This window comes from Kribbella pratensis (genome assembly GCF_004365355.1).
In the GTDB taxonomy this organism is placed as follows: Bacteria; Actinomycetota; Actinomycetes; order Propionibacteriales; family Kribbellaceae; genus Kribbella.
The window spans coordinates 171,559-226,651 of sequence record NZ_SODP01000005.1; the positions used below are offsets into that span (position 1 = coordinate 171,559).

The following is a 55,093-nucleotide window of genomic DNA, read 5'->3' on the forward strand; positions in this document are numbered from 1 at the left end:
CCGTCCTTGAGGCAGACAAGGTTCGGATTCCGCTCCGTGAGCGCGGCGACCGACGCGTCGTTCAGGATCGCGTTCGCTCGGCTGTACACGGTCACGCCGAGGCTCGTGCTTCGGCAGACCGCCGACACGTGCTCGACCAAACCGGCCTGCCCCGCCTCGGTCAGGTACGGCGGAAGCAGCAGGATCCCGTCCGCCCCAGCGGACTCGGCCGCCTGCGCTCCCGCGATCGCAGTCGCTGTACCGCCGGTGGCCGGCGCGATCACCGGAACTCGGCCGTTCACCTCGGACACAGCAGCTCGTACGACGGTGTCGATCTCGGCTGTGGTCAACGAGAAACCCTCTCCCGTACCGCCTGCGGCGAACAGACCTGCGACGTCGTACTGGCTCAGCCAGGACAGGTGCTCGCGGTACCCGGCCTCGTTGAAGCTCAGATCCGGGTGGAAATGCGTCACGGGGAACGAGAGCAGCCCGGTCTTCAGTTGCGCGGCGAGTTCACCGGGGGAGTAGCGGGAGGAGTGATGGGTCACGCTCGTCAGCGTAAGAAGACTCGTGGATACCTGTCCAAGATCGATTTTGGATCTAGTGATGCTCTGGGAGCATCGTGAGCACCCGTCGCAGGACCGGACTGGTCGCGTCCCGCCGCCAGATCGCGTGCAACTCGACCGGGTCGCCGGCGCCCTCGAGGTCGCAGTACGTCACGCCCTCGACGCCGAGGCTGCGGGCCGACGCCGGGACGAGCGCGACACCACGGCCGGCCGCGACCAGCAGGATCACCGTCAGGATCTGCTGCACCCGCTGTTCGATCCGCGGATGCGACTCGGCGAGGAACCGGACCGTCAGTTCGTGGAAGTAGCGTGCCTGCGTCGGCGAATAGCTGATCACCCGCTCACCGGCGAAGTCGCCTGCGGACAGCGGCCGCCCGAGCGCCGCCAGTCGATGGTTGCCGGGGACAACAGCACACAGCGGCTCGCGGTCCACCACCCGCGAGTCCAGTACGTCGCTGTCGAACGGCGGCCGGCCCAGACCGAGATCGAGCTCGCCACGTAGGAGGCCGTCGAGCTGAGCAGGCGTCACCCGCTCGTGCAGGATGACGTCGACGTCGGGCAGTTCCTCCGACATCCGACGTAGCAGCGGACCGAGTGTGCGAATCGCCGAAGTCGCGGTGAAGCCGAGTCGCAGCGTCCCCGCCGCGCCCTGGTCGACGCGCCGCGCGAGATCACCCGCGGTCTCGACCAGCGCGAGTAGCCGGCGAGCCTCGACCAGGAAAGCCTGGCCGGCCTCAGTGAGCTCGACCTTGCGGTTGTCGCGTTCCAGCAATCGCGCCCCGACGGCGCGTTCGAGCTTCTGTACCTGCCGGCTCAGCGGCGGCTGCGTCATGTTCAGCCGTTCCGCGGCCCGGCCGAAGTGCAGTTCCTCGGCGACGGCGACGAAGGCGCTCAGTTGATCGAGCGAGAACATGATTCCCGAAAGGTATCACTCGCTGCCCAATCGGCCTTGAACACGCATGATCAGGCTTCCCGCATCGCTCGCTGGCAGTCCCGGGCGCTATCCGGGCTGGTGGGTCAGCAGCCGATGGCGTGTGCTCGAGAGATGGACCCGCATCGCCGCACGCGCCGCCTCGGGGTCGGCGTGTTCGATCGCCGCGTGGATGTTCTCGTGCTCGTGGATCACCCGGGCCAGGTGGTCCGGGTCGGACATCTCGTACGCCGGATCGAGTCGCGTCCGCGGCAGCATGATCATCATCGGTCCGAGCTCGCCGATCAGGTCGGAGTAGAAACGGTTGCCTGAAGCAACCGCTACCTTCAGGTGGAACGCGAAGTCCGCATCCACCGACCGCGCCGGATCGTCCCCGATCCGCCGGTACTCGTCCAGCGCCCGCTCGATCCCCTTCAGTTGGTATACCGAACGTCGGCCCGCTGCCAGCCCGGCTGCCTCACTCTCCACGCCGATCCGGAAGTCCATCAGCTCCAGCACGTCGCGGTGCGATCGCACCTCGCGCAGTCCCGACGTACGCTCCGGAACCTCCAGCACGAAAGAGCCACGGCCCTGGAACGTCTCCACGAGACCGGCCGCCTGCAGCCGGGAGACGGCTTCACGCACGACAGTCCGGCTGACGCCGAACTCTTCCACCAGGCTGTTCTCGCCTGGCAGCTTCTCACCAGGAGTGATCTCTCCGCTGAGAATCCGTTGCTTCAGTTCCTCGACGATTTGGTATGCCAAACCGCTCATCGCCGGAACTCGCAACTGTCGACCGTCCACCGCGCGCACTGTTCGCTGGTCGTGAAGCCGAGGCCGGGCCGGTCCGGCACGAGCATGCGGCCGTCGACCGTCTCCAGACGCTCGTTGAACAAGGGATTCAGCCACTCGAAATGCTCGACCCAAGGTTCGCGCGGATACGCGGCCGCGAGGTGCAGGTGGATCTCCATCGCGAAGTGCGGAGCCAGCTGAAGACCGTTGTGGTCGGCAAGCGTTGCCAGCTTGAGGAACGGCGTGATGCCGCCGATCCGTGGTGCGTCCGGCTGGATGATGTCGGCCGCCCGGGCCTCGATCAGCCGGACGTGTTCACCGACGCTCGACAACATTTCACCCGTCGCGATCGGAGTGTCCAGCGCTGCGGCCAGCTCCGCATGTCCGACGGCGTCGTACGCGTCGAGCGGCTCCTCGATCCACACCAGGTTGAACTCCTCCAGCACACGACCGAAGCGCAGCGCGGTCGGGCGGTCCCACTGCTGGTTCGCGTCGACCATCAGCGGTACGTCGTCGCCGAGGTGCTCGCGGACGGCTCGGACCCGTTCGAGGTCGATGCGGGTGTCGGGCTGACCGACCTTGATCTTGATCCCGCCGATGCCGTCGGCCAGCGATTTCGAGGCGCGTTCCTGGACCTCCTCGATCGGCGCGTGCAGGAAGCCGCCGGACGTGTTGTACGCGCGGACCGAGTCCCGGTGCGCGCCGAGCAGCTTGGCCAGCGGGAGATCGGCCCGCTTCGCCTTCAGATCCCAGAGCGCGATGTCGATGGCCGCGATCGCCTGCGTCGCGACGCCGGATCGGCCGACCGATGCGCCGGCCCAGAGCAACTTGTCGTACACCTTGCCGATGTCCGACGGGTCCTCGCCGATCAGCCCCGCCGCGATCTCCTTCGCATGCGCGTACTGCGCCGGACCGCCGGCCCGCTTGGAGTAGCTGAAGCCGATCCCGTGCTGCTCCTGCTCACTCGCTATCTCCGCGAACAGGAAGACGATCTCGGTCATCGGCCGCTGCCGCCCGGTCAGCACCTTTGCGTCGCTGATCGGCTGGTCGAGCGGAAGAACCACGGACGACAGCTTCACCTCGCGGATGCGATCCATGGCCAGTGATCGTACAAGTTGTCAACTTGTCCAACAAGAGCCTCGATTGACACCTTCGTAACACCAGGTGACTCAGGCGGAAACACCAGTCGGCGAGGCTGCTCTCTCGCGGACAACGTCGTCGCGTGACCAGATCTGCCTGGGGAAGGAAGTCGCGATGGATGTGTCGGAGCCGGAGCTCCTGCGGACGTTCACGGCGGTGGACAAGGACGACAACGGCCGGATCTGGGCCTGGGAACTGCTCGCGAAGCTGGGACAGGCGGGGATCCAGCCCGACGATCCGCGGGTCCGGACCGCGCTCGCGGACGTCGGCCGTCCGGTGGGGATCGACATCCAGCCGGTGGAGATCGACTTCCGGCAGTACGCCGAGATCGCTCAGCACGGCGACGGCGTGGTGTTTCGGGCGCTGGCGGGCGAGCTGGCTGTGCCTCCGGACGAGTTCCAGGAGTACGTGCGCAGCATCAAGGCGATGCACGACGACCTGCTGTCGAACCTGGACGGGAACGTCGCCGACTACATCCCGACGTTGCGGGACGCCGATCCGGAGCGGTTCGGGATCGCGATCTGTACTGCGGACGGGCAGGTGTTCTCGATCGGCGACACGGCGGACGAGTTCAGCGTCCAGTCGACGTCGAAGCCGTTCAACTATGCGATCGCGCTGGAACAGCTCGGGCCGGACGAAGTACATCGCTGGGTCGGCCAGGAGCAGAGCGGCGGCCCGTTCAACGATCCGCATCTGTCGCTGGGCACGGATGGCAGGCCGCGCAACCCGATGATCAACGCCGGAGCGATCGGTACCCTCGCGCTGGTCGATACCGGCAAGGACCAGTCGGACCGGTTCACCACCGTCCGGGACACCTGGGCGGCGATGACGGGTAAACGACCGCAGTTGCACGGTGCGACATTCCTGGCCGAGCGCGACACGGGATTCGGGAACGTCAGGTTCGCGAACGGGCTCATGCAGGCCGGCAAGCTGAGAGGTGCCCGGCCGAACGATCGGCGTGCTCCGGAGGACGCCGTCGAGTTCTACACCATGGTCTGCTCGCTCACCATGGACGCCGAGCAGTTGGCCAAGGCTGGTGCGACGCTCGCGAACGGCGGAATCGCCCCGAGCGGCCGGCGCGTGTTCTCTCCGGAGACCGCTGGACGTGTGCTGGCCGTGATGGGACACAGCGGCATGTACGACGGCTCCGGGCAATTCTCCGACCAGGTCGGGTTGCCGGCCAAGAGCGGTGTCTCCGGCAACGTCATGATGGTGGTGCCGTCGAAAGGGCTGGCGGTGGTGACGTACTCGCCCCGCCTCGACGCGACTGGCAACTCGGTCCGCGGGGTCGAGGTCTGCAAACGCTTTGTCAACGAGTTCGGCCTCCATCCGTACCGCGTGGGTGCCGAGCGCGTCCGCGATGCAGTCATCGCGCGGCCCGGGCAACTGAACGAGGCCGACAAGCGGGCCGAACTGGCAAGCGCCGCCGAACGTGCACTGGGCGGTGTGGCCAGACCTGGAAGTGGTGGTGCGGGCGCGGCCCGCACCACCGACACCGACCGGGCGGCCGCTGCGGCGACCCGCCACACCGCGCCGACCCGGCAGCTCTGACCGCAGACCGCGCCGGCCATCAGAGCGGATCTGCAGGCCATCAGAATGCAGCTGCCCCCGCCGCGTTGAGCCTGGCGGGGGCAGTGGGTTGCAGTTGTGATGAGCTGGGGATCCGCAGGTTTACTCGACGGTGACTGACTTGGCCAGGTTGCGGGGCTTGTCGACGTCGTGGCCGAGGGCTACGGCTGCGTAGTACGCGATGATCTGGAGCGGGATCGTCAGCAGGATCGGGTCGAGTTCGGGCTCGTTCTTCGGTACGACGATCTTCGCCGCGACCCCGTCCGGTACGTCGACGCCCGGGTGGGTGACGACGTACAGCGGACCTGACCGTGCGCCGATCTCGTGCAGCGCGCCGATGTTGCGGTCGAGCAGCTCGTCGTCGGGGACGATCGCGACGGTCGGCACGTCCGGGGAGATCAGCGCGAGCGGACCGTGCTTCAGCTCGGAGGTCTGGTACGCCTCGGCGTGCCGGTACGAGATCTCCTTGAGCTTCTGCGCGCCCTCCCGCGCGACGGGGTAACCACGGGTCCGGCCGACGAAGAACAGCGATTCGTGCTTGGCGAGCCGGCCGGCGATCTTGGCCAGTTCCTCTTCCTGCGCGACGATCGCGCCAATGTGCTCCGGCAGCTTCTTCAGGCCGTCGATCAGCCGGCGGCCGTCGGCGGGGGAGACGTCGCGGATCCGGCCGAGGTGGATGCCGAGCATCGCGAACCCGACCGCCATGTTCGTCAGCGCCTTCGTCGACGCGACCGAGACCTCCGGACCGGCGTGCAGGTACACACCGCCGTCGACCTCGCGGGCGATGCTCGAGCCGACCGCGTTCACCAGGCCGATCACGCGACCGCCCTTACGCTTCAGCTCCTGCACCGCGACCAGCGTGTCGAGGGTTTCACCGGACTGCGAGACGGCGACGTACAGCGTGTCGCGCTCGACGACCGGGTTGCGGTACCGGAACTCCGACGCGGGCTCGGCGTCGGCGGGGATCCGCGCGACCTCCTCGATGAACTGCGCGCCCATCTGACCCGCGTAGTACGCCGAACCGCAGCCGAGGATCTTGACCCGCTTGATCTCGCGCGCCTCGCGGGCGTCCATGTTCAGACCGCCGAGGTGCACGGTGTGGAAGCGCTCGTCCAGGCGACCACGAATGACCCGGCCGACCGCGTCCGGCTGCTCGTGGATCTCCTTCATCATGAAGTGCTCGTGCAGACCGCGCTCGTACTCGTCGGCCTCCCACTCGACCGTCTTCGCGGTCTTCGTGGTCGGGGACGCGTCCTGGGTGAAGGTGCGGTAGCCGTCGGCGCGGACGGTCGCCATCTCGCCGTCGTCCAGGTACACGACCTGGCGGGTGTAGCGGATCAGCGCGGCCGCGTCGGAGGCCACGTGCATCTCGCCGTCGCCGATGCCGAGGATCAGCGGGCTGCCGTTGCGGGCGACCACGATCCGGTCCGGGAAGTCGAGGTCGATGACGGCGATGCCGTACGTGCCCTCGATCCGGCGCAGCGCGGCCATCACCTTGTCCTCGAGGGTGGCGCCGTCCGACTGCTCGATCAGGTGCGCGAGGACCTCGGTGTCGGTCTCGGACCGCAGCTTGACGCCCGCGTCCTCGAGCTGGGTGCGCAGCGCGCCGGCGTTGTCGAAGATGCCGTTGTGGACGACGGCGATCCGCTCGTTGCCGCTGGCGTGCGGGTGTGCGTTGTCCTTGCTCGGACCGCCGTGGGTCGCCCAGCGCGTGTGGCCGATGCCGAGCTTGCCGCCGAACCGCTTCGGCAGCGACGCCTCCAGCTCACGGACGCGACCCGCGTCCTTGTGCACCTTCAGCTCGCTGGACCCCAGTACGGCGACACCCGCCGAGTCGTAGCCCCGGTACTCGAGCCGGGCCAGTCCGTCCACCAGGATGGGCGCGGCCGGCTTGGTGCCGACGTACCCGACGATTCCGCACATGTAGTGGTGCCCCTTCGTAGGTTCGGTTGAGCGGCCCGGTCAGCCGTAGACGATCCGTCGGAGCTGCCGGGCGGAGAGTTCGGGTGAGCGGACCGGCCAGTGCCGGAGCTCGGTGCCGAGGCGGGCGAAGATCTCGTCGTTGCGGGCGCCGTAGGTCTGCAACTCACGGTGCCGGCGCCGGACGTACTCCTCGGTCGTCTCGGTGAAATAGGCCAGTACGTCGGCGACCACGCGCCGCGCGACATCCGCCGACAGTCCGGTCGTCCGGCTGACCTGATCGGCCAGCTCGTCCACCGGCTCCACAGCCGCCGCCTCACTGATCACCCGACCACCATGCAGTGTTTTCGAGGTCACTGCAAAGCTTCTGCCCGAAATCGGGCAAATTTCCTGTTTTGTCAGGAGTTAGAAGAGCCGGAGTACGTCGGATTCCATCCCGCGGAGGGCGTCGTAGTCGACGGTGACGCATTCGAGGCCCCGGTCGGTGGCCAGGAACTGGGCCTGGGGCTTGATGAGCTGGGCGGCGAAGATACCGCGGACCGGAGCCAACAACGGGTCGCGGTTGAGGAGCTCCACGTAGCGAGTGAGTTGCTCGACGCCGTCGATCTCGCCGCGGCGTTTGATCTCGACGGCGACGTGCTTGCCCTCGGCGTCGCGGCACAGCAGGTCGACCGGCCCGATCGCGGTCGGGTACTCGCGGCGTACCAGCGTCCAGCCCTCGCCGAAGGTCTGGACGTGCTCGGCCAGCAGTTCCTGCAGGTGCGCCTCGACGCCGTCCTTGATCAGCCCGGGGTCGATCCCGAGCTCGTACGACGTGTCGCTGTGCACCTCCTCGAGCGTGATCCGGAGCTCCTCACCAGCCTTGTTGGTGACGCTCCAGACCCCCTCTTCCTCGGTCAGCTTGCACGGCGGCGACATCCAGTTCAGCGGTTTGTACGACCCGCCGTCGGCGTGGATCAGCACGGATCCGTCCGCCTTCACCATCAGCAGCCGCGGCGCCATCGGCAGATGAGCCGTCAGCCGCCCCGAGTAGTCGACAGAACAAGTAGCAATCACCAAGCGCACGAGAAAGCACCGTAGTGCACGGACCGCCGGTAGTGGGAGGGTGGTGAGCATGATGCCGAAGGTCAGCGATCAGGCAGTCGCCGCGTACGACGTCGTGGCCGCCGGACTGGAGTCGGCCGGAGTGGTCCGGGGCAGCATGTTCGGTATGCCCTGTCTCAAGGTCGGCAAGAAGGTGCTCGCGGGGATGTTCGGCGACGCCATGACGTTCAAGCTGCCGCCGGAACCGCGGGAGAAGGCGCTCGCGCTGCCCGGCGCCGAGCCGTTCGACCCCGGGATGGGCCGGCCGATGAAGGAGTGGGTCGTGATCCCGCTGGCGCAGTCGGAGGCCTGGCCGGAGTACGCCGCCGAGGCATTGGAGTACGTCAGCCGATGAATCTCATGTGTCCGGCGCGGATTCTGCTGCTGCCTGGTGACGTGCAGGAGGCGGCGGTCGGGGAGCGGGTTGCTCACGTGTACGCCGGGCCTTTCGAGGCGAGCGCGGGATCGCGGCTGGCGGAGCGGCTCGGCGTCCGGCTGACCGTCGTACCGGAGCTGACGCAGCGGCCGGACCAGGAACTGCAGTCGATTGCGGACCTCCACCGCGGGGAGACCGTCGTCGTGCTCGGCGTGGACCTCGGCCTCAAGCTTCCGGCGACCGTCGAGCACACCGGCGACGGCTGGACGCGGGTGGCGACCGACAACGAGGTGACACTGTCGGCGTACGAGATGGCGGCGGAGAAGTTCCGTGACTCGATCCCGCCCGGGCCCAACGACCAGTTGATCGATCTGCTCGCCGAGCGCGTCGGCCCCGGCGCGCGGGTGCTCGAGATCGGCAGCGGGACCGGGCGCGATGCGCTCGAGCTGGAACGCCGCGGCTTCGTCGTACGCCGCACCGACGCGACGCAGGCGTTCATCGACATGATGCGGGCCGACGGATACGCCGTCGACCGGTTGAACGCGCTCACCGACGACTTCGGCGGACCGTACGACGCGATCTTCGCGGACGCGGTGTTCTTGCATTTCGACCGCCCCGGCCTGGCCCAGGTACTGCGGAAGGCGGCGCGATCCGCCCCGGTGCTGGTGTTCGCGACGCGCGAAGGCAAGGGCGAGGAATGGTCGGATCGCAACCTGGATCTGCCGCGGCACTTCGTCCTCTGGCAGGAGGATGCGTTGCGGCAGGTGCTGACGAACGCCGGCTGGGACGTGCAGCGGCTTGATCGCGGCGAAGGCAAGTTCGGGATGTGGTTCTACGTGCTGGCGACGCGCGCATGATCCGGGCGGGCGTCGTACTGCTCACCGACCAGGGGATCGCCGCGATCGAACGCGTCCGGGACGGCAGGACGTACTACGTTCTGCCCGGCGGTCAGGTCGAAGAAGGCGAGAGCCCGGCCGAGACCGCGCGGCGCGAGATCTACGAGGAGCTCGGGCTGCTGGTGAAGATCCGCAGCGTTGTCGCGGTCGTGCACTTCGGCGACAGTACGCAGCACTACTTCTGCGCGGACGTCATCGGCGGCGAGTTCGGCACCGGCGACGGTCCTGAGATGACGAGCCCGGCCGAGTCGGAGCGGGGCAGTTACCGCGCGGTCTGGCTGCCCTTGCCCGAGCTCGCCGGGCTGGACCTCCGGCCACGGCCGATCACGGCGGCGCTCGTGGCAGCCCCGGATCCGCTCTGGTTGCTGGACGGCTGGATGGAGACCCCGGTCGTGTACGACGAGAACGTGTGAGGTTGGCCTCGCCGGTGATGCAACTCATGGGCGGACCACTATCCGGACTGGCATAGTGCAAGACATGGCTCGGGAATTGACGACTGTGGGTGTGGTGGGTCTCGGCACGATGGGCGCCGGGATCGCCGAGGTGTTCGCGCGCAACGGGCTGACGGTGGTCGGCGTCGAGCGTGACGAGGAGGCCGCCGAGCGCGGCCGCGGCCACATCCAGCACTCGACCGACCGGGCCGTGAAGCGCGGCAAGCTGTCGGTCGAGGACCAGCAGGCGCTGTTCGACCGGGTCACGTTCGCCACCTCGATGGAGGCGCTGGCCGACTGCGACCTGGTGATCGAGGCCGTCGTCGAGCGGCTCGAACTGAAGCGCGAGATCTTCGCCGCGCTGGACAAGATCGTCGGCGAGGACGCGATCCTCGCGACCAACACCTCGTCGTTGTCGGTCACCGAGATCTCCGTCGCCACCCAGCGCCCGCGCCGCGTCGTCGGCATGCACTTCTTCAACCCGGCGCCGGTGCAGGAGTTCGTCGAGGTGATCAAGACCGTCGTCACCGAGCCGGACGTGGTCGACGACGTACAGGCCCTGGCCCGCCGTCTCGACAAGGTCCCGGTGGTCGCGGCCGACCGGGCCGGCTTCATCGCCAACGCGCTGCTGTTCGGGTACCTGAACCACGCCGTGTCGATGGTCGAATCCCGCTACGCCACGCGTGAGGACGTCGACGCGGCGATGCGGCTCGGCTGCGGGTACCCGATGGGTCCGCTGGCGCTGCTCGACCTGATCGGGCTCGACACGGCGTACGAGATCCTCGACACGATGTACAAGCAGGGCCGCAACCGGCTGCACGCGCCGGCGCCGATCCTCAAGCAGATGGTCACTGCCGGACTGCTCGGCCGGAAGACCGGGCGCGGTTTCTACACCTACGAGGGGCCGGACTCGCCGGTCGTGGTCGACGACGAGAGCACCCCGCATCGCAGCGGCGACGAGATCGCGGTCCGCCCGATCAAGCAGATCGGCGTGGTCGGCTCCGGCACGATGGCGGTCGGCATCGTCGAGGTCTGCGCCAAGGCGGGGTACGATGTCCTGTATGTTGCCCGCGGCACCGAAAAGGTCGACCGCGTTCGCGCGACGCTGGAACGCTCGCTGGAGAAGGGTGTCCAGCGCGGCAAGCTGTCCTCGGAGGAGCGCGACGCCGCGCTGCGCCGGGTGACCGGTACGGCGAAGCTCGACGATCTGGCCACGGTCGACCTGGTGATCGAGGCCGTGGTCGAGGAGCTCAGCGTCAAGCAGGCGCTGTTCGAGACGTTCGACGAGATCTGCAAGCCGGGCGCGATCCTGGCCACCACGACCTCGTCGCTGCCGGTGATCGACCTCGCGATGGCGACCAAGCGGCCGTCCGACGTGGTCGGTCTGCACTTCTTCAACCCGGCGCCGGTGATGCAGCTGGTCGAGGTCGTCAGCACGGTCAGCACCGCGCACGAGGTCGCCGACACGGTGGCCGCCGTAGCCGTTGCCGCTGGCAAGCACCCGGTCCGCTGCGGCGACCGCGCCGGCTTCATCGTCAACGCGCTGCTGTTCCCGTACCTGAACGACGCGGTCCGGATGCTCGAGGCGCACTACGCCGGTGTCGACGATATCGACGCCGCGATGAAGCTCGGCTGCCGACTCCCGATGGGCCCGTTCGCCCTCCTCGACGTGGTCGGCCTCGACGTCGCGCTCGCGATCCAGCGCACCCTGTACCTGGAGTTCCGCGAGCCCGGCTTCGCGCCCGCCCCGCTGCTCGAACACCTCGTCACCGCGGGGTACCTCGGCCGCAAGACCGGCCGAGGCTTCCGCGACTACGCGAACTGACGATTTACGGCTCGGCCTGTGCGTAGTCGCCGCAGGGACCGCCGCCGATCGCCTCGGGGAGGACTGTTTCGCGGCGGTCGAGCTTGACGAGCGGGTTGTAGAAGGCGGCGATCTCGACGCTGTCCTCGGGGATGTAGTGGAAGATCAGCGAACGGCGGAAGCGGTCGTCGGTGTTGTTCGGGCGGGAGCCGTGCACGACGCTGCCGTGGAAGAACAGGACGTCACCGGCCTTCATCTTCGTCTGCACCTTGCTGAGGCCGTCCGGGATCGGGACCTCGACGCTGGTGAACGACTCGGTGAGGTCGGCAGGCTCCGGACAGACCAGTTCGGTCTTGTGTGATCCCGGTACGACGGCGAGCCCGCCGTTGTCCGCGTCCACGTCGTCGACCGCGATCCATGCCGCCAGACAGGTCTCCGGATCGGCGCGCAGGAACGTGTTGTCCTGGTGCAGCGCCTGCCCGCGCGCGCCCGGCGGCTTGAAGTAGAACATCGACTGCGCACCCAGCGCCGGACCGATGAGCGCCTGCACGACATCGAGGATCCGGCTGTCCAGCATCAGCTCGAGCGAGAGCCGCCCGGCCTCGATGTCGGTCCGCCGGTGCGGATGCACGAACCGCGGGTACTTCGCCAGCGGGTCGTCCGCGGGTACGCCGTCGTCGATCGCGAGCGAATGGTCGACGGCGACCTGCTCCATGAACACGGTCTTGATCCGCTCGACCTCAGCGGAATCGAACAACTGAGGGACCTGGACGATGCCGTCCCGCTGGTAGATGTCCACGACTGTCATATCTCAAGGATCTGTCGGAGCCGTTTGCCGGACGATAGCCTATCTAGCTGTGAACCTTCGAGATCCTGCTGACTCGCCGATCCCGGTCGTCCGCCGGGTGGCGACCGGTGAGTTCGACGAAGGCCCTGACTACGCGACGTACCGGCGCCGCGGTACGACGGACTGGCTGCTGGTGCAGACGCTCGACGGCCAGGGACGATTCGGTCAGGTTCGCGCCGCGCCGGGCAGTGTCACGCTCGTCCGCCCCGGCACGCTGCACGACTACGCCACGGTCGGCGATCGCTGGCATTTCCTCTACGCCCACGTGAACCCGAAACCCGACTGGCTCCCGCTGCTCGACTGGCCGGAAGTTGCTCCGGGCATCGTTCAGCTGCAGCCGGCCAGGCCTACCTTCGACCGGATCGCCGACCACCTGCGCGACGCTGTACGTCACCAACGCAGCGTGCTCCCGCAGGCCGAGCAGCTGAGCGCCAACTCGCTGGAGGCCGCGCTCTTGTGGTGCGACACCCAGAACCCGAAGGCCGTCCAGATCGACGACCGGCTGCTGCGCGCGATCGAGCTCATCGACCAGGACCTGACCGCGAATCTGGACATCCCGCGGCTCGCGCGAGCGGTCAACCTCTCGGTCTCACGGTTCGCGCACCTGTTCCGCGACCAGCTCGGCGTCAGTCCGCAACAGTTCGTCGAACGCCGCCGCCTCGACGCCGCGGCCCGCCTCCTGGAGCTGACCAGCCGCCCGGTCGCCTCCGTTGCGGCCGAGGTCGGCTACGCGGACCCGCTCTACTTCTCAACCCGCTTCCGTCTACACACTGGATCAAGCCCCACGACCTACCGCAAGAGGTCTTAGGATCCTCGGCATGAGAACGCGTGCAGTGGTGGGGCTGGCGGTGCTTGCGGTGGTGGGGCTCGGGGCGTGTGCGCCGGAGGACAACTCGTCGTCGGGGTCATCGACGCCGTCGGGGGCGGATGCCTGTGCGAAGGACAAGCTGGCGGTGAAGGCTGCCGGCAAGCTGACGGTCGGCACCGACAAGCCGGCGTACGAGCCGTGGTTCAGCAACAACGACCCGAGCAACGGCAAGGGGTACGAGTCGGCCGTCACCTATGCGGTGGCGAAGAAGCTGGGGTTCGAGCAAGCCGACGTCAAGTGGCTGACGGTCCAGTTCAACACAGCGTTCGCGCCCGGGACGAAGCCGTTCGACCTGGACGTGAACCAGGTGTCGATCTCGGAGGACCGGCGCAAGGCGGTCGACTTCTCGTCCGGGTACTACGACGTCCGGCAGACCGTGATCACGACCGCGGGCAGCAAGATCGCGAACGCCAAGTCGGTCGCCGAACTGGTTGATGCGAAGCTCGGTGCCCAGGTCGGTACGACGAGTTACACCGCCCTGCGCGACCAGGTGAAACCGAAGCAGACCCCGGCCGTGTTCGACACCAACGACCTGGCCGTGCAGGCGCTGAAGAACAAACAGATCGACGGCATCGTGGTGGACCTGCCGACCGCGTTCTACATGACCGGCGCGCAGCTCGACAACGGCAAGATCGTCGGGCAGTTGCCGTCCACCGGCACCACCGAGCAGTTCGGGTTCGTGCTCGAGAAAGGCTCGAAGCTGACCGGCTGCGTCGCCCAGGCGGTCGACGCGCTCAAGACCGACGGCACCCTGGCGAACCTGCAGAAGCAGTACCTGACCGAGTCCGGCGCTCCAGAACTGTCGTGACCGACTGGCAGCCCTCGGCGCTTCAGCTCGAAAGGATCGCGTACCGGCGTAGGCGGGCCCGGCGATCGACCCTGATCGCCGTGGTCAGCTCGGTGGTGCTGCTCGTGCTGGTTGCTGTGGGCATCGGTTCCACGCCGGGCTGGCCGCGGGTCCGGGCCACGTTCTTCGACGTCCACCGCGGCTGGGAGGCGCTGCCGATCGTTGCCCAGGGCCTCTGGCTGAACATCCGGGTGATGCTGACCTGCGCGGTGCTCATCGTGATCTTCGGGATGACGCTGGCGATCATGCGCACGTTGCGCGGCCCGATCTTCTTCCCGCTGCGCGTGTTCGCGACCGCCTACACGGACGTGTTCCGCGGCCTCCCGTTGCTGCTGGTGATCTTCCTGCTCGGCTTCGGCGTACCGGCGCTGCAGTTGCGTGGGCTGCCGAACCAGGCGGTGATCTGGGGTGGGGCGGCGCTCGTGCTGACCTACTCGTCGTACGTCGCCGAGGTGTTCCGTGCCGGCATCGAATCGGTGCATCCGTCGCAGCGGGCGGCGGCGCGCTCGCTCGGGCTGACCTACCGCCAGACGCTGCGCTTCGTCGTACTCCCGCAGGCCGTCCGCCGGGTGATGCCGCCGTTGCTGAACGACTTCGTCAGCCTGCAGAAGGACTCCGGACTGATCGCCGTGCTCGGCGTCATCGACGCGATCCGCGCCGCCCAGCTCGAGACGGCCGAGGACTTCAACTTCACGCCGTACGTCGTGGCCGGCCTGCTGTTCGTCGCGCTGACGATCCCGCTGACCAGGCTGACCGATTACGTCGCCCGGCGCCAGGGCTGGTACGGCGGGGGAGGCGGTCCGGTATGAGCCTGCTCTCCTTGCGTGGAGTACGGAAGGTGTACGGCGAGAACGTCGTACTGGACGGGTTCGATCTGGACGTCGACGCGGGGGAGTGCGTCGTACTGATCGGCGCCTCCGGATCGGGGAAGTCGACGTTGTTGCGGTGCGTGAACCTGCTCGAGACGGTCGACGATGGCGTGGTCGAGCTCGCCGGCGTGGACATCACGGATCCGCGCGTCGACGCCGACAAGGTGCGCTCGGGGATCGGGATCGTTTTCCAGTCGTACAACCTGTTCCCGCATCTGAGCGTGCTCGACAACATCACGCTGGCGCCGATCCGCGTGCACGGCGTACGGCGGGAGGTCGCGCGGGCCCGCGCGCTGGAGATGCTGGAGCGGGTCGGGCTGGCCGACAAGGCCACGGCCAAGCCCGACGAGCTGTCCGGCGGTCAGCAGCAGCGGGCCGCGATCGCCCGCGCGATGGTGAACTCGCCCCAGCTGATGCTGCTCGACGAGGTCACCTCGGCGCTCGACCCCGAGCTTGTCGGCGAGGTGCTGGACCTGCTCCGCGAGCTGAAGTCCGAGGGCATGACGATGCTCGTCTGCACGCACGAGATGGCCTTCGCCCGCGACGTCGCGGACCGCGTCTGCTTCCTCCACCACGGCCGCCCGCTCGAGGTCGGCCCGCCCGCCCAGGTCCTGGACGCACCCCGCGAGGCGCGAACCAGGGAGTTCCTGAGCCGGGTCAGCGGGACGACAGGTAGGTGAGGACGGCGATCACGCGGCGGTTGTCGTCCTCGGACGGGGGCAGGTCGAGCTTGGCGAAGATGTTGTTGGTGTGCTTGCTGACCGCCTTCTCGGTGACGAACAGTGCACTCGCGATCGCGGCGTTCGAGCGTCCCTCGGCCATCAGACCGAGGACCTCGGACTCGCGCGGGGTGAGCCGGCCGATCGGCTCGTCGCGGGTGTTGCGGGCCAGTAGCTGACCGATCACGTCCGGGTCCATCGCGGTGCCGCCGCCCGCAACCCGGCGTACCGCGTCGAGGAACTCGGCGACGTTCGACACCCGGTCCTTGAGCAGGTACCCGACGCCGCCACCACCGCCGGTGAGGAGCTCGCGCGCGTACAGCTGCTCGACGTACTGCGACAGCACGAGGATCGGCAGACCGGGCACCTGGCTGCGGGCCTCGATCGCCGCCTTCAGGCCCTCGTCGGTGAACGTCGGTGGCAGCCGGACATCGACCACGGCGACGTCCGGCCGGTGCTCCACCAGGGCGGGCACCAGCCGGGGTCCGTTGTCGACCGCCTCCACGACCTCGAAGTCGTGCGCCTCCAGCAGGCGGATCAGGCCGTCCCGGAGGAGGGCGTGGTCTTCAGCGATGAGGACTCGCAAGGCAGCTCCATGATCACGGTGGTCGGCCCGGCGCTCGGGCTCACCACGGTCAACGTACCGTCGAAGGCGGCCAGCCGCCTTTCGATACCGTACAGACCACCACCGGGCCTGATCACTGCACCGCCGACCCCGTCGTCGCCGACGATCATGTGCAGCTTCTCGTCCTCGTGGGTGATCTGGATCCACGCGGTGGTCGCGGCGGAGTACTTGACGGTGTTCGCGAGGCACTCGGCCACAGCGAAGTACGCCGCGGACTCGACCGGCGCGGGCGGCCGGCCCGGTACGTCGTAGGTGACGTCGACCTTGAACGGGCAGGACATCGCCAGCGCCTTGACCGCGCCGTCGAGACCGCGGTCGGCCAGCACCGGCGGGTGGATCCCGCGGACCAGGTCACGCAGCTCGGACAGCGCAGTACTCGCCGACTCGCGGGCCTCGGTGAGAAGGGCGGCCGCCTGGGCCGGGTCGCGGGCGACCATCTCCTCGGCCATGCCGAGGTTCATGCTCAGCGCGGCCAGCCGAGCCTGCGCGCCGTCGTGCAGGTCACGCTCGATCCGGCGCAGCTCGGCCGCCTGGGTGTCGACGGTCTCGGCGCGGGACTCGGCCAGCTCGCGGACCCGCATCGCCAGCTTCGCGCTCTCGGTCGGGCCGAGCAGCGAGCGGGCCAGGAAGGCGTTCGCCTTGAGCAGCCGCTCGCCGGCGGCCTGCCAGATCAGGAACGCGATCAGCGCGACCGGCATCAGCAGGAAGCTGGTCCAGAAGTTCACCGTGAGCAACCCGCCGAACGGCTCGGTGAACACGCCCTCCGGCGTCACGCCGACGAGCAGCGGGTAGACGAGATAGAAGAGCATGGCCAGGAACAGCACAGCGCTCAGCAGGCACAGCGTGAACCCGATGACGGCGTTCACGAGCAGCCAGATGATGTCCCGCCAGGTCTGCGGGTCGGTGAGGATCGTCCGCAGCCGCATCAGCATGCCGGGCATCGGGGGCTGCTTGTACGGCCGGGGGATCCGCTCGCCGAGGAAGCCCGCGAGGATCGTCCGGTGGCAGTTGGCGAACCAGCGCGCGGCCGGCACCACCACGAGCAGCAGCGGGATGCCTACCCACACCGCGATCAGCGGCACGGAGACCACGCTGAGCACGAACAGAGCGATGCCCAGCTCGGCCAGGATCGCCAGGAACAGCGCGATCCAGGGCTGCGCAAGCTTGGGATACCGCATCGGCGGTGCTTCGGTGGTCACGACGGTGCTCATGCCTCCATCATGACTCAGCGTGTGCTCAGGCGCGGTGGTGTTAAGTCCCCTCTGGCCGGAGGGCTGCCACCCCCCGGCATCTGGGTAGTAGCGCTCATGTTTTCAGCGGTGCCGAGGATGAGGCTGGATACATGACAGCGACAGTGACCCCACCAGGGACCAAGGGCAGCGACTTCTCGCCACTGCTCAGGGAGATCAAGGCCGCGGGCCTGCTCGAACGCCGTACGGCGGCGTACGCGATGGCGATCGGGATCAACGTCGGCCTGATGGCCCTCACCTGGGCAGCGATCGCGGCGGTCGGCGCCTCGTGGTGGGTGGTGCTGCTCGCCCTGCCGCTGGGGATCCTGACCACCCGGGCGGCGTTCTTCGGGCACGACGCCGGTCACCAGCAGATCGCCAGCTCGCGCAAGCTGCACGACTGGATCGGCATGCTGCACGGCAACGTCGTACTCGGGATGAGCTACGCCTGGTGGAACGACAAGCACAACCGCCACCACGCCAACCCGAACCACACCGACAAGGACCCGGATGTCGGCGAGGGTGTGTTCGTCTGGACGCTCCAGCAGGCCGAGGGCCGCAAGGGGCTGGAGGGCTGGCTCACGCGTAACCAGGCGCGGGTCTTCTTCCCGCTGCTCACGCTCGAGGGCTTCAACCTCAAGGTGTCGAGCATCCGCTTCCTGCTGGCTCGTCGCCGTACGCATCAGCTCGAGCTCGGCCTGATGGCCGCGCACGTGGTGCTGTACCTGACCGCGCTGTTCCTGATCATGTCGCCGGCGCAGGCGCTGGTGTTCGCGCTGGTGCATCACATGGTGTTCGGGCTGCACCTCGGCAGCGTGTTCGCGCCGAACCACAAGGGCATGGAGATGCCCGACGACGACAGCAACTGGGGTCATCTCGAGAAGCAGGTCCTGACGTCCCGCAACGTCAACGGCGGGCTGGTTACCGACTGGATGATGGGCGGGCTCAACTACCAGATCGAGCACCACCTCTTCCCGAGCATGCCGCGGGCCAACCTCAGATTCGCCCAGCCGATCGTCCGCGCGTACTGCGAGCGCATCGGAATGCCCTATGTCTCGACGGGTTTGATCGATTCGTATCGCATGGGGTTGCGCCATATGCACGACGTCGGCGAGGAGCTGCGCGCGGCCTGAGCTGACTGCTGCCGGGGTGACCTGGCTCATACGGCTAGCCTTGAAGAGCTATGTCGCGCAGAAGGCCTTCCAAGTGGCAGCGGCCGGTCAGTGACCGGCCGCTGCTCGGTGGTACCCAGTCGCGTGAGGTGAAGGCCGACGGCGAGTGGAACGTCCGGCGGGTCTCCGGGTCCGCGTCCGCGAAGTCGTACCGTTGCCCGGGCTGCGACCAGCTGATCCCGCCCGTCACCCCGCACGTCGTGGTGTGGCCGGACAACCCGAGCCTGCTCGGCGCCATCGGCGGCGCCCAGTCGCTCGACGAGCGGCGTCACTGGCACACTGCGTGCTGGCAACGCAGCCGCTGATCTCGGCACGGGTCTCGGCACTGATCTCCGCACGGAAAGGTGTCTGCATGAAGCTTCCGGTCACGTCGTACGGCGACACCGGTACGCCGGTCGTGGTGATGCACGGGCTGTTCGGCTCCGGGCGGAACTGGATGACCGCCGCGCGCCGGCTGGCCGACAAGCACCGGGTGTTCGCGTTCGACCTGCGCAACCACGGGACCTCGCCACACGTCGATACGATGAGCTACCCGGAGATGGCCGCCGATGTCCGCGAGACCATCGAGTCGCTCGGGGTCGGGCCGGTCGCGCTGGTCGGGCACTCGATGGGTGGCAAGACCGCGATGCTGACTGCGCTGCAGTACCCGGAGGTGGTCGAGCGGCTCGTCGTCGTCGATGCGGCTCCGGTCGAGTATCCGCCTGCCTTCGTCGAGTACGCGCAGGCGATGCGGAACGCCGACCTGTCGTCGGTCGCCCGTCGTGCCGAGGTGGACGCGCAGCTGGTCGACGCCGTACCCACGCCCGGGACCCGTGCGTTTCTGTTGCAGAACCTGATCCTCGACGCCGACGGTGCTCGGTGGCGGCCGAACCTTCCGGTGATCGAGGCCGCACTGCCGGCCATCTCCGGCTGGCCCGCGGAGGCGGCCGGTCTGCGGTACGACGGACCGACGCTGTTCATCTTCGGCGGGAAGTCCGACTACGTGCAGCAGGACCATCGCGCGACGATCGCCGCATACTTCCCGCACGTCCAGTACGCCGAGGTTCCCGAGGCCGGGCACTGGGTTCACGCCGAGCGGCTCGACGACTTCCTGGCCGCGCTCACGCCGTTCCTCGGGTGACCCCTGGTAAACGTTTGTCCGTAATCCATTGACCTTCGCCCGAAATCGTCGGTAAGTTTTCAACCCAGTTCCTGCAGGATCCATGATCTGGGTTGGTGGTGGCGGCGATGATGGTCCGGACCGGCGCACAGCGTCTGGCCGAGGACCGGGGGCTGGTGCCCGACGGGCGCCTCGGACTGATCACGAACTTCACCGGCGTGCTGCCGGACCTCACGCCGACCTCGGTCGCGTTGCGTGCGGCCGGTCTGCCGCTGGCGGCGTTGTTCGGTCCCGAGCACGGCCTCCGCGGTACGGCGCAAGCGGGTGCGAGTGAAGGTGAAGGAGTCGACCCCGACACCGGGCTCCCGGTCTTCGACACCTATCTGCGGCAGGGGCGGGAGCTCGACGACCTGTTCTCCGGTGTCGACGTGCTGCTGTTCGACATCCAGGACATCGGGACGCGGTTCTACACCTACGTCTGGACGATGTACGACTGCCAGCAGGCGGCGGCGCGGCTTGGTATGCCATTCGTCGTCCTCGACCGGCCGAACCCGCTCGGCGGTGTCCGGGTCGAAGGACCGCTGCTGCAGCCGGGGTTCGAGAGCTTCGTCGGGCGGGCGCCGATTCCCTTGCGGCACGGGCTGACCGTCGGGGAGCTCGCCCGGCAGTTGGGTGAGGCAACGGTCATCCCGGTGGACGGCTGGACCCGCGAGTCGTCGGGGACCGGTCTGCCATGGGTGCCGCCGTCGCCGAACATGCCGACGCCGGACACAGCATTGGTATACCCCGGGACGGGCTTGTTCGAGGGGACGAACCTCAGCGAGGGTCGCGGTACGACGCGACCCTTCGAGACGATCGGGGCGCCGTACGTCGACGATCGGCTCGTGCCGGCGTTGTCGGCGTGTGAGCTGCCGGGCGTGATCTTCCGGCGGACCTGGTTCGAGCCGGTGTTCAGCAAGTACGCCGGCCAGGCGGTGTCCGGCGTACAGCTGCATGTTGTCGATCGGGATGCGTTCGAGCCGGTGCGGACCGCGCTGGTGATGCTCCGGGTGCTGAACGAGCTGTATCCGGGCGACTTCGGGATGCTGCCGTCACTCGACAGGCTGTGGGGCTCGGACTCGCTGCGCAAGGCCCTCGAGGCCGGCGACGACCCGGTCGATCTCTTGCCTGCGGCAACCACACCCGCGGGTTGGGTGGGACCTGACGTGCTTCTCTACGAAGGGACTGCTGGATGACGATCCGCTCGTTCCAGGTCGGCGACGGACCGGCCATCGCCGACGGATGGACCGCCGCCGCGCCGGCGGACCCGATCTCCTACCAGCGGTTTCGCGACCTGTTCCTGCTCGATCGGAACTTCGACGCGGCCGGGCTGCAGGTGGCCGTGATCGATGATCAGATCGTCGGCGCGGCGTACGCGGTTCGGCGGTTGATCGCGGTCGACGCCGATGATCTCGAGCCGGCGGCCGGGTGGATCCCGTTCTTCTTCGTACATCCGGAGTACCGGCGACGCGGTATCGGTCGCTCGTTGTTGTCGGCGGCAATGGATTGGCTGCGGTCGCACGGGCGGTCCGAGGTCTTCTTCTCGTCGTACACGCCGAACTACTTCCTCCCAGGCCTGGACAGCGCTCGCTATCCGGACGCCGCTCGGTTGCTGGCCGACCTGGGTTTCGAGCGGCAGTACGACGCCGTCGCGATGGACCGCGGTCTGGTCGGGTATGCCATTCCGGACGAGGTCCGGAAGCGGATCGATGCGCTGACGGCCGAGGGCTACAGCTTTGGTATACCAACCGACGACGAGCTGACGGCGCTGATCACGATCGCCGGCGCGGAGTTCAACCCGGACTGGGCGCGCGCGATCCGCGAGGGCGTCGTGTCCGGTCTGCCGTTGGAGCGCATCGTGGTGGCGCGCGACCCCGGCCGGGCGATCCTCGGCTGGGCGATGCACGGCACGTACGAAGAGGTGATCGACCGCTTCGGGCCGTTCGGCGTACTGCCGGCCTCGCGGGGCACCGGGCTCGGGAAGGTCCTGCTGCACCTGACGCTCGAGCGGATGGTTGCCGCCGGCGCCCACTCGGCGTGGTTCCTGTGGACCGGCGAGAAGTCCGCGGCCGGGCAGCTGTACCTGAAGACGGGGTTCGACATCACCCGCACGTTCACCATCCTCCGGGCGCCTCTGCGCCCGGCTGACTTTGAGGAGTGACATGCGCATTGCCAGATGTTTGCGGCTTGCCGTTGTCCTGGGGCTCCTGGCTACGAGCGCCGCCTGCGGAGGTGGAAGTGACGCCGGCAGCGGCGGCAAGGTCGAGCTGACGTTGCTGAGCCACTACAGCGACGGCCCGTCGAAGGACGGGCTGGACAAGATGATCGCCGAGTGGAACAAGGACAACCCGAAGATCCAGGTGAAGGCACAGGTGGTCAAGTTCGACGACCTGCTCACCACGATGACGGTCCGGCAGACCGGCGGTCGCGGCGCGGACATCGTCAGCGCGTACGGCCTGTGGGGCGGACAGCTGATGAAGGCGAACGTCGTGGCGAAGGTGCCGGACGATATCGCCACGAAGATCAAGGCGGAGTACAGCCCGGCCGCGCTCGGCGCGGTGACCACCGGCGACACGCTCCTCGGCTACCCGACCGAGCTCAACACCTACGTGCTCTTCTACAACAAGAAGATCCTCGCCGCGGCCGGTATCACCAAGCCGCCGACGACCTGGGCCGAACTCGCCGACGACGCGAAGAAGACCGTGAAGCGGGATGCCAAGGGCAACATCCAGGTCGAGGGCCTGAGCCTGATCCAGGACGGCGACAACAAGTCGGTCCACCCGTTCCTGTCGCTGCTCGACTCGGCCGGCGGCACGTTCCTCGGCACGGACGGCACACCGCAGTTCGACAACGACCAGGGCAAGGCCGCGCTGAAGTTCGAGGGCGACCTGGCGGCCGCGAAGGCGTCGAACACGTCGATCTCACCGACCAAGCAGTTCCGCAGCGGCGGCGTCGCGATGGCGATCCAGGCCGGCTGGTGGATCGGCAGCCTCAAGACCCAGATGAAGGACAAGTACGCCTCGGACGTCGGCGTGACCGCGATCCCCGGACCGACTCCGGGGAGCAAGGGCTCACTGGCGTACGGGTTCTTCATGGGCGTTAATCAGCGCAGCAAGCACGCGGACGAGGCGTGGAAGTTCCTGACCTGGCTGAACGAGCACAAGGCCTCGGGCGGCGATGTCACCGAGACCGGGAAGTGGCTCGCGGACCAGGGCCTGATCCCGCCGCGGACGGCCGACCAGGCGGAGTACAAGAAGTCGTTGTCCGACCCGAACCTGGCGCCGATCTACGACGCGGCGACGTACGCGATGGCCGAGCCGAACCAGCCGGGGGCCTACGAGGCGAAGACCGCGCTGCACAACGCGATCATGACGGTGCTTGCCGATGGCAAGAATCCGGACGATGCGCTGGCGCAGGCGGCGAAGGCCGTCAAGCCACAATGACGACCGCGGTCAGTAGGGTCGGCGACGACGGCATGGTGGCGTCGCCGGCCCGGCGGGTCGGCAAGCTGCACCGCGAGGGACTGGCGGCGTACCTGTTCCTGTCCCCGGCGCTGCTGTTCTTCTGCGTGTTCCTGATCCTGCCGTTCATCTTCGCGATCGTGCTGGCGTTCTCGGACTGGGGCGGGTTCGACCTCAGCACGCTGAAGTGGGCGGGGTTCTCGAACTTCGGCGACGTGCTGAGCTTCGACGGGACCTTCGTCAAGCCGATCCTCGTCAACACGCTGCTGTTCGCCTTCGGATCGGTGTTCCTGGCAACGTTCGGTTCGGTGCTGGTTGCCTACTGCATCGACCGGTTGTCGTTCCAGGGGTTCTGGCGGGTGCTGTACTTCCTGCCGGTGGTCGCCACGGTGGTTGCGATCGGCAACGTGTGGAAGATGATGTATCAGCCGGCCGGCCTGATCAACGCAGTACTCAACAAGCTCGGTGTGAACAGCGTCGGGTTCCTGTCCGATTCGTCCTACGCGCTGCCGGCGGTGACCGTCGTCCACGCCTGGGCCTCGATCGGCGGCGCCGTACTGATCCTCACGGCCGGCCTGAAGGCGATCCCGGAGATGTACTACGAGGCCGCCGAGGTGGACGGGGCGAACTCGTGGCACACGTTCTGGTCGATCACGTTGCCGTTGCTGCGGCCGGCGGTGCTGTTCGTGCTGATCACGCAGTTCATCGGCGGGTTGCAGTCGTTCGCGCTGATCATCGTGATGACCGGTGACGGCGGGCCGGTGAACGCGACCAACGTGGCGGCGTTCGAGATGTACCAGCGGGCGTTCAAGTTCGGCGCGTGGGGGACGGCGAGCGCGATGGCGATGGTGCTGTTCGTGATCATCCTCGCGATCACGTTGCTGCAGCTGTGGATCGCGCGGCGGCGCGGAGAGGAGACCTCGTGAAGCGGCGCGGCAGGTTCCCGTGGTTCGCGTACCTGGTGGTGATCCTCGGTGGAGTGGCGATGGTGATGCCGTTCCTCGACATGGTGATGAGCTCGTTCAAGGGTCCGGGGGAGTACGGCGTGATTCCATACAAGCTCCTGCCGTCGTCGTTCAACCTGGACAACTATCGGGAGGCGTTCTCGCAGCTGGAGCTGCTCCGGCTGTTCCGCAACAGCGTGATCGTCACGGTGTCGGTGACGATCTCGGTGCTCGTGACCTCGTCGATGGCCGGGTACGCGCTGGCGAAGCTGCGGTTCCGGGGGCGTGCGGTGATCTTCCGGTTCATCCTCGCGACGATGATGCTGCCGCCGTTCCTGCTGCTGATCCCGACCTTCCTGATCATGCTGAACTGGCCGCTTGCCGGTGGCAACGACATCCTCGGCCGCGGCGGTGACGGCGGACTGACGACGAGTCTGGTCGCGCTGATCCTGCCGTTCGCGGTCAGCGGGTTCGGCATCTTCCTGATGCGGCAGTTCATGGTGTCCTTGCCGGACGAGATGCTCGAGGCGGCCAAGATCGACGGCGCGAACCAGTGGCAGACCTGGCGGCTGATCGTGCTGCCGCAGACCAAGCCGGTGGCGATCACGCTCGGGCTGATCACGTTCATCGGGACCTGGAACGAGTACATCTGGACGCTGCTGATCTCGTCCTCGGATCCCTCGTTGCAGACCCTGCCCGTCGGTATCCAGTTGCTGCAGAGCTTCCTCGATCCGGACCGCACGATGCCGATCGTGATGGCCGGCCTGGTGATCAGCACGCTGCCGGTGCTGGTCGTGTTCCTGCTGTTCCAGAAGTACTACGTCCGCGGCGTCGTACTCAGCGGCCTGAAGTGAGGAGACCCTTGTGAACAGAAACGTGCTCGCCATCGGGGCGCACATCGGCGACATGGACCTGACCGCCGGGCCGACGCTGGCCAAGCTGGTCCTGGAAGGCGCGTCGGCCACGATCGTCGCGCTGACGCCGGGCGAACGCGGTCACCCGCGAATGACGCCCACGGCGTACAAGAAGCAGAAGATCGCCGAGGGGACGGCGTTCGCGGAGGCGATCGGCGCGGATTTCGTCGTGTTCGACCAGAGCGACGGTTTCCTGACCGCCGGCGACGACGTGGCGCTGGAGCTGGCCCGGATCATCCGCGAGAAGCAGCCCGACACGATCATCACCCACTGGAAACACTCCATCCACAGCGACCACGAGAACGCCGCCGTGCTGGCCGAGCGCGCCCGCTTCCTGGCCGGCCTGCCGATCGACCCGACCGACGATTTCGCCACGCCGTACCCGGACTTGGTCCGCAAGCTGGCCGAGCTCCCGCGGCACGGCGTACGCAGCTTCCTCCACGCCGAGAACTGGGAGGACATGGAGGGCTTCACCCCGTCCCTCTACGTCCCCATCCCCGACGAGGCCTTCTACCGCTGGGTCTCCGCCATCCGCCACCAGGCCTTCGCCCGCGGCGAAACCTACGGCTTCCGCTACATCGACTACTACACCGCCCTCATGACCACCCGAGGCTGCCTAGCCTCCTACCCCCGAGCCTGCGCCTTCCACACCAACCACTCCCCAGAGATCACCAAGCTCGCCGGACCGTAGATCTTCACTGCGTGGACACCGGTGCGGTTGACGGGGTGCTGGAAGTACGGTCGTAGGCGGTTCTGTCGGCTAGGGATGGAGTGGGCGTGGCTGAGGTTCGGTTGGTTGTGCAGTCGGATGACTTCGGGATGCTTCATGCGGTCAACGTCGGGACGGTGAAGGCGTTCCGGGACGGGATCGTGACGCAGGTGTCGACGATGGCGGCCTGTCCTTGGTTTACCGAGGCGGCGGCGTTGGCGCGGGAGTTCGGGATTCCGTTGGGGGTGCATCAGACGCTGACGTGTGAGTGGGATTTTCTGCGGTGGCGGCCGTTGACGGACGGGGCGTCGTTGGTGGGGGAGGACGGGACGTTCCTGCGGTCGGTTGAGGAGGCGCGGGCGTCGGTGACTCATGAGGACTCGGTGCGTGAGCTGAACGCGCAGGTCGCGAAGTTTGCGGCGGAAGGGCTGGAGATCGAGTACCTCGACGTACACATGGGTCAGTCGGCGACGCCCGCGGCGTACGACGAGGTGTCGAGTGCTGCGGGGAAGCCGTTCATCTATGGGGAGGTGGAGTCGCAGCGGTTCGCGTCGATCGAGACGTTGAGCGATCGGGACGCGGATGTGAAGAGGGCGTGGCTGCTCGAGTACCTCGACAAGCTCACGCCGGGAGTGCACCTGCTGGTCACGCACTGCGCGGCTGCGGAGCCTGAGCTCGGCGCCCTGCACAAGCCGGGTTCGTACACGTACCGCTGGGCCGAGGAGTACCGGTTGTCCGACCAGGAACTCGTCATGGATCCCGAAATCCGCAAGGCAATCGAGGAACGCGGCATCGAACTCACAACGGTCGCCGCTGCCTTCTCGTGATCACCGCGGGCCGCTTGCTGCTGCGGCCATTCACGACGGCGGACGTCTCGTGGGTGTGCGAGGTGTCGCAGGATCCCGTGCTGCAGCAGTACGTCGGCGTGCCCTCGCCGTACCTGATCGAGCATGCGCAGTACTTCGTGGAGCACCTCGCCATCGGGAATCCCCAGCGGGTCGAGTTCGTGGTCGAGGAGGACGGCGAGCGGCTCGCCCGCGTCGGGCTCGGCCTGCGCGGCGACGGTACTGCGGAGGTTGGCTACTGGACTGCCCCGGCGGCGCGCGGTCGTGGCGTGGCGCCGGAGGCAGTGCGGGCGGTATGCCGGTGGGCCTTTGAGACGCAGGGATTGGAGCTCATCGAGTGGCGTGCCGAGATCGGCAATGACGCCTCGCGTCGGGTTGCCGAGAAGGCCGGCTTCGTGATGGAGGGGCAGTTGCGCAAGCGGCTCGTGCATCGCGGGCAGCGGGTTGATGCGTGGATCGGTTCACTGCTCAAGGACGAACTCGGTACTACGGAGGGCGCCAGGCGGTGAGCCGGTTGCAGACTTGATATGGCGGGTCAGGTGGCTGACGGAGTGGTAGCCGGTGAGGTCGGCGATCGCTTGGAGCGGGAGCGTCGAGTTGCGGATGTGCGCGAGGGCGTGGCGGAGGCGTACCGCTTGGAGTGCGGCTTGCGGGCTGGTGCTGCGAAGCCGGGTGAACGCGGCGCGGAGGCCGGACGGGGAGATGCCCAGGTCGGCGGCGACGGTGGCGATCCGGAGACCGCTGGCGAAGCGCTCCTCGAAGATGCGTTCCGCTTCGATGACGAGCTGCTCAGCTGGGGTTGTGGGTGGCGCCGCGGCTGAGCGGCGTAGACGGAGGTCCAGCTCGGACAGGAGAAGTGCGCGGAGCTCCTCGTCGTTCTCACGTACGAGAGCGTCGAAGACTCGGCCGAGGGTGTGATCGGCGTCGTCGTAGCAGAGTCGGGGCCACGGGTGGGCGGCCGCGGCGTCGACCTGGAGGAAGCGGTTGGCGTACCCGGTGCGGCTCTCTTCGGCATGCCAGGTGCTCGGTGGAGTCAGCAGTACGGTGCCGGGCGTCGCGGCGTACGTCTCCTCGCCGACGGGACAGGTGATGCGCCCGCGAACGTAGTACACGAGTTCCCACGAGGTGTGCGCGTGCAGCGGGTAGTCCTTGCCGGGTGCCGCGGTGTGTACGCCGGCGCCGAGCAGTCGTAGCGATTTGTGCATAAGCCCTGTCGCCTTCTGCATTGTTTCCCGGGTGCGTCGGATCGATGCTGGCATCGATTCGTGCATCTTGGGAAGGAGCCGGTGATGGATCTGGCGATGGATATGGCGACCGCGTTGACCGAGCTCGGCGTGACCGACGACGTACTCACCCAAGCCGAGAAGGACCAGCTCGACCGGGACGGCTACCTCCCGCTCGAGGGGATCTTGACCCTGGAAGAGGTGTCGGCGCTCAACAAACGGCTGGCGGAGCTGACCGCGGCCGAGGGTGACCGGGCCGGCCTCGAAGTACACCGGGAGAAGGGCACCGACCGGCTCGCCGACCTCGTCAACAAGGACCCGAAGTTCGAGGTCTGCTTCAGCCATCCACGCGTGCTGGCCGCTATGCAGCACGTCCTCGGCGAGTTCAAACTGTCGTCCCTCAACAGCCGCGCCGCGCTACCCGGTGAAGGTCACCAAGGTCTGCACGCGGACTTCGGGCATCCCGTCCAGCCCGGTGAGTACGAGGTCTGCAACTCGATCTGGCTCCTCGACGACTTCACCCCCGAGAACGGCGCCACCCGCGTAGTCCCCGGCTCCCACCGCCGCGGCACCATGCCCGGCGACGAGATGTCGAACCCGGGCGACCCCCACCCCGACCAGATCCAACTCACCGGCAAAGCCGGCACCGTCGTCGTCTTCAACAGCCACCTCTGGCACGGCGGCACCCAAAACCGAACCCAAGCCCCCCGCCGCGCTCTCCACTCCTACTTCGCCCTCCGCCACCTGCCGCAGCAACTGGACCAGCAGACCTACATCCGCGTCGAAACCTACAAACGCCTAACCCCAGCCCAACGCTTCATCCTCGACGTCACCGATTGACAATCGTCGGCCGCGCCCGGACCACCTAAGCCGCCGGAGTGTGCTTGCCTGGCACCTGCAGGCTCCTCGTTTAGAGTGGTGTTATGGACGATCAGCAGATCGACGTCGACTCGCTCCGGGAGCGCTTCCCGTGGGTCGGGCTGGCGAGCGTCGAGGAGCCGGAGCTGTCGGCCCGCTATCGGGAGATCCTCGCCGATGCGCGCAAGGATCGGGAGATCGTGGCGGCCATCGAAGCTGCACGGCGGAGCGCGTGACCGCACTGCTGTGCGACTCCGGTCCTCTCATTGCCACTTTCAATGCCCGTGACGTGAATCATGAGCGGTGTGCCCGGCTCTTACAGGGCTGGCAGGGGCGACTCTTGATCCCCGAGCCGGTGCTCGGCGAGACCTGCAACTTCCTGCGCAACAACGTCCGCAACGGCCCGGCGCTCGAGGTCCGGTTCTTGGAGGCTGTGGCACGAGGTACAGACGCATTCGAGGTCGTGAATCCTACGGACGCCGATCGGACACGCGCGGCGGAACTGAGCGCTCAATTGGTGTCCGGACCCCTCGGATATGTGGATGGCATCGTACTTGCGATGGCCGAGCGACTTCGCGAATCGGCGATCGCCAGCGTCGACTTCAAGTTTCTCGGTATGGCAACTCCGGTCTGCCGCCTGCAGCCCCTTCGGTGGGTGTTGCAAGAAGGCTGAGCTGTCCGCCTACGACGCGTCGGCTTTGCGGACCCAGACTTCTCGGATGATGAGGAGGATGGCGGCGGCGGAGGGGATGGCCAGGAGAGCGCCTACTACGCCTAGGAGGGCCCCGCCGAGGAGGGCGGCGATGACGGTGACGGCGCCGGGGATGTCTACGGCGCGGCGCATGATGCGGGGGGCGACGATGTAGTTCTCGACCTGCTGGTAGCAGATGCCGTAGATCAGGCAGGCGAGGCCGGTCCACAGGCCGCTGGTGAAGCCGATCAGGGCGACGACGACGACGCCGATCAGGCCGCCGACCATCGGGATGAAGTCGCAGAACATCACCACGATCGCGAGCGCGACGGCGTAGTCACGCAGGCCGACGATCTCCAGGAAGATGAACATGCAGACGCCGGCGCACAGCGCGACCACGAACTGGCCGCTGACGTAACCGCCCACCCGGCCGAGGACCTCGTCGCCGAGGATCGCGACGCGGGTCCGGCGGGTGCGTGGGACGAGGCTGTACGCCGCGCGCTTGACCGACGGCAGCGACGCGAGGAAGTACAGCGTCAGGACCAGGATCGTGAACGTGTTGAACAGCGCGTTCGCGACCACCTTGCCGACGCCGAGGATGCCGCCGAATGCGCGCTGCGCCAGCGCCGGGTCCTGGATGTAGTCCTGGGCCTTCTGGATGAAGTGGTACTTGTCGTCCAGCTGGTTGAGCGTCCTCGACTTCTGCAGCAGGTCGAGGTAGCCCGGCGCGTTCTTGATCAGGCTGTCGATCTGATCCGTGACGACCGGGACGATCGCGAATCCGACGCCGACGACCGCGAGGATCATCAGCAGGAACACCACGCCGACCGACCACCCGCGCTTCAGGCCGCGGCGCATGAACCATTCGACCAGCGGGTTGAGGCCGACGGCGATGAACATCGAGACCAGCAGCAGGATGAGCACCGAGCGGGCCTGGCCGGCTGCGTTCCACAGACCCCAGGCGACGAGGACGCCGAGCGCCGCGAAGAACCCGAACGTGAACGGGTTGCCGCGACGCAGCGGCGGTCCCGGGACACCCATCCCGACGGACGGGTGCCGCTCCTCGATCAGTAGTTCGTCGGCGATGTTCTCGTCGGCGTCCTCCGCCTCCTTGAGGGACGCCGCGGCCTTGTCAGCAGCATCGTCAGCTTCCTCAGCCGACTCGTCCGCCTTGTCGGCAGACGAATCAGCTTTGTCGGCCGACGAGTCGGCTTTGTCGGCCGACTCCTCCGCCTTGTCGGCGAACGAGTCGGCTTTGTCGGCGGATGCATCGGCGGCGCGCGCCGAGCCGGCGGCTTGTCCAGCAGCAGCTTCCGCCTCGTCGGCCGAGTCGTCGGCCTTCTCGGCGGCGGCCTCGGCCTGGGCAGCGGCGGTCTTCGCTTCGCGGGTGGCTTCGGCGAGGTCCGGGTCGGTCGCTGTGGAGGAGTCGTCGCCGGCTGGCGTCACATCTTGTCCTTCGGGGATCGCGCGCTCGAGGTAGCCGCATCGGTCTTCGCGTCGTCGGCGGACGACTTGCTCCCGGAGGACTTCACCGAGGCGGTCGGCCGCGTCTGGGGACGAGTGTCCTCGTCGGCGAGGTCATCGAGCCGGAACTCGTCCACCTTCGTCGAATCCTTCGGCTCGTCCTCGTCGTCCGAGGCCTCAGCGCTCTTGGAGTCGGCAGTGTCGGCGGAGCCGTTCAGCGAACGCACAGGCGAATCGGCATCGGCCGGGCCGCCGGCGGTCTTGCTGGTCTTGTCAGCCAGGTCGGACGCGTCCTTCGGGTCGACGCGCAGCGCGGTGTCGATGCGGGTCTCGTCGACGCGCGCGTCGCCGGCGCCGATCCCGACGAACGGGCTCGCTCCGGTGAACGGTCCGTCCCCGTCGTCGTACGCCGAATCGCCCGTGAACGCACCGGACGCGCCGGACGTGCTCGACGGCGCGTACTGACTCGCCGCCGGTGTGGCACCCGGGAACGGGTTGTCGTCGGCGCTGGATCCGGGCGCCGCCGAGTCGGCGGTCCCAGAGCCGGACGCGGACTCCGTCTCACCAGCACCGACCGGCCCGTCGGCCGAGTCCGTAGCGCCAGACTTGAACGGGCTGTCGGCCGAGTCCCTGCCGCCGGAGTTGAACGGGCTCTCGCCCGCATCCGTCGTGCCGGAGTTGAACGGGCTGTCGGCGGAAGCGTTCGAGCCGGAGTTGAACGGGCTGTCGGTCGAGTCCGTCGTGCCGGAGTTGAACGGACTGTTGCCCTGGGCTGCTGAACCAGGGGTGAACGGGGTGTCCGACCGATCGGTGGCCGCGAAGGGGCTGCCGGTCGCCGAACCGGGGGCCGGGCTGAAGGGGCTGGCCGCCAGCGCGTCGTCCGCGCCGGCGCTAGCGCTGGTGCCGGCTCCACCAGTGGTGGGGCCGGTGTTCGGTCGGGCGAAAGGGTTGACGTACGCCGGTGCCGCGGTCTCGGAGTCGAGCTCGGCCGCCTGGCGTGCGATGTTGCTGGCGATCTCGTTGAGCCCGGCGATCTGGGTGAGGATGCCGTCGCGGCGCTTCGCCAGCCGCTCGGTCTCGCGGGCGACGACGGTCCGGGACCGCTCCGCCTCGTCGGCCGCGTTCGCCAGCTCGGCCTCGGCGCGGGTCCGCGCGGTGGTGAGCAGCTGCTCGGCCTCGCGGCGAGCGCGGGACAGGGTCCGCTCGGCCGACTCCTCGGCCTCGGCGCGAATCTTGCGGGCCTGCTCGGTCGCCTCGGCCACCCGACGCTCGGACGCCTCGGCGGCCTCCTTCATCTGGGTGGTGAGACTGTCGGTGTCAGCCGCGATCTGCTGGTGCTTGTCGGCGAGCTCCTTGGCCTGCTGCTCGCGCTCGTCCGCCAGCCGCGCCCGCAGCGCCGCCGACTCGCGCTGGATCGCGGTCCGGATCTTCTCCGCCTCGTGCAGCGCGCCGTTCTTCAGCGTGCTCGCCTGCGACTCGGCGGTCAGCTGCAGCTGCTCGGCCTTCCGCCTCGCCGCCGCGAGCACCTCGGCCGCCTCGGTCTCCGCCGTACGCCGGACCTCCGCCGCGTCGCCCTCCGCGGTACGCCGCATGCTGTCGGCCTCGTTGAGCGCGACGGTCCGGATGTCCTCGGCCTCACGGTCACCGGTCGCCCGCGCCGCGGCTGCCTCCTTGGCCGCGTTCGCCCGAAGCTCCTCGGCCTCGCGCTTGGCCTCTTCGAGCGCCTCCGACGCCTGGTCCTGCGCGAGCCGGAGGATCTGCGCGGCCCGGTCGCCGAGTCCGGCGTACGACGGGTTGGCGCTGGCCTCGAGCTGGCGTCGCGTCTCCTCGAGCTGGTGCTGCAGCGGCGCGACACTCTGCTGGAGCTCGTCGGCGCGGTTACGCGCCTGGACGAGTTGCATCTCCAGCGCGCGAACATAGTCGTCCACCGCCTGTTTGTCGTACCCACGACGGCTGACCGGGAAGCCCCCGGCCGCGGTCGCCGTGCGGTCGAAGAACGGCAGGCTCGACTCGTCAGGCATCTCCCGAGATTCCCTTCTGGCGGCTCAGCGTGAATCCCCCACCATAAGCCTGTCAGAACCCACCCGAAACCAGCCAATCGAGCGCTGTGGACAACTACCTGTTGCGGAAGCGATTAATCCCGGCGAGATGCTGCTCCCGCAAAGCAGGATCGCGGACGCCGAGGCCTTCGGTCGGGGCGAGGGTGAGGACGCCGACCTTGCCCTGGTGGAGGTTGCGATGGACGTCGTACGCCGCCTGCGCGGTGTCCTCGAGCGAATAGACCTTGCTGACCGTCGGATGCACCATTCCGCGGGCGATCAGCCGGTTGGCCTCCCAGGCCTCGCGGTAATTGGCGAAATGCGAGCCGATGATTCGCTTCAAGTTCATCCACAGGTACCGGTTGTCGTACTCGTGCATGAATCCGGACGTCGACGCGCAGGTCACGATCGTCCCGCCGCGTCGCGCGACGTACACCGAGGCTCCGAAGGTCTCCCGCCCCGGGTGCTCGAACACGATGTCCGGGTCGTCCCCGCCGGTCAGCTCGCGGATCCGCGCCCCGAACCGCTTCCATTCCTTCTGGTCCTGGGTGTGCTCGTCCTTCCAGAACTTGTACCCCTCGGCGGACCGGTCGATGATCAGCGACGCTCCCATCGCCCGGCAGATCTCCGCTTTCTCCGGCGACGACACCACGCAGACCGGGATCGCGCCGCCGTTCAGCGCGAACTGCGTCGCGTACGAGCCCAGTCCGCCGGACGCGCCCCAGATGAGTACGACGTCGCCCTGCTTCATGTTGGCGCCGTTCGCCGACACCAGTTGCCGGTACGCCGTGCTGTTCACCAGCCCCGGCGACGCAGCCTCCTCCCACGTGAGGTGGGCCGGCTTCGGCATCAGCTGGTTCGACTTCACCAGCGCGAGCTCCGCGAGACCGCCGAAGTTCGTCTCGAATCCCCAGATCCGCTGCTCGGAGTCGAGCATCGTGTCGTTGTGTCCGTCGGGCGATTCCAATTCGACCGACAGGCAGTGCGCGACCACCTCGTCGCCCGGCTTCCACGCGTTCACGCCGGGCCCGGTCCGCAGTACGACGCCGGCCAGGTCGGAGCCGACCACGTGGTACGGCAGGTCGTGGCGGGCGGTCAGCGGCGACAGCTTCCCGTACCGCTTCAAGAAGGAGAACGTCGACACCGGCTCGAAGATCGAGGTCCACACGGTGTTGTAGTTGATCGCGCTCGCCATCACCGCGACCAGTGCCTCACCCGGCCCGAGCTCGGGCGTCGGCACGTCGTCCAGGTGCAGACTCTTCCGCGGATCCTTCTCCTTGGTCTCCAGCCCCTCGAACATGCCCGCCTCATCGGCATGCACGGTGATCCCGCGGTAGTGCTCCGGTACGTCGAGCTCGCCGACGGCGCCGGTGTCGCCGGACAAGATCGCTTCGAGGATCTGCTTCACGGAAGTACCTCCTGCAACGGCGGCCAAGGTCAACGCAGTGAGCGGAACTTACCGCTGAGTATGCACGCCTGGCTGTGCGCTGTAACACAGCGAGCGACGGGTGAGACGACCGTCACTTCAGCAGTCCACCGTTGTCAGTGGTCTTACCCGCCGACTAGCGCAGCCGGGTGGACAACCGGACCTGGGTGAAGTCGTCGCCGGAGCGCAGCTGGACCAGATCGCAGAGCTGGTTCGCCAGCCAGACGCCCCGCCCGCCGAGGCCGTCGAGCGGCGGCAGCACGCGCCCGACCAGCAGGTCGTCGATCCGGCCGCGGTCGGTCACATCGCAGATCAATGACCGGTCCGCGATCCAGACCGCCAGCGCGCCACGGCCGCCGCCGAACCGGATGCTGTTCGTGCAGATCTCGTGCAACGCCAGCGCCAGGTCCTCGAGCCGATCGCGCGACACCCCGTGCGACGAGGCCTGACCGCCGACCCATTGCCGCACCTGGCCGAGCTCGTCCGGGCCGAACTCCCACCTCTCGGCGCGATCCGGTACGTCGTCGAGCGCCGTCCGGAACGACTTGTCCGCAAGGGCTTCCATGCCGCTCTGGCCGGCATGAGTCGAGGTCGGGTCGATGCCGACCGACGCCTCGTACGCACAGCAGAGCTGGAACGAACGATCCGCGGCGAAAGCGATATCGCTCAACGCCTCGTGCAGGAGGACCTCGTCGTACTCCGCGGTGCTCCGGCCCGGGTACGCGGCCTCGCCGAGACCCCGCACCGGTCGGCCGGGCTCCTGCTCGAGGATGCCGCGCCAGAACGGGATCAGCCGCGCAGGGTTGCCCCCGGCAACGGTCGCGTCGACGACGGTCACCTCGGAGTACTCCGAGGCCAGGGCGTCACGCAGTACCGCAGTCCGCTCCGGTGGGAGCACGGCCACGACCCTTTCCCCCGCCGCCAGCCCCTCGCGTACGAACGCAACCGCGCGCAGCACGAACTCCTCGTCCGTTCCGTGGACGAAGGCGTCGTGCTTGAACCCGGCCGGCGCACCGTGCAAGGAGTCGGTGGCGCTGTCCTTCAGCACCTGAACAGAGTAGTCCGCCGACCGGACCGAGGAGGGGCTCAGCGCGCGCCGTCACCGACTGTTCTACGCCGGTGGCTCAACGAGTTCGACCAGGACGCCGCCGGCCGACTTCGGGTGAACAAAATTCACTCGCGATCCGGCCGTGCCGCGCCGTGGTTCGTCGTACAGCAGGCGGGCGCCGCGTTCGCGCAGTACTTCGGAGACTGCGTCGAGGTCGCTGACCCGGTAGGCGAGCTGCTGGATGCCGGGACCGCGCTGGTCGAGGAACTTCGCGATCGGGGACGCGTCCGACAACGGGGCCAGCAACTGGATCGACGAACCCGAGTCGCCGACCGCGAGCATCGCCTCGCGGACGCCCTGCTCCTCGTTGATCTCCTCGTGGGCGACCGTCATGCCGAACACATCCGCGTAGTACCGGACGGCCTCGTCGAAGTCGGCGACCGCGATGCCGACATGGTCGATCGCGTCGAACAGCTGATCCATCCCGCCAGCGTGGCGCAAACCCCCATCGAGTGGCCATCGAAAGTGGCAGAGGGCACGATCCGTGTGACCCGTCTGACGCGTCCGACCAGCGGCGTACCAGTGCCGCCGCAGGTATCGTGACGATATGTCTGACACGCGGAACACCACCGTTATCGTCGCCGGCGCGCGGACCCCGATCGGGCGGCTGCTGGGCGGACTCAAAGGCTTCACCGGCGCCGAGCTCGGCGGCTTCGCGATCAAGGGCGCGCTGGACAAGGCCGGCGTCGCGCCGGACCAGGTCGAGTACGTGATCATGGGCCAGGTGCTGCAGGCCGGCGGTGGTCAGATCACCGCCCGCCAGGCCGCGGTCAAGGGCGGCATCCCGATGGACGTTCCGGCCATCACGATCAACAAGGTCTGCCTGTCCGGGCTGAACGCGATCGCGCTCGCCGACCAGCTGATCCGCGCCGGCGAGTACGAGATCGTCGTGGCCGGCGGCATGGAATCGATGACGAACGCGCCGCACCTGCTGCCGAAGTCCCGCGAGGGCTTCAAGTACGGCGACGTGCCGCTGGTGGACTCGATGGCGTACGACGGCCTGTGGGACGCGTTCACCGATCAGGCCATGGGCGCGCTGACCGACCAGAAGAACAACGCGGACGAGAAGCTGAGCCGCGAGGAGCAGGACGAGTTCAGTGCTCGCTCGCACCAGCGCGCCGCGGAGGCCTGGAAGAACGGCGTGTTCGCCGACGAGGTCGTGCCGGTCGAGGTGCCGCAGCGCAAGGGTGACCCGCTGGTGGTCGACGCCGACGAAGGCGTCCGCGGCGACACCTCCGTCGAGGTGCTGGCCAAGCTCCGGCCCGCGTTCGGCAAGGACGGCACGATCACGGCCGGCTCGGCATCGCAGATCTCCGACGGCGGCTGTGCTGTCGTCGTGATGAGCAAGGCGAAGGCCGAGGAGCTCGGGCTCAGCTGGATCGCCGAGATCGGTGCGCACGGCTCGGTCGCCGGACCGGACTCGACGTTGCAGAGCCAGCCGGCCAACGCGATCGCCAAGGCCTGCAAGAAGGAAGGCATCGAGCCCGCCGACCTCGACCTGATCGAGATCAACGAGGCCTTCGCCGCGGTCGGTATCGCGTCCGCGCGCGAGCTGAACGTCAGCGAGGACAAGGTCAACGTGAACGGCGGCGCGATCGCGCTCGGCCACCCGATCGGGATGTCCGGCGCCCGGCTCGTCCTGCACCTGGCGCTCGAGCTGAACCGCCGCGGCGGTGGCGTCGGGGCGGCCGCGCTGTGCGGTGGCGGCGGCCAGGGCGACGCGCTGATCGTCCGGGTTCCGCAGCAGCCGGCCCAGAGCTGACTGAGCTGACCCAGAGCTGACCCAGAGCCGACACAGAGCTGACAGACACCTGATGCCACGACGTACTCCGCCGGTCGGTGAGCTGGTCGAGCGCGCCCGCGAGGAGGACTCGCGGGCGGTCGCCCGGCTGATCTCGCTGGTCGAGGACGAGTCCCCGCTGCTGCGCGAGGTGATGGCCGCGCTCGCGCCGCATGCCGGGCACGCCCACATCGTCGGCATCACGGGCTCGCCCGGCGTCGGCAAATCCACCTCGACGTCCGCGCTGGTTTCGGCGTACCGCGAGACCGGCAAGCGCGTCGGCGTACTCGCGGTGGACCCGTCGTCACCGTTCTCCGGTGGTGCGCTGCTGGGGGACCGGGTCCGGATGCAGGATCACGCGACCGACCGTGGCGTGTTCATCCGGTCGATGGCTTCGCGCGGGCATCTCGGCGGGCTGTCGTGGTCGACACCGCAAGCGCTGCGCGTGCTGGACGCGGCCGGGTTCGACGTGGTGCTGGTGGAGACGGTCGGGGTCGGGCAGTCCGAGGTCGAGATCGCCGGTATGGCGGACACGACGCTGGTCCTGCTGGCGCCCGGGATGGGCGACGGCATCCAAGCGGCCAAGGCCGGGATCCTCGAGGTCGGCGACATCTACGTGGTGAACAAGGCGGACCGCGACGGCGTCCAGTCGGTCACGCGTGACCTGCGGTCGATGCTTGCGCTGGCCGAGCGGGCCGAGGGCGCCTGGACGCCGCCGATCCTGAAGACGGTTGCCTCCCGCAATGAAGGCGTCGCCGAGGTGGTGCAGGCGATCGAGGACAGGCTGGTCTGGATGCGCGGGAACGGCGTCCTCACCGAGCGCCGGCAGTCCCGGGCCAGGGACGAGATCGAGGCGATCGCGACGACGGCGCTGCGGGCCCGGTTCGCGCACCTGCACGGCGACGCGCGGCTCGACGTCCTGGCGGCCAAGGTCGCGGACGGCGGCACCGACCCGTATTCTGCGGCGGACGAGCTGATCGCGGCATTGTGACGTCGGTCTCGCTGTGGAACAGTCGACCACACAGTGTCACAATGTGTCTTTGCTTTCCGTTCACCGGATGTTGTGCCGAATTCGGGCAAATGCCCCAGGATTTCCGCTGCCGGGACCGGCGGGCGTCTCAGGGCGGCGCGCCGGGAGCCACCTTGCCCCCGAATCCGTTACAGAATAGAACTTGTAGCTGGTGAGCATGTGCGGTGGGCTGTGTTCAGTCAGTGACAATTGGTGACGGTCCGTGATACAAATTCCAACACAGTCGACCGAGTGGTTAGGAACAAGGAGTGGCGACATGCCGAAGAAGCTGTTGATCTGGTCGCTCATCGCCTTTGCCGGCTTCTATCTCTTCACTCAGCCGGCGAACGCCGCCGACGCGGTGGGAGGCGCGTTCTCGGCCGTCGGTGACGCGTTCCAGAGCGTCATCACCTTCCTGACCGCGCTGTTCAGCTGATCTGCTGTCCTAGTGTCCCGTTGCGAGCGATCGTGCGGGACACTTGGCTGTACGGGGTCACACAACAGCGCGCCAGGGGAGTGAGTGGATGGCCGGAATAGGCGTGTTCCGGATCTTCGACCCGAAGGTCCGGCGCCACCTGATCTCGGACGAGGGCGAGGTCGTCATCGACGAGGTTCGGCAGCACTGGGTGGTGTATTCGGTGCCGATGCTCGAGGTTGCGCTGGCGGCCGCCCTGCTGCTGACGATGGCCACCACCACGATCGGTGTGCAGCCGGTGCTGCTGGCGATCGTGCTGGTGTTGCTGGCACACGCCTTCTGGCAGTTCCTCACCCACCACCGGGACCGTTTCGTGGTCACCAACATGCGGGTGATGCGGATCCGCGGCGTCTTCTCCCAGACCGTCGCGACCACCCCGATCGCCAGGGTCCTGGACATCACGCTGAAGAAGCCGATCATCGGCCGGGTGCTGGGCTACGGCCACTTCGTCTTCGAGTCGGCCGCGCAGGATCAGGGCTTCCGTGAGATCAGGTGGGTCAGCCGGCCCGACGACCGCGACCTGACCATCCAGCGCGTCATCCAGCGCACCGGACTGCGCGCGTCGGCGAGCGTCGACGTACTGCAGGGCGACGAGGACTCCGACGACGACGGCACCGGTCCGATCGGGATGGACTCAGCGCAAGAGGTCGGCGGCGCTTATGCCCCGGTCACGGCGACCACCAAGACCACCACCCCCGAGGCGCGCCCCGCCCCGTCGTCCGGCGGCGCCAAGTCGATCTTCAACAGCGAACGCGGCAACTGGAGCGACGAGGACTAGTTAGTCTCCGGCAGCGCGCGGCTGCCTGGCCGGCCGTGCGGGAGCGGGTTGCTCGGCGGCGAGTTGCTGGAAGCGGTCCCTGCGACGTGCCCGGTGGGCTCGCTCGGGGTGGGCGGCCGCGGCGGTGGCCAGTGCTTCGTCCAGCTCGTCGACGGCCTCGCTGTAGCGGCTCTGGCGTGCGAGGAGCTCGCCGCGGATCGCGTGCCGGCGTGAACTTTGCGGGATGCCGTCGAGGAGTTTGAGTGCGGCGTCGACTTGCCCGGTTTCGGCGATGGCGACGACGCGGGCCAGTTCGGCGGCCGGGCTGGGCGAGACCTCGAGGAGTAGGTCGTACAGGCGGACGATCTCGCGCCAGTCGGTGGCCGTATAGCTCGGGACCCGGGCGTGCTCAGCTGCAATCGCGGCTTGGAGTTGGTACGCGTCGGCCTGGCGATTCGAGCGCTCCAGCGACTCGTTGAGGAGCGCGACGCCGCGCGTGATCAGGCTCTGGTCCCAGCGCGAGCGGTCCTGCAGGTCGAGGGTCACCACGTCGCCGGCGTCATCGACGCGGGCCGGTCGGCGGGCCTCAGTCAGAAGGAGTAGCGACAGCACCGCGGTCGGCGTCGGCTGGTCGGGCAGCAGTGTGTGCAGGAGCTCGGCCAGTCGGATCGCCTCAGCGCAGACGTCGACGTCGTACGCCGCCTCGCCCTCGGACGGAGCGTGGCCCGCGGTGTAGAGGCTGTGGATGACCGCACACACCGCGGGCAGCCGGTCGGGTAACTCGTCCTCGGCCGGGACCCGGTACGGGATGCGGGCGGCGGCGATCTTCTGGCGGGCGCGGACGAGCCGCTTGGTCGTCGCGACCTCGGTGGTGAGCAGCACGGCGGCGATCTGCGCGGGAGACAGCCCACAGAGCGTGCGCAGGGCGAGCGCGACCCGGGTCGGCGGTGACAGCGACGGATGGCAGCAGGTGAAGATAAGCCGCAGGAGATCGTCCTGCACGACCTCGTCGGGGTCCAGCGCGCCGTCCGGGTCGAGGGCCTCGAGCGACCCGTCGGGGTGGCGGCGGGTGAGATCCTGCAGCTCGGCCCCGGCTCGTTCCTTGCCGGCACGGGCGCGTTCGCGGCGGATGATGTCGATCGCCTTGCGCCGGGCGGTCACGGTCAGCCAGGCCCGCGGCTCAGGCGGTACGCCGGTCACCGGCCACGCGCCGAGAGCGGCCAGCGCGGCCTCTTGGACGGCGTCCTCCGCGAGCTGTACGTCGCCGACCGTCCGGATCAGGGTGGCGAGGATCCGCGTCCCCTCGATCCGGATCGTGTCGGCGACAGCGACATACCGCTCATTCAAGGTGGCCCGCTGACTCATCTGGCAACGATCACCGGGCGTACCTCGACCGCGCCGCCCCACGCCGCCGGGATCTCGGCCGCGATCTTGACCGCCGCTTCGAGGTCGTCGGCCTCGATCAGGTAGTAGCCGGTCAGCGCTTCCTTGGTCTCCGCGTACGGGCCGTCGGTGGTGATCACCGGGCCGCCGCGCGCGCCCTCGACCCGGACGACGGTCGCCGTCGCCGTCGGATGCAGCACGGCGCTCGCCTTGACCTGTTCGGCGTACTCAACGCCGAACTTCCGGTACTCGGCCAGCTCCTCCGCCTGCTCGGGCGCCCACCAGTCCACGTCCGCGGTGTAGGTCAGTGCAAGGTACTGCGCCATCGGAGTCCTCCTTCTCGCTGAAACCACTGTGGTCTCTCGGGAAAGGAACGAACAGCCGGACCCGCAGAGGACATCGCTACTGCGCTGCTACTGCGCTGCTACTGCGCTGCTACTGCGCTGCTACTGCGCTGCTACTGCGCTGCTACTGCGTTGCTTCCGAGATCCGGCCGCGGAAGGCCCGGATGACGTTCGGGTCGCCGACGGTCTGGATGGCGTCCTCGCCGACCCGGCCCCACATCCACAGATAGATCGGCGTCGGATCGCCGAAGATCTCCGCCGCGACCTCGCCTTCCGCATCCTGCTGTATGTCGATGCTGGTCGCGTCGGCCGTGATCGTCCAGGACCGGCCGGCCGCGGTGATGCGGACCGTCGCGTCGATGGGGTACTCCGTGTCGCCTTCCTCCCACCACGGCCCGCCGAGGTTCGGGTACAGCACTTCGTCGATGCCGTCGAGCGCCAGGTCCGGGTCGATCGGCGTGACGACGTCGTGGGCCTGCTCGACGTCGATCCGGTGGACGGCGCTCTCGTGGGCCATCCGCCGGTGCCAGAACGCGGAGGTCGTGTCGCGCGGGTTGAACGTCCACGTCTCCGTCTCGGTCCCGGCTGCCTCCAAAGCGCCGATGAGCGCCGCGCGCGCCTCGTCGTACCACTCGAGGGTCTCGCGGGCGGAGAAGTCCGGCGGCCACGGGTCGGGGCGTGCGCCGAGCTTCAGCACCTCGACCTTGTGCGCGTAGACCATCGCCACATGGCGGACCACATCGTCGACCGTCCACCCCGGACAGCTGGGCACGGGCGCCTGAAGCCCCATCCGCGCCACTTCACCCAGCCGCGCGCTCTCGGCCCGCACCTGCTCGAGAAATCTCATGCCCGAACCCTCCCAGACCTCGTGGACAGTTTCATACGCTCCGCGCCTTGAGCGCCTCCTCCCAGTCGGAAGTCTCCGAATGGCTGATCTCGACCACCCGCTGGGTCAGCAACTTGCCGGCGTCCTCGGCGGTCGCGTACTGCCCGGCGCGCTGGACGTACAGCCACGCCTCGTTCCGCAGGTCCTCGGCGGTCCGGCGATAGGTCGGGTAGGAGTCCTTGAACCCGAACAGCGTCCGGATCCCTTCGGCCAGCGCGATCACGCCACCGAGCGCGGCCGCGAACCACTTCGGTACGTCGAACGCGACCGAGATCGCGATCAGCAGGGCGGCGACGAGCTGCACGGTCCCGAGGCCGCGGTAGGCCATCCGGGCCCAGTTGGCCTGCCGGTTGTACCACTGGAACCGCAGGCTGATCAGTTGTTCGGCGGGGGTCTCGGTCCCGAGAGCGGGGAAGTCCGAATCTCTGAGTTTCGACATGGTCTGCCTAGTGTCGGGCTAATCTTCGGCCCATGGCGAGGAAGAGGGCGTTGCCGTTCGACCCGATCGACGAGGCGTCGCGGCAGTGGGGCCGGCGGTGGGGCGCGGTCGAGCAGATGCGTGCCGTCACGTCGCTGATGCGCGCGCAGCAGATCGTGATCAACGAGCTCGACGACATCCTCCGCAAGCACGGCCTGACCTTCGCGCGGTTCGAGGCGCTGGTGCTGCTCACGTTCTCGCGGCGCGGTTCGCTGCCGCTGGGCAAGATGGGGGAGCGGCTGCAGGTGCATCCGACCTCGGTCACGTCGATCGTCCGCCGGCTCGAGGCAGCCGGGCTGGTCACGCGCACGCCGCATCCCGACGACGGCCGCGCGATCCTGTGCGAGATCACCCCGGAAGGCCGTGAGCTGGTCGAGCGCGCCACTGCCGACCTGGTCGCCGCCGACTTCGCCCTCTCCGGGCTCACCGACGAGCAACTGAAGATGCTCTGGACCGTCCTCGAGCCCCTCCGCCACAACGCCGGCGACTTCTGACCCCGGATCTCCAGGCCATCACAATCCCCGCGATCGCCCCGCCCACGCGGGAGCGAGGCGGCCGGGGTCGATTGTGATGGCCTGGGGATCCGCCTGCGGTTGGAAATAGTTGGACGTCCTAGTAGTTTGGGACCAGTTCCCCCTGACCGGGGTGGTGGGGCGGGGAAGGTAACAGGGAGGTCTGACTGATGGATGCCGATTCGATTGCGGCCGGCCGGAGCCGGTGGCAGCAGCGATACGACGCGGCGCGCAAGCGGGAGGCGGATTTCACCACGCTCTCCGGCACCGAGGTCGAGCCTGTCTACGGGCCGCCCGAGGGGGTCGAGGACCCGCGGATGGAGCGGATCGGCTGGCCGGGGGAGTTCCCGTTCACCCGCGGGCTGTACCCGACCGGGTACCGCGGCCGGACCTGGACGATCCGTCAGTTCGCCGGCTTCGGCAACGCCGAGCAGACCAACGAGCGGTACCGGATGATCCTCAACGGCGGTGGCGGCGGCCTGTCGGTCGCGTTCGACATGCCGACGCTGATGGGCCGCGACTCCGACGACCCGAAGGCGCTCGGCGAGGTCGGGCACTGCGGTGTCGCGATCGACTCGGCCGCCGACATGGACCGGCTGTTCAAGGACATCCCGCTGCAGGACGTCACCACGTCCATGACGATCTCCGGCCCGGCCGTGCCGGCGTTCTGTATGTACCTCGTCTCCGCCGAGCGGCAGGGCGCGGACATCACCAAGCTCAACGGCACCTTGCAGACCGACATCTTCAAGGAGTACATCGCGCAGAAGGAATGGCTGTTCCCGCCGGAGCCGCATCTGCGCCTGATCGGCGACCTGATGGAGTACTGCGCGACCACGATCCCGGCGTACAAGCCGCTCAGCGTGTCCGGGTACCACATCCGTGAGGCCGGATCGACGGCCGCGCAGGAGCTCGCGTACACGCTCGCCGACGGCTTCGGGTATGTCGAGCTCGGGTTGTCCCGCGGGCTCGACGTCGACGTGTTCGCGCCGGGCCTGTCGTTCTTCTTCGACAGCCACCTGGACTTCTTCGAAGAGATCGCGAAATTCCGTGCGGCCCGCCGGATCTGGGCCCGCTGGCTGCGCGACGTGTACGGGGCGAAGACCGACAAGGCCCAGTCGCTGCGCTTCCACACCCAGACCGCGGGCGTGTCGCTGACCGCACAGCAGCCGGTCAACAACGTCGTACGGACGGCCGTCGAGGCGCTGGCCGCGGTGCTCGGCGGGACCAACTCGCTGCACACGAACGCGCTCGACGAGACGCTCGCGCTGCCGACCGCGGAGTCCGCCGAGATCGCGCTGCGGACGCAGTCGGTGCTGATGGAAGAGGTCGGGGTCACGAACGTCGCCGACCCGCTCGGCGGCTCCTGGTACGTCGAAGCGCTCACCGATGCCATTGAGGCCGAGGCCGAGCAGATCTTCGCCCGGATCAAGGAGATGAGCCCGGACGAGACGATGACCGGCGGCATCCTGCGCGGGATCGAGGACGGCTGGTTCATGGCCGAGATCGCCGATGCCGCCTTCGAGTACCAGCAGAAGCTCGAGAAGGGCGAGAAGAAGATCGTCGGCGTCAACACGCTGACCGACACCGTCTCCGGCGACCTGGAGATCCTCCGCGTCTCGCACGAGGTCGAGATCGAGCAGTGCCGGGTGCTCGCGGAACGCAAGGCGAACCGTGACGAGGACCTGGTACGGCGTACGCTATCGGCTCTGGTGGAGGCGGCCAGCGGCACTGGCAACCTGATCGAGCCCATGCTGGAGGCAGTGCGTGCGGAGGCCACGATGGGGGAAATCTGTCACGTTCTTCGGGAACAATGGGGCGAGTACCGAGAGCCCGCCCGCTTCTGAGGAGCAGCCGCAGCCCGATCTGACTTCCGCGGCAACCGGCGCGATCGGGCCGGCCGACGGGCGTCGCGTGGTGGTCTGCGGGTCGGACCGCACGATGTTGCGGGTGACAACGGAACTGGTGAGCTCGGGCGAGCGGGTCACCGCGATCGTGAACCCGGACTCGCGTCACTACGACCGGATCAAAGAGCTCGGCGCGAACGTGATGGGCGCCCGGGTGATCAGCGAGTCGCTGCTGCGGCGTGCCGGTGTCGACGCTGCCGACGACGGGGCGCCGTCCACGGCGCGGGCCCTGGTGCTGCTGGACAACGACGACGTCCACAACGTGCACACGGCTCTGACCGCGCGCGACATGGATCCGGAGCTGCGGATCGTCGTACAGATGGTGAATCCGCGCCTGGGCAAGCACATGAATCGGCTGCTCGGGGACTGTGTCGTGATCAACGGGCCGTCGCTCGCCGCGCCCGCCTTCGTGTCGGACGCGCTGGAGGACGACGAGCTGACCTGGCTCGACCTCGGCGGCCGACGGCTGGTGGCCGGGCAGGCCGACCTGATCCGGGAGCCGCACCTGACCGTGCTCGCGGACACGACCTCGTCCGCGACGCCGACTCTGCTCCCGTTGTCGAGTTCCGACCCTGACGGCGACATCGTGCTGGGGACCGGCGTACGGACGCTGTGGCGAAGTCGTGACGTCCGCCCGGCCGGCTGGTTCATGGCGCTGCGCGACATCCTCGACAGCCGGGTGCGGAAGATCGCTGCGGTGATGGCGTTCCTGATCGTGGCCGGTACGGGCGTCATCCACTACTTCGGCGGGATCGAGTGGTGGCGTGCGCTGTACCTCGCGGCCGGTGTCGTGACGTCGGCCGGGATCGACGACGACAAGTTCAACGACGCGCAGCCGTGGGTGAAGGTCAGTGCGGTCCTGGTGCAGCTGACGGGGATCGTGCTGATGGCGCTCCTGACCGCGGTCGTGGTCGACTCGCTGATCGGTGCGCGGCTGTCGCGGCTCATCGGTGGCGTCCGTGGGCGGCCGCGCAACCACGTGGTGGTGTGCGGTCTGGGTACGGTCGGGTCGCGGGTGCTCGAGATCCTCACCGAGCGGGGTGTTGCGGTGGTGGGGGTCGACCAGGACGACGATGCGCCTGGCATCCAGACTGCACACCGTTTGAAGATCCCGGTGGTGGTCGGGGACAGCAGTAACGAGGAGACGCTGCGGTTGGCCGGCGTCCAGCGGTGCCAGTCGGTGCTGGCGATCACCGACGGGGACATCACCAACCTGGAGTGCGCGATCATGGCGCGGGATCTGAACCCGGAGGCCGGGATCACGATGCGGATGTTCGATCACGACCTGGCGCAGCGGGTCGAGCGCCGGCTCGGGCTGGGCAACAGCCGATCGGTGTCGATGCTCGTCGCGCCGGCCGTGGCCGCTGCGGTGGCGAACCGGCGTAGCCAGGTGACGGTCCCGGCCGGTCGTCGCGTTCTGCTGCTCACCGAGGTCACTGTCGAGCCCGGGTCGGTCGCGGTCGGGAAGCGGATGGGGCAGCTGGACGAGGCCGGCGGCCTGCGGGTGCTGGCGAGGCAGGACCTGGGCGGAGCCTGGGACTGGAGTCCGACGTCGGGCCCCGAGCCCCGGCCTGGTGGTCGTACGGCGGCGTCCGAGCGGGAGACCCGGTCGGCAGGGCGGGTTCCGGCGGTCGAGCGGGAACTCCGGGCGGGGGACCGGATGGCGGTGGCAGGGACCCGGAGCGGGCTGGCACGGTTGTTGATGGCGACCCGGGCGCAGCGGACTTCGGCGTCGTCATAGAGGATGGACCTGTGAACGTAGATCGGGTATGTGCGCACGGAATGCGAGGACAGTGGTGAGCCAGTCCAACTTCTCCCGTCCCGGGGCGATCGACCTGTCGGGCCTGCGTAAGCCGGCCGGTGCGGCGTCCGGTGCTGCCGGTGGTCCCGGCGCTCCGGCTGGTGCCGCCGCCGGCGCGTATGTGCTGAACGTTACCGAGGCGAACTTCCAGACCGACGTGATCGAGCGCTCCTTGCAGGCGCCCGTGGTGGTCGAGCTGTGGTCGCCCCGCTCGCAGGGCTCGAACGCCCTGGGCGCGGTGCTGGCCCAGCTGTCGACCGAGTACGCCGGGAAGTTCCTGCTGGCCCGGATCGACGTCGACGCGAACCCACAGGTGGCGCAGGCGTTCGGCGTACAGTCGGTGCCCGTCGTGATCGCGATCCTGCGCGGTCAGCCGGTCCCGTTGTTCCAGGGCGTCCTGGGCGAGCCCGAGGTCCGGCAGTACCTCGACCAGCTGCTGACCGTGGCGGTGGCGAACGGCATCACCGGTCGCGCCGAGCCGGTCGGACCGGCTGGTCCGGACGCTGAATCGGCCGAGGAGCCGCCGCCGAACCCGCGGTACGAGAAGGCGGAGAACGCGGTCGCGGCGGGCGATCTGGACGGCGCGATCGCGGCGTACGAGGAGCTGCTGAAGGAGACGCCGGCCGACGCCGAGGCGAAGTCCGGGCTGGCGCGGGTGCAGCTGGTGAAGCGGACCCAGGACGTGCCGGCCGACGTACGGACGCGGGCGGCGGAGAACCCGACCGATATCGAAGCGCAGATGCTGGTCGCCGACGTGGATCTGATGGGCGGGCATGTCGACGATGCCTTCGCGCGCTTGATCAGCACGGTCCAGGCGACCTCGGGCGACGAGCGGAACACCGTCAGGCTGCACCTGCTGGAGCTGTTCGAGGTGGTCGGCGCCGACGACGACCGGGTGATGAAGGCCCGCCGTCGGCTGATGTCCGTCCTGTTCTAACCCTTCAGGATCGGATCTGTTGTCAGGGTCTCGGAGACCCGGGCGAGGAGGGAGCGGAGGGTCTCCGCCTCCTCCTCGCTGAAAGCCGCGGCCAGCCGGCGCTCGACGCCGGTGGCGCGCTTGTCCGCCTGATCGAGAGCCTTGCGCCCGGCGTGCGTGGGACGGGTCTCGATCACGTGCTTGTGCAGTGGATGCGGCGTGCGCTCGATCAGCCCGCCGGCCTCCAGGTTGCGCAGGATCGTCGTCATCGTCTGCGGGGTGACGGCGCAGCGGCGGGCCAGTTCGGCGGCGGAGATGCCCGGCTGCTCGTCCAGCACGAACAGAGCGGCGTACTGCGGAACCGTGAGCCCGGCCGGTTTCACTGCAGCTGACTTCGCCGCCTGCAGCTCCTGCTCGACCCGCTTGAAGTGACTGCCGAGCCGTTCGTCGAAGGACATCCGCATGCGGACCATCCTACGAACGGCGTCGATGATATATGCATTGACGACCATCAGAACTCTGATTAATGTCTGTGCTCGTATTCATCCGGAGGAGGAGTTCTTGATGAAGTTTCGTGTGTTGGCTGCTGGTGCTGTGGCGGCGTTGCTCGCCCTGACGGCGTCGCCGGCCGCAGTTCCCGTGGCAGCTGCTGCTTCGCAAGGGATGCCCGCGCAGATCGACGGCCGGACGGCTGATCGGTATCCGGAGGGCATCGCCTGGGATCCGACCCGGCAGGCGTTCCTGATCGGGTCGCTGGCTACCGGGCGGATCTCGGTGGTCGGCCGCGACGGCGTACCGCATCCGTTCGGCGTCGCGCCCGGGGTGTCGACGTTCGGGCTGCATGTCGATGCCGTGCGCAACCGTGTGCTCGTCACGTACGCCGATATCGGGAACGGTGAGCGGACGTCGGACGCGACGCTCTACAAGCAGTCCGGTGTCGCGATCTACAACCTGCGGACCGGGCGGCTCGAGCGGCGGGTCGATCTGAACACCCCGCAGCTGAATCCGGCCGGCGGTCGTCACGGCGTGAACGACCTGGCGATCGATGCCGTGGGCAACGCCTATGTCACCGACCCGGCGGGGGACGCGATCTACCGGATCACCCCACACGGTGCGGCGTCGGTTCTCGTCCGCGACGAGCGGTTGCGGAGCGACACAATCGGGGCCAATGGCATCGTCTGGCACCCGGGTGGCTATCTGCTGGTGGTCCGGTACGACGTGGGCACGCTGTTCCGGATCTCGTTGCGCGGTGAACTCAGTACGACTGGTCTGACCAGTGCACTGGTCGGGGGAGACGGCTTGGCGCTGGCGCGTGATGGTCGGCTGATCGCGATCACCAACAAGCTCGGTGCGGCCGGCGTCGAGCGGGCGACTGTGTTGAGTAGTCGCGACAACTACCGCACCGCCCAGGTTCGGTCGGTCGAGCCGTGGCCGGTCTCAGGTCCGACGACGGCCGCGATCACGCCCTTCGGGACGTATGTGCTGAGCGGGCGGATCGATGTGCTGATCGCGGGCGGCTGGTCTGACCAGTTCACTATCCGGCGGATGGCGGCGTACTGAGGGCACTGACCGGAATCGGACAGTGTGAATTCTTGTAATTGATGTTGAAGTGCTCTGAGAATTCTTCACATGAGTGCTGTCGCATCGCCGCCGCCGAGTCTCGAGGCACGGATCCACGGCCTGCTGCCGGCGTTGAGTCCGGCGCAGGCCCGGATCGCCGCCGAGGTACTGCGGGATCCGGCGGCGGTCGCGGGATCGACGATCGGCCAGTTGGCGGCCCGCTGCGGTACGTCGCTGCCGAGCGTCACGCGCTTCTGCCTGGCGCTCGGTCTGTCCGGGTACGCCGAGCTCCGGCTCACGCTGGCGGCCGAGAGTGGTCGGACCAGTCTCAGCTGGGAACGCGGGACCGGGTCGGAGGTCGGACCGGACGACTCACTGGACGACGTACTCCGGACGCTGCTGCGCGCCGACACGCGGGCGCTCGAGGACACGGTCGCGTCATTGGACGTCGACGCGCTCGGGCGTGCGGTCCGGGCGATCTCGGACGCACGCCGGATCGACCTGTACGCCGTGGCGGGGTCGGCGGCGGTGGCCGAGGACCTGCGGCTGCGGCTGCACCGGATCGGACGAGGCGCCAGTACCTGGAGCGACGTACACACTGCTCTGGCGAGCTCGGCACTGCTCGGGACCGGTGATGTCGCGATCGGCATCTCGCACAGTGGCGAGACGCTCGAGGTTCTCGAACCCGTGATCAGGGCCGGGCGGCAAGGGGCGACGACTGTTGCCATCACCAACTATCCGCGCTCGCCGCTGGCGCGGGCGGCCGAGATCGTGCTGGTCACCGCGGCTCGCGATGTCACGTTCCGGACCGGGGGACTGTCCGGCCGGCATGCCCAGATGATCGTGCTCGACGCGCTGTACCTGGGCGTCGCCCAGCGCGACTATCCGTCGGCCGAGCGGGCCTTCGACGCCACCGCCGATGCCGTCGCGGATCACCGCCGACGGTCCTGAGAAGTCTTCTGCCGCAAGCTCCGTTCGACCGCCTTCCGAAGGAGAAACATGCAGAGTCCGCACCAGATCCTTGACCCCAGCCGCCCCAGCCGACGCAGCCTGCTGCTCGGTGCCGGCGCCACCGCCCTCACCGCGGCAGCCGCAACAGCCGCCGCCACGACCACCGCCGCCGCCACGACCACCAGCACCGGCGCGGCGACCTCCGCTGCCGGCGCGCCGAGCGCCGCGGCGGCTGGTTTCGGGGCGGCTGGTGTCGGAGCGGCTGGTGCCGGGGCGGCGCCGGCCGTCGTGCCGTCGCCGGATACGTTGCCGTTGACCGGCGGGCCGGACTTCCCGATCGGGCTGTTCTGGCCGCCGCATCCGTACGCGAGCACCGCGCAACGGTTCGCAGAGATCAAGAACGCCGGCTTCGACTTCATCATCTCCGGCAACTACGCCGGCGACGGCAACATCTTCCAGTACCAGCTCGGCCTGGCCCGCGACGCCGGCCTGAAGATGCTGATCTCCGACGACATCCAGATCCGCAACATGTCCCGCTGGTTCTCGATCTCGGACACCCCTACCGACTTCCTCAGCGTGACGCCGGCCGAGGCGAGTGCCCTCTACATCCGCGCTCGCGACGCGTACGGGCCGTACTCGTCGCTGGCCGGCTTCAACTTCTACGACGAACCGGGGGCCGGCTGGTTCGCGACGTTGGCGAAGGCGCTCTCGATCTCGCGTGAGCTGGCGCCGCAACTGCTGCCGTACATCAACCTGCTGCCGTCCGACGACGCGACGTACTATCGCAACTTCGTCGACGTGGTGCAGCCGTCGCTGATCTCGTTCGACCGGTACCCGCTGCTCTCCGAGGGGCGCGAGGACGCCAACTACTTCCACAACTGGGCCATCGTCCGCGACGCCGCGCTGCACGGCGACATCCCGGCCTGGGTGTACATCCAGACGCTTGCCTACAACAACCATCGCGAACCGACCGCGGCGGAGCTGCTCTGGCAGGTCAACATCAGCCTCGCGTACGGCGCGAAGGGCATCCAGTACTTCACGTACTGGACGCCGGAGGCCGCTCGCGGTGAGGGATTCGGACCGGCGCTGATCACGGTCGACGGCAAGCGGACGTCGCGGTACGACGCCGCGAAGCAGATCAACACGGGCTGGTTGCATCAGGTCGGGCGCGAGCTCAAACCGCTGGTGTCGGAGTCCGTCGTCCATGCGAACGAGACTCCGCTGCCGAACGGTGCCGTCGGGTTCACGGCGACCAACCTGGTCTCGGCGATCTCCGGGGATTCGGTTGTCGTCGGCACCTTCCGGTCACGGGACGCCGCGTCGGGGGATCGCTGGGTGTTGGTTGCGAACCGTTCGCACAGCGCGCGAGCTCGGGCCGTTGTCGCGGTCAACGAGCAGACGGTCGGGTCGGTCGGGGTCTTCCAGCCGGCGAGGCAGACGTACGTGTCGCAGCGGGTCGGGCCGGTGCAGGTCTCGCTGGACGCCGGTGCCGCGACGTTGATCAAGCTCGCAGCGAAGTAGTCAGCTGGTCTGACCGGTGTAGATGCCCATCGCACGGAAGCGGAGGGCCGGGGCCGCGTACTCCTCCAGGGCGTGCGCGGTCCAGCCGATCATCCGGGCGAGCGCGAACAGGGCGTCGCCGGCATCGGGGCGGAAGTTGTAGGCGTGCATGGTCGCGGCGATCGCGAGGTCGCTGTTCGGGAACATCGGGGTGCGCTCGGCGACCGCGGCGATCGTGCCGACGATCGGGTGATCGCCGAGCAGTCCGAGCAGTACGTCGGCGCGCGGGTCGCGGTGCTGGTAGATCCGGTGCCCGAAGCCGGGGATCGGTTCGCCTGACCGCAACTGGTCTGACAGGGCCTTCAGCGGATCCTGCTGTGCGCGTCGGAGGAACTCGTACGCGAGGGTCGGTGCGGCGCCGTGGTACTGCCCGTCGAGCGCGCCGAGCCCCGCGGAGATCACGGCGTACAGGTTGGCGCGTGCGCTGGCGGCGACCCGCGCGGCGACCGTCGAGACCGCCAGCCCGTGGTCGGCCAGCAGGATCAGCGCGGCATCGAGCACCTCAGGACGAGGCGCTTCGTCAGAAAGCTTGGGCCAGAGCCGCGCACCGAGAGTCGCGCCGGAGTCCACGTGCTCGCCAGGCAGCGCGGTCACCAGGGTGCCGATCAGTCGCCCAGCAGCAGCAGTCACCGATGGCGCAGACAGGTCGAACCGCAGAGGATCAGCAGCCCCCAGCACCGCCACTGCCACCCGCAGCCGATCTGTCAACCGAGCCCCGTCCGGCACCACCCCCATCGCAGCCCGAGCAAGCAGCACCCCCTCCCGCTCTACCCCGAACACCGCCTTGGCGGTGCTCGGCGTAGAGCGGGAGGGCGCGAGCCCAGACGCGGGAGCGGGTCCGGGTGCGGGAGAGGGTGCAGACGTGGGCTCGGGGGATTGGGCGGGGGATTGGGCGGTCCAGAGGAGGGTGGCGACTTGTTCGACTGTCCAGCTGGTGGCGAGGGCTCGGGCTGACTGGCCTCGGTAGTAAAGCTCGTCGTTTTCGAGGAGGGTCAGCTCCGACTCGATGCGTTCCACCACGCCGGAGTGGTCGACCGATCTGGCGGCCAGGCGGTCTACTTCGGCGGCCGAGAAGAGGCTGCCGCGGCGGCCCCGGGCCCGGGTGCTGGTGAGGAGGCCCCGGCTGACGTAGGCGTAGATCGTCTCCGGCTTGACCTGCAGGCGGCGTGCGACCTCCGCGGTGGTCAGGTAATTCTCGTCACCTTCGGCCGTCATCCACGCTCCTCACAGCGATTCACTCAGACGAACATTGACTGGATCAATATTGACAATAGTTGATTGGCTGTCAACTCTGAAGCTATGTCAACAGTGATCAATGTTCCGCCCGGTCTGCGCAACGTCGTCGTCACCGAGACCACCCTCGGCGACGTCCGTGGTGACGAGGGGTTCTACCACTACCGCCAGTACTCGGCGATCGATCTCGCCAAGTCCAAGACGCTCGAAGACGTCTGGTACCTGATGTTCGAGGGCCGCCTCCCGACGGACGCCGAGCGCGACCGGTTCATCGCCGAACTGGCGCCGCTGCGGGTCCTGCCCGACGAGGTCAGCGCCGTCCTCCCGGCGATCGCGGCTGCAGGCGCAAAGTTCAACCCGCTCGCCGGTCTCCGCACTGCCCTGTCGCTGCTGGCGGCAGTACGTGGCCTCCCGCCGCTCTGGGATGCCGACCCGGCCCGCCGCAAGGCCGACGCGATGCTCGTCTGCGCGGTCACCCCGACCATCCTCGCGGCCCTCTACCGCCTCCGCGAAGGCCAGCAGCCGCTGGAGCCGCGCGCCGACCTCTCGGCCGCAGCCAACTGGCTCTACCTGGTCACCGGCACCGAGCCGAACGCAGTACATGCGACCGCGATCGAGCACTATCTCGTCTCGACGCTCGACCACGGCTTCAACGCGTCCACGTTCACCGCGCGAGTGATCGCCTCCACCGGTGCCGACGTCGTCTCGGCCGTTGCCGGAGCGATCGGCGCGTTCTCCGGCCCGTTGCACGGCGGCGCGCCGGACCGCGCCCTGGCCAGCCTCGACGAGATCGGTACGCCGGACCGCATCGACGCCTGGGTCCGCGCGAAGGTGTCCGCGGGCGATCGGATCATGGGCTTCGGTCACGCGGTCTACCGCACCGAGGACCCGCGTTCGTTGATGCTCCGCGACATCGCCCGCGGCATCGGCGGCGACCTGGTCGACTTCGCAACCACCGTCGAGCAGCGCATCGTCGACGTCCTCGCCGAACTGAAGCCCGGCCGCAACCTCTACGCGAACGTGGAGTTCTACGCCGGCGTCGTGATGGAGCTCTGCGGCATCCCACGCGCGATGTTCACGCCGACGTTCGCGGTCAGCCGCATCATCGGCTGGTCCGCCAACATCCTCGAACAGTCGGAGGACCCGAAGATCATCCGTCCGATCGCGACGTACGTCGGCCCGCAGCCGCCGGTGCCGATCGACTAGGCAGCTAGGCGACGAACTGCATGACCCCGTCCTCGACCGGCCCGAAGCGCAACGTCACGAGATCGCGCGGGTAGTTCTGCCGGAGGCGCCAGGGCCCTTGACTGCCCTGGCGCGGGAGGATGGCGGCGGCGCGGCGGATGTAGCCGGAGGACAGGTCGACGACCGGCCGGGGCGGAGCGTCGTATTCGGCTGGGTCGACCTCCGGGACGCAGATCCGGGTGCCGGTCGCGGTGAGGTGGTTGAGGAGCCGGCAGACGTACTGCGAGGTCAGGTCGGAGCGCAGCGTCCAGGAGTTGTTGGTATATCCGATGCACCAGGCAAGGTTCGGTACGCCGCTCAGCATCATGCCCTTGTAGACGAACGTGTCGTGCGGCGCAACGGACCGCCCGTCGACCGTCACCTGGATGTTGCCGAGTGCAACCATCCGCAGACCGGTCGCGGTCACCACGAGATCCGCCTCCAGCTCCATACCGGACCGCAGCAGCACGCCCCGAGGAGTGAACCGCTCAATCTCGTCGGTCACCACCGAAGCGGACCCGTCCCGCAGAGCCTTGAACAGATCCGCGTCCGGCACCAGACACAACCGCTGGTCCCATGGCTTGTACTGCGGGGTGAAGTGCGGATCGACCGGGATCGACTCCGGCAGCTCGCGCGCCACACCGGCGTTCAGCAACCAGGCCGCATGCGCCGGCCACTTCCGGAACGCGCTGTAGAGCGCGGTGCTCAGGGCAACGTTCTTCCCGCGGATCAGCCGGTGCGCGAGGTTCTCCGGGAGTACGGCGCGGAGGCGGTCCGAGAAGGCGTCGCGGGCGGGGCGCGAGGCGACGTAGCTCGGCGTACGCTGCAGCATCGTGACGTGTTCCGCCGTACCGGCCA

Annotated in this window: 58 protein-coding genes (2 of these 58 running past the window's edge); 35 read left to right on the top strand and 23 right to left on the bottom strand. The window is 68.3% G+C overall.

The genetic code is table 11. From position 1 onward, the window contains the following. The 4 genes from kdgD to EV653_RS38965 form a co-directional block, all read right to left on the bottom strand. Positions 1–527, bottom strand: the 5' portion of a protein-coding gene (gene kdgD, locus EV653_RS38950) for a 5-dehydro-4-deoxyglucarate dehydratase (RefSeq protein ID WP_134111354.1). Its footprint begins 400 nt before the window's first position; the window shows 527 of its 927 coding nt (coding positions 1–527); the start codon lies at positions 525–527; its stop codon lies beyond the left edge, outside the window. Positions 528–579: 52 nt separating this feature from the next. Beyond that, positions 580–1,458 carry a LysR family transcriptional regulator gene (locus tag EV653_RS38955; RefSeq protein WP_134111355.1) on the bottom strand — a complete coding sequence of 293 codons (879 nt, stop codon included), beginning with the start codon at positions 1,456–1,458 and terminating at the stop codon, positions 580–582. A gap of 87 nt (positions 1,459–1,545) precedes the next feature. Next, complete coding sequence (locus tag EV653_RS38960; RefSeq protein ID WP_134111356.1) at positions 1,546–2,229, bottom strand: FadR/GntR family transcriptional regulator; 684 nt, start codon at positions 2,227–2,229, stop codon at positions 1,546–1,548. Continuing rightward, positions 2,226–3,344, bottom strand: coding sequence for an L-talarate/galactarate dehydratase (locus tag EV653_RS38965; protein ID WP_134111357.1), 1,119 nt, complete (start codon positions 3,342–3,344; stop codon positions 2,226–2,228). Before EV653_RS38965 ends, EV653_RS38960 begins: the two co-directional genes overlap by 4 nt. Positions 3,345–3,501: 157 nt before the next feature. On the opposite strand from EV653_RS38965, the gene glsA reads away from it, so the two are divergent. Continuing rightward, on the top strand, positions 3,502–4,938 hold the full coding sequence (gene glsA, locus EV653_RS38970; RefSeq protein ID WP_134111358.1) for a glutaminase A: 1,437 nt from the start codon (positions 3,502–3,504) through the stop codon (positions 4,936–4,938). A 120-nt stretch (positions 4,939–5,058) separates the two neighbouring features. On the opposite strand, the gene glmS is transcribed toward glsA, so the two are convergent. The 3 genes from glmS to nucS form a co-directional block, all read right to left on the bottom strand. After that, the gene (gene glmS, locus EV653_RS38975; protein WP_134111359.1) at positions 5,059–6,879 is read right to left on the bottom strand and encodes a glutamine--fructose-6-phosphate transaminase (isomerizing); all 1,821 of its coding nucleotides are present in this window, start codon (positions 6,877–6,879) and stop codon (positions 5,059–5,061) included. 39 nt (positions 6,880–6,918) lie between these two features. After that, positions 6,919–7,203, bottom strand: a complete 285-nt coding sequence (locus EV653_RS38980) for a hypothetical protein (protein WP_238151128.1) — start codon at positions 7,201–7,203, stop codon at positions 6,919–6,921. Positions 7,204–7,281: 78 nt separating this feature from the next. Continuing rightward, complete coding sequence (gene nucS / locus EV653_RS38985) at positions 7,282–7,941, bottom strand: endonuclease NucS (protein WP_134111360.1); 660 nt, start codon at positions 7,939–7,941, stop codon at positions 7,282–7,284. 49 nt (positions 7,942–7,990) lie between these two features. On the opposite strand from nucS, the gene EV653_RS38990 reads away from it, so the two are divergent. From EV653_RS38990 to EV653_RS39005, 4 genes are all read left to right on the top strand, one after another. Further along, entirely contained in the window at positions 7,991–8,314 is a 324-nt protein-coding gene (locus tag EV653_RS38990) for a hypothetical protein (RefSeq protein WP_202872036.1), read from the top strand. Next, positions 8,311–9,192 carry a class I SAM-dependent methyltransferase gene (locus EV653_RS38995; protein WP_134111361.1) on the top strand — a complete coding sequence of 294 codons (882 nt, stop codon included), beginning with the start codon at positions 8,311–8,313 and terminating at the stop codon, positions 9,190–9,192. The genes EV653_RS38990 and EV653_RS38995 overlap by 4 nt, the downstream gene beginning before the upstream one ends. Continuing rightward, positions 9,162–9,644, top strand: a complete 483-nt coding sequence (locus EV653_RS39000) for an NUDIX hydrolase (RefSeq protein ID WP_134111362.1) — start codon at positions 9,162–9,164, stop codon at positions 9,642–9,644. Before EV653_RS38995 ends, EV653_RS39000 begins: the two co-directional genes overlap by 31 nt. Before the next feature lie 64 nt (positions 9,645–9,708). After that, positions 9,709–11,487 (top strand): 3-hydroxyacyl-CoA dehydrogenase family protein, encoded by a 1,779-nt coding sequence (locus EV653_RS39005; RefSeq protein ID WP_134111363.1) that lies wholly within the window; start codon positions 9,709–9,711, stop codon positions 11,485–11,487. Positions 11,488–11,491: 4 nt separating this feature from the next. On the opposite strand, the gene EV653_RS39010 is transcribed toward EV653_RS39005, so the two are convergent. Continuing rightward, positions 11,492–12,274 carry a phytanoyl-CoA dioxygenase family protein gene (locus tag EV653_RS39010; protein ID WP_134111364.1) on the bottom strand — a complete coding sequence of 261 codons (783 nt, stop codon included), beginning with the start codon at positions 12,272–12,274 and terminating at the stop codon, positions 11,492–11,494. 49 nt (positions 12,275–12,323) lie between these two features. On the opposite strand from EV653_RS39010, the gene EV653_RS39015 reads away from it, so the two are divergent. From EV653_RS39015 to EV653_RS39030, 4 genes are read left to right on the top strand one after another with little or no spacing between them, the layout of a single operon-like run. Then, positions 12,324–13,121 (top strand): helix-turn-helix domain-containing protein, encoded by a 798-nt coding sequence (locus EV653_RS39015; protein WP_134111365.1) that lies wholly within the window; start codon positions 12,324–12,326, stop codon positions 13,119–13,121. Positions 13,122–13,131: 10 nt separating this feature from the next. Continuing rightward, a complete protein-coding gene (locus EV653_RS39020; protein ID WP_134111366.1) occupies positions 13,132–13,989 on the top strand; it encodes an ABC transporter substrate-binding protein in 858 nt (285 codons plus the stop codon). After that, positions 13,986–14,837: an amino acid ABC transporter permease gene (locus EV653_RS39025; RefSeq protein WP_166679698.1), complete on the top strand. Its 852-nt coding sequence runs from the start codon at positions 13,986–13,988 to the stop codon at positions 14,835–14,837. The genes EV653_RS39020 and EV653_RS39025 overlap by 4 nt, the downstream gene beginning before the upstream one ends. Then, the gene (locus tag EV653_RS39030; protein WP_134111367.1) at positions 14,834–15,577 is read left to right on the top strand and encodes an amino acid ABC transporter ATP-binding protein; all 744 of its coding nucleotides are present in this window, start codon (positions 14,834–14,836) and stop codon (positions 15,575–15,577) included. Before EV653_RS39025 ends, EV653_RS39030 begins: the two co-directional genes overlap by 4 nt. On the opposite strand, the gene EV653_RS39035 is transcribed toward EV653_RS39030, so the two are convergent. Further along, entirely contained in the window at positions 15,555–16,202 is a 648-nt protein-coding gene (locus EV653_RS39035) for a response regulator (RefSeq protein ID WP_134111368.1), read from the bottom strand. The two genes, EV653_RS39030 and EV653_RS39035, sit on opposite strands and share 23 nt — an antisense overlap. Beyond that, positions 16,154–17,452: a sensor histidine kinase gene (locus EV653_RS39040; protein WP_134111369.1), complete on the bottom strand. Its 1,299-nt coding sequence runs from the start codon at positions 17,450–17,452 to the stop codon at positions 16,154–16,156. The genes EV653_RS39035 and EV653_RS39040 overlap by 49 nt, the downstream gene beginning before the upstream one ends. A 131-nt stretch (positions 17,453–17,583) precedes the next feature. On the opposite strand from EV653_RS39040, the gene EV653_RS39045 reads away from it, so the two are divergent. The 11 genes from EV653_RS39045 to EV653_RS39095 all read left to right on the top strand — a co-directional run bounded on the left by EV653_RS39045 (position 17,584) and on the right by EV653_RS39095 (position 27,162). Continuing rightward, on the top strand, positions 17,584–18,603 hold the full coding sequence (locus tag EV653_RS39045; RefSeq protein ID WP_134111370.1) for a fatty acid desaturase family protein: 1,020 nt from the start codon (positions 17,584–17,586) through the stop codon (positions 18,601–18,603). A 50-nt stretch (positions 18,604–18,653) separates the two neighbouring features. After that, positions 18,654–18,947 (top strand): hypothetical protein, encoded by a 294-nt coding sequence (locus EV653_RS39050; protein WP_134111371.1) that lies wholly within the window; start codon positions 18,654–18,656, stop codon positions 18,945–18,947. 47 nt (positions 18,948–18,994) lie between these two features. Then, entirely contained in the window at positions 18,995–19,762 is a 768-nt protein-coding gene (locus EV653_RS39055; protein WP_134111372.1) for an alpha/beta fold hydrolase, read from the top strand. Positions 19,763–19,869: 107 nt separating this feature from the next. Beyond that, the gene (locus tag EV653_RS39060; protein ID WP_134111373.1) at positions 19,870–20,976 is read left to right on the top strand and encodes an exo-beta-N-acetylmuramidase NamZ family protein; all 1,107 of its coding nucleotides are present in this window, start codon (positions 19,870–19,872) and stop codon (positions 20,974–20,976) included. Next, complete coding sequence (locus EV653_RS39065; RefSeq protein WP_134111374.1) at positions 20,973–21,941, top strand: GNAT family N-acetyltransferase; 969 nt, start codon at positions 20,973–20,975, stop codon at positions 21,939–21,941. The genes EV653_RS39060 and EV653_RS39065 overlap by 4 nt, the downstream gene beginning before the upstream one ends. A gap of 1 nt (position 21,942) precedes the next feature. Further along, the gene (locus EV653_RS39070) at positions 21,943–23,223 is read left to right on the top strand and encodes an extracellular solute-binding protein (protein WP_134111375.1); all 1,281 of its coding nucleotides are present in this window, start codon (positions 21,943–21,945) and stop codon (positions 23,221–23,223) included. Further along, positions 23,220–24,167 (top strand): carbohydrate ABC transporter permease, encoded by a 948-nt coding sequence (locus EV653_RS39075; protein WP_134111376.1) that lies wholly within the window; start codon positions 23,220–23,222, stop codon positions 24,165–24,167. Before EV653_RS39070 ends, EV653_RS39075 begins: the two co-directional genes overlap by 4 nt. Then, the gene (locus tag EV653_RS39080; RefSeq protein ID WP_202872037.1) at positions 24,164–25,039 is read left to right on the top strand and encodes a carbohydrate ABC transporter permease; all 876 of its coding nucleotides are present in this window, start codon (positions 24,164–24,166) and stop codon (positions 25,037–25,039) included. The genes EV653_RS39075 and EV653_RS39080 overlap by 4 nt, the downstream gene beginning before the upstream one ends. A gap of 10 nt (positions 25,040–25,049) precedes the next feature. Further along, positions 25,050–25,790 carry a PIG-L deacetylase family protein gene (locus EV653_RS39085; protein ID WP_134111377.1) on the top strand — a complete coding sequence of 247 codons (741 nt, stop codon included), beginning with the start codon at positions 25,050–25,052 and terminating at the stop codon, positions 25,788–25,790. 86 nt (positions 25,791–25,876) lie between these two features. Continuing rightward, the gene (locus EV653_RS39090; RefSeq protein ID WP_134111378.1) at positions 25,877–26,635 is read left to right on the top strand and encodes a carbohydrate deacetylase; all 759 of its coding nucleotides are present in this window, start codon (positions 25,877–25,879) and stop codon (positions 26,633–26,635) included. Beyond that, a complete protein-coding gene (locus tag EV653_RS39095; RefSeq protein WP_166679699.1) occupies positions 26,632–27,162 on the top strand; it encodes a GNAT family N-acetyltransferase in 531 nt (176 codons plus the stop codon). Before EV653_RS39090 ends, EV653_RS39095 begins: the two co-directional genes overlap by 4 nt. On the opposite strand, the gene EV653_RS39100 is transcribed toward EV653_RS39095, so the two are convergent. Then, entirely contained in the window at positions 27,115–27,858 is a 744-nt protein-coding gene (locus tag EV653_RS39100; protein WP_166679700.1) for an AraC family transcriptional regulator, read from the bottom strand. The two genes, EV653_RS39095 and EV653_RS39100, sit on opposite strands and share 48 nt — an antisense overlap. A gap of 84 nt (positions 27,859–27,942) precedes the next feature. Between EV653_RS39100 and EV653_RS39105 the strand changes: the two genes are divergently transcribed. The 3 genes from EV653_RS39105 to EV653_RS41465 all read left to right on the top strand — a co-directional run bounded on the left by EV653_RS39105 (position 27,943) and on the right by EV653_RS41465 (position 29,407). Then, positions 27,943–28,716 (top strand): phytanoyl-CoA dioxygenase family protein, encoded by a 774-nt coding sequence (locus EV653_RS39105; RefSeq protein WP_238160748.1) that lies wholly within the window; start codon positions 27,943–27,945, stop codon positions 28,714–28,716. Positions 28,717–28,799: 83 nt separating this feature from the next. Next, a complete protein-coding gene (locus tag EV653_RS41460; protein WP_166679701.1) occupies positions 28,800–28,970 on the top strand; it encodes a hypothetical protein in 171 nt (56 codons plus the stop codon). Then, on the top strand, positions 28,967–29,407 hold the full coding sequence (locus EV653_RS41465; protein WP_166679702.1) for a type II toxin-antitoxin system VapC family toxin: 441 nt from the start codon (positions 28,967–28,969) through the stop codon (positions 29,405–29,407). The genes EV653_RS41460 and EV653_RS41465 overlap by 4 nt, the downstream gene beginning before the upstream one ends. 9 nt (positions 29,408–29,416) lie before the next feature. Here the strand turns inward: EV653_RS41465 and EV653_RS39115 are convergent, their stop codons facing one another. The 5 genes from EV653_RS39115 to mce all read right to left on the bottom strand — a co-directional run bounded on the left by EV653_RS39115 (position 29,417) and on the right by mce (position 35,885). Then, entirely contained in the window at positions 29,417–30,871 is a 1,455-nt protein-coding gene (locus EV653_RS39115) for an AI-2E family transporter (protein ID WP_134111382.1), read from the bottom strand. Beyond that, a complete protein-coding gene (locus EV653_RS39120; protein WP_134111383.1) occupies positions 30,868–32,910 on the bottom strand; it encodes a transposase in 2,043 nt (680 codons plus the stop codon). The genes EV653_RS39115 and EV653_RS39120 overlap by 4 nt, the downstream gene beginning before the upstream one ends. Positions 32,911–33,004: 94 nt before the next feature. Further along, positions 33,005–34,336, bottom strand: coding sequence for a crotonyl-CoA carboxylase/reductase (gene ccrA, locus EV653_RS39125; RefSeq protein WP_202872038.1), 1,332 nt, complete (start codon positions 34,334–34,336; stop codon positions 33,005–33,007). A 154-nt stretch (positions 34,337–34,490) separates the two neighbouring features. Further along, positions 34,491–35,402, bottom strand: coding sequence for a sensor histidine kinase (locus EV653_RS39130; protein ID WP_134111384.1), 912 nt, complete (start codon positions 35,400–35,402; stop codon positions 34,491–34,493). 63 nt (positions 35,403–35,465) lie between these two features. After that, positions 35,466–35,885, bottom strand: coding sequence for a methylmalonyl-CoA epimerase (gene mce / locus EV653_RS39135; RefSeq protein ID WP_134111385.1), 420 nt, complete (start codon positions 35,883–35,885; stop codon positions 35,466–35,468). Between the two features lie 124 nt (positions 35,886–36,009). On the opposite strand from mce, the gene EV653_RS39140 reads away from it, so the two are divergent. From EV653_RS39140 to EV653_RS39150, 4 genes are all read left to right on the top strand, one after another. Continuing rightward, positions 36,010–37,224, top strand: coding sequence for an acetyl-CoA C-acetyltransferase (locus tag EV653_RS39140; RefSeq protein WP_134111386.1), 1,215 nt, complete (start codon positions 36,010–36,012; stop codon positions 37,222–37,224). A 52-nt stretch (positions 37,225–37,276) separates the two neighbouring features. Then, positions 37,277–38,233 (top strand): methylmalonyl Co-A mutase-associated GTPase MeaB, encoded by a 957-nt coding sequence (gene meaB / locus EV653_RS39145; protein WP_134111387.1) that lies wholly within the window; start codon positions 37,277–37,279, stop codon positions 38,231–38,233. A 295-nt stretch (positions 38,234–38,528) separates the two neighbouring features. Continuing rightward, entirely contained in the window at positions 38,529–38,687 is a 159-nt protein-coding gene (locus tag EV653_RS41470) for a hypothetical protein (RefSeq protein ID WP_166679703.1), read from the top strand. 88 nt (positions 38,688–38,775) lie between these two features. After that, positions 38,776–39,504, top strand: coding sequence for a PH domain-containing protein (locus tag EV653_RS39150; RefSeq protein WP_134111388.1), 729 nt, complete (start codon positions 38,776–38,778; stop codon positions 39,502–39,504). On the opposite strand, the gene EV653_RS39155 is transcribed toward EV653_RS39150, so the two are convergent. From EV653_RS39155 to EV653_RS39170, 4 genes are all read right to left on the bottom strand, one after another. Next, a complete protein-coding gene (locus EV653_RS39155; RefSeq protein WP_134111389.1) occupies positions 39,505–40,848 on the bottom strand; it encodes an RNA polymerase sigma factor in 1,344 nt (447 codons plus the stop codon). Further along, entirely contained in the window at positions 40,845–41,192 is a 348-nt protein-coding gene (locus tag EV653_RS39160; RefSeq protein ID WP_134111390.1) for a YciI family protein, read from the bottom strand. The genes EV653_RS39155 and EV653_RS39160 overlap by 4 nt, the downstream gene beginning before the upstream one ends. 142 nt (positions 41,193–41,334) lie before the next feature. Further along, on the bottom strand, positions 41,335–42,057 hold the full coding sequence (locus tag EV653_RS39165) for a maleylpyruvate isomerase family mycothiol-dependent enzyme (RefSeq protein WP_134111391.1): 723 nt from the start codon (positions 42,055–42,057) through the stop codon (positions 41,335–41,337). A 31-nt stretch (positions 42,058–42,088) separates the two neighbouring features. Further along, complete coding sequence (locus EV653_RS39170) at positions 42,089–42,535, bottom strand: DUF4231 domain-containing protein (RefSeq protein WP_134111392.1); 447 nt, start codon at positions 42,533–42,535, stop codon at positions 42,089–42,091. 32 nt (positions 42,536–42,567) lie between these two features. Here EV653_RS39170 and EV653_RS39175 point away from each other — a divergent pair, with 32 nt between their 5' ends. The 4 genes from EV653_RS39175 (at position 42,568) to EV653_RS39190 (ending at position 47,728) form a co-directional block, all read left to right on the top strand. Continuing rightward, positions 42,568–43,068: a MarR family winged helix-turn-helix transcriptional regulator gene (locus EV653_RS39175; RefSeq protein ID WP_134111393.1), complete on the top strand. Its 501-nt coding sequence runs from the start codon at positions 42,568–42,570 to the stop codon at positions 43,066–43,068. 188 nt (positions 43,069–43,256) lie between these two features. After that, positions 43,257–44,930: an acyl-CoA mutase large subunit family protein gene (locus EV653_RS39180; RefSeq protein ID WP_134111394.1), complete on the top strand. Its 1,674-nt coding sequence runs from the start codon at positions 43,257–43,259 to the stop codon at positions 44,928–44,930. Between the two features lie 70 nt (positions 44,931–45,000). After that, complete coding sequence (locus tag EV653_RS39185) at positions 45,001–46,731, top strand: NAD-binding protein (RefSeq protein WP_370359564.1); 1,731 nt, start codon at positions 45,001–45,003, stop codon at positions 46,729–46,731. A 55-nt stretch (positions 46,732–46,786) separates the two neighbouring features. Next, on the top strand, positions 46,787–47,728 hold the full coding sequence (locus EV653_RS39190; RefSeq protein ID WP_134111396.1) for a tetratricopeptide repeat protein: 942 nt from the start codon (positions 46,787–46,789) through the stop codon (positions 47,726–47,728). Here EV653_RS39190 and EV653_RS39195 read toward each other — a convergent pair. Further along, positions 47,725–48,171: a MarR family winged helix-turn-helix transcriptional regulator gene (locus EV653_RS39195; RefSeq protein WP_202872039.1), complete on the bottom strand. Its 447-nt coding sequence runs from the start codon at positions 48,169–48,171 to the stop codon at positions 47,725–47,727. The genes EV653_RS39190 and EV653_RS39195 overlap by 4 nt on opposite strands. A gap of 100 nt (positions 48,172–48,271) precedes the next feature. On the opposite strand from EV653_RS39195, the gene EV653_RS39200 reads away from it, so the two are divergent. From EV653_RS39200 to EV653_RS39215, 3 genes are all read left to right on the top strand, one after another. Next, entirely contained in the window at positions 48,272–49,267 is a 996-nt protein-coding gene (locus tag EV653_RS39200; protein WP_202872040.1) for a hypothetical protein, read from the top strand. 69 nt (positions 49,268–49,336) lie between these two features. Next, the gene (locus EV653_RS39205; protein ID WP_134111397.1) at positions 49,337–50,218 is read left to right on the top strand and encodes a MurR/RpiR family transcriptional regulator; all 882 of its coding nucleotides are present in this window, start codon (positions 49,337–49,339) and stop codon (positions 50,216–50,218) included. Positions 50,219–50,266: 48 nt separating this feature from the next. After that, positions 50,267–51,739 carry a hypothetical protein gene (locus EV653_RS39215; RefSeq protein WP_238160750.1) on the top strand — a complete coding sequence of 491 codons (1,473 nt, stop codon included), beginning with the start codon at positions 50,267–50,269 and terminating at the stop codon, positions 51,737–51,739. Here EV653_RS39215 and EV653_RS39220 read toward each other — a convergent pair whose 3' ends face one another. Next, positions 51,740–52,993: a citrate synthase gene (locus tag EV653_RS39220; RefSeq protein ID WP_134111398.1), complete on the bottom strand. Its 1,254-nt coding sequence runs from the start codon at positions 52,991–52,993 to the stop codon at positions 51,740–51,742. 84 nt (positions 52,994–53,077) lie between these two features. Here EV653_RS39220 and EV653_RS39225 point away from each other — a divergent pair, with 84 nt between their 5' ends. Next, positions 53,078–54,217 (top strand): citrate/2-methylcitrate synthase, encoded by a 1,140-nt coding sequence (locus EV653_RS39225; RefSeq protein WP_134111399.1) that lies wholly within the window; start codon positions 53,078–53,080, stop codon positions 54,215–54,217. 4 nt (positions 54,218–54,221) lie between these two features. On the opposite strand, the gene EV653_RS39230 is transcribed toward EV653_RS39225, so the two are convergent. After that, positions 54,222–55,093, bottom strand: partial view of a flavin-containing monooxygenase gene (locus EV653_RS39230; protein WP_134111400.1) — the 3' portion only. It continues 565 nt past the right edge of the window; the window shows 872 of its 1,437 coding nt (coding positions 566–1,437); its start codon lies off the right edge, out of view — the gene reads right to left on this strand; the stop codon is at positions 54,222–54,224.

Excerpts from the sequence above, each read along its gene's own strand:
- EV653_RS38955 (WP_134111355.1), bottom strand. The coding sequence starts at position 1,458 with ATGTTCTCGCTCGATCAACTGAGCGCCTTCGTCGCCGTCGCCGAGGAA.
- EV653_RS38960 (WP_134111356.1), bottom strand. The coding sequence starts at position 2,229 with ATGAGCGGTTTGGCATACCAAATCGTCGAGGAACTGAAGCAACGGATT.
- EV653_RS38965 (WP_134111357.1), bottom strand. The coding sequence starts at position 3,344 with ATGGATCGCATCCGCGAGGTGAAGCTGTCGTCCGTGGTTCTTCCGCTC.
- glsA (WP_134111358.1), top strand. The coding sequence starts at position 3,502 with ATGGATGTGTCGGAGCCGGAGCTCCTGCGGACGTTCACGGCGGTGGAC.
- glmS (WP_134111359.1), bottom strand. The coding sequence starts at position 6,879 with ATGTGCGGAATCGTCGGGTACGTCGGCACCAAGCCGGCCGCGCCCATC.
- EV653_RS38990 (WP_202872036.1), top strand. The coding sequence starts at position 7,991 with ATGATGCCGAAGGTCAGCGATCAGGCAGTCGCCGCGTACGACGTCGTG.
- EV653_RS38995 (WP_134111361.1), top strand. The coding sequence starts at position 8,311 with ATGAATCTCATGTGTCCGGCGCGGATTCTGCTGCTGCCTGGTGACGTG.
- EV653_RS39005 (WP_134111363.1), top strand. The coding sequence starts at position 9,709 with ATGGCTCGGGAATTGACGACTGTGGGTGTGGTGGGTCTCGGCACGATG.
- EV653_RS39010 (WP_134111364.1), bottom strand. The coding sequence starts at position 12,274 with ATGACAGTCGTGGACATCTACCAGCGGGACGGCATCGTCCAGGTCCCT.
- EV653_RS39020 (WP_134111366.1), top strand. The coding sequence starts at position 13,132 with ATGAGAACGCGTGCAGTGGTGGGGCTGGCGGTGCTTGCGGTGGTGGGG.
- EV653_RS39030 (WP_134111367.1), top strand. The coding sequence starts at position 14,834 with ATGAGCCTGCTCTCCTTGCGTGGAGTACGGAAGGTGTACGGCGAGAAC.
- EV653_RS39040 (WP_134111369.1), bottom strand. The coding sequence starts at position 17,452 with ATGAGCACCGTCGTGACCACCGAAGCACCGCCGATGCGGTATCCCAAG.
- EV653_RS39045 (WP_134111370.1), top strand. The coding sequence starts at position 17,584 with ATGACAGCGACAGTGACCCCACCAGGGACCAAGGGCAGCGACTTCTCG.
- EV653_RS39050 (WP_134111371.1), top strand. The coding sequence starts at position 18,654 with ATGTCGCGCAGAAGGCCTTCCAAGTGGCAGCGGCCGGTCAGTGACCGG.
- EV653_RS39055 (WP_134111372.1), top strand. The coding sequence starts at position 18,995 with ATGAAGCTTCCGGTCACGTCGTACGGCGACACCGGTACGCCGGTCGTG.
- EV653_RS39060 (WP_134111373.1), top strand. The coding sequence starts at position 19,870 with ATGATGGTCCGGACCGGCGCACAGCGTCTGGCCGAGGACCGGGGGCTG.
- EV653_RS39065 (WP_134111374.1), top strand. The coding sequence starts at position 20,973 with ATGACGATCCGCTCGTTCCAGGTCGGCGACGGACCGGCCATCGCCGAC.
- EV653_RS39070 (WP_134111375.1), top strand. The coding sequence starts at position 21,943 with ATGCGCATTGCCAGATGTTTGCGGCTTGCCGTTGTCCTGGGGCTCCTG.
- EV653_RS39075 (WP_134111376.1), top strand. The coding sequence starts at position 23,220 with ATGACGACCGCGGTCAGTAGGGTCGGCGACGACGGCATGGTGGCGTCG.
- EV653_RS39100 (WP_166679700.1), bottom strand. The coding sequence starts at position 27,858 with ATGCACAAATCGCTACGACTGCTCGGCGCCGGCGTACACACCGCGGCA.
- EV653_RS39105 (WP_238160748.1), top strand. The coding sequence starts at position 27,943 with ATGGATCTGGCGATGGATATGGCGACCGCGTTGACCGAGCTCGGCGTG.
- EV653_RS41460 (WP_166679701.1), top strand. The coding sequence starts at position 28,800 with ATGGACGATCAGCAGATCGACGTCGACTCGCTCCGGGAGCGCTTCCCG.
- EV653_RS39120 (WP_134111383.1), bottom strand. The coding sequence starts at position 32,910 with ATGCCTGACGAGTCGAGCCTGCCGTTCTTCGACCGCACGGCGACCGCG.
- mce (WP_134111385.1), bottom strand. The coding sequence starts at position 35,885 with ATGGATCAGCTGTTCGACGCGATCGACCATGTCGGCATCGCGGTCGCC.
- EV653_RS39140 (WP_134111386.1), top strand. The coding sequence starts at position 36,010 with ATGTCTGACACGCGGAACACCACCGTTATCGTCGCCGGCGCGCGGACC.
- meaB (WP_134111387.1), top strand. The coding sequence starts at position 37,277 with ATGCCACGACGTACTCCGCCGGTCGGTGAGCTGGTCGAGCGCGCCCGC.
- EV653_RS41470 (WP_166679703.1), top strand. The coding sequence starts at position 38,529 with ATGCCGAAGAAGCTGTTGATCTGGTCGCTCATCGCCTTTGCCGGCTTC.
- EV653_RS39150 (WP_134111388.1), top strand. The coding sequence starts at position 38,776 with ATGGCCGGAATAGGCGTGTTCCGGATCTTCGACCCGAAGGTCCGGCGC.
- EV653_RS39155 (WP_134111389.1), bottom strand. The coding sequence starts at position 40,848 with ATGAGTCAGCGGGCCACCTTGAATGAGCGGTATGTCGCTGTCGCCGAC.
- EV653_RS39160 (WP_134111390.1), bottom strand. The coding sequence starts at position 41,192 with ATGGCGCAGTACCTTGCACTGACCTACACCGCGGACGTGGACTGGTGG.
- EV653_RS39165 (WP_134111391.1), bottom strand. The coding sequence starts at position 42,057 with ATGAGATTTCTCGAGCAGGTGCGGGCCGAGAGCGCGCGGCTGGGTGAA.
- EV653_RS39170 (WP_134111392.1), bottom strand. The coding sequence starts at position 42,535 with ATGTCGAAACTCAGAGATTCGGACTTCCCCGCTCTCGGGACCGAGACC.
- EV653_RS39175 (WP_134111393.1), top strand. The coding sequence starts at position 42,568 with ATGGCGAGGAAGAGGGCGTTGCCGTTCGACCCGATCGACGAGGCGTCG.
- EV653_RS39180 (WP_134111394.1), top strand. The coding sequence starts at position 43,257 with ATGGATGCCGATTCGATTGCGGCCGGCCGGAGCCGGTGGCAGCAGCGA.
- EV653_RS39195 (WP_202872039.1), bottom strand. The coding sequence starts at position 48,171 with ATGCGGATGTCCTTCGACGAACGGCTCGGCAGTCACTTCAAGCGGGTC.
- EV653_RS39200 (WP_202872040.1), top strand. The coding sequence starts at position 48,272 with ATGAAGTTTCGTGTGTTGGCTGCTGGTGCTGTGGCGGCGTTGCTCGCC.
- EV653_RS39205 (WP_134111397.1), top strand. The coding sequence starts at position 49,337 with ATGAGTGCTGTCGCATCGCCGCCGCCGAGTCTCGAGGCACGGATCCAC.
- EV653_RS39215 (WP_238160750.1), top strand. The coding sequence starts at position 50,267 with ATGCAGAGTCCGCACCAGATCCTTGACCCCAGCCGCCCCAGCCGACGC.
- EV653_RS39220 (WP_134111398.1), bottom strand. The coding sequence starts at position 52,993 with ATGACGGCCGAAGGTGACGAGAATTACCTGACCACCGCGGAGGTCGCA.
- EV653_RS39225 (WP_134111399.1), top strand. The coding sequence starts at position 53,078 with ATGTCAACAGTGATCAATGTTCCGCCCGGTCTGCGCAACGTCGTCGTC.